Below are 57,671 nucleotides of genomic sequence, written 5' to 3'. Positions count from 1 at the left end.
GTGACAGTCACAAAAAATGGCGATGATTACATCATTGAAGATTACCGTGAACCAGGAGATGGTGCTGAAAATGAACCTACTTTGCGCAACATGTTCCCGAATAAGTATGCGGATCAAGCACTTGCTATATCAAATGAAACGATTCAATCATTAGAATCTCGTATGCAAGAATATGTTTCTAAGTGGTTGGAAGATACAAGTAATAAGAGACAAGATAGATAACAAATATAAGTATGAACAACCTCTCTTGATATATGAGATGCTCGTTTAGTAACTTGTAACATCCCATCAGTAGAAAAAGTAACTTCTTGTGTTGTGTTTTTTACTTCTCCAATTAATTTTTGCAAGTTATCCAGCATACTATTAAAAGACTTCACAATGCTCCCCTTTATTAAGGCCCCAAAATCCTAGTATAGATAATATGATACAAGAGACACTTGCTATAACTACCATTACGTTTAGTGTTGTGCCAATTTTACTGTTTTTTAAAAACGACAATTAAATTCATTCAATATTTATATAACAATTAAGTAATTTATTGTATAAAAATAAAAGATATTTAATTATTTATATACGATAAAAACCCTATACTTACATTTAAATAATAAAAAATAAATAAAGAGCGTGTTGGTATATATTTAGATCAACGCGCTCTTACATATATTTAAACCCTATATCAATTTCTTATTCCATTCATTTAACTCATAAATACTTTTATATCCGGCTATCATGCCAGAAGTTTATTGGAAAATGATTGTTCTCACCATAAGCTTCAAATTCATACCCTTTTTCTCTTAATCCTTTTATAATTGCTGGAACTGCCGCAACAGATTGTGGATGAATATCGTGCATTAAAACAATTTCCTTTGAAGACGTCGCACCTGCTAAGACATTTTGAACAATTTTTGCGGCCGCTACATCCACAGGTAGTTTATTATATTTCCAATCTAGAGAGTCAATTGTCCAATCCCATACTTTTAAATTATTTCTGACTACTTCATTTCGAAGTGATTCATTTAATCCAGGCATTGATCCATATGGTGGGCGTGTTAATTTCGGGGAGTTTCCAATAACATTTCTAATTAAAGATTGATCCTCTTTCATTTCCTTCACATATTCCTGATTGGTGTATAAATTTTTAAAATCATGTGTCATACTATGCATACCCACATAATGGTTCTCTACATGCTCTCGTTTCACTAAATCTGGGAACCTTTTCACATTATCGCCAATTAAAAAGAATGTTGCTTTCACATCATTTTTCTTTAATACATCTAATAGGTTAGCTGTATATTTTCCTGGTCCATCATCAAAAGTTAAATATGCAACTTTTCTTTCTTTACCATCAAAACGATTAGGTATTGGTTTTTTTAATTCATTTTTAGGTAGACTGCTCACTTGTTGAACACTGTTTCCCTCTTCCGCATTTACCAGCTTAGGATTTGTAATAGATTGAAACATGTAATACCCTATTGCTACTAATGTAATAGCTAACAATACACTTATAATTCTTTTTTTCTTAAGCTTAATTTTCATATTATAATCTTCTTTCTATCAAATCATTCCACTTTATGTCGTTTAGTTTTACTATCCTATTAGCTTATTAAGTTTTTTAACTTAAACAATCTCAATTTTGGACTAATCATTTTAATAATCTATATAGGTGAAAATTAGTGCCCTGCACTAACGTTCATGGCATTTCCTATAATAGTTAGAACTACTGGAAATAATACTGGTCCTAAGGTAAGGACAATGTTTAAAAGTATAATAAAACTATATAGTAAGCTGTAATTTTTACTATTACCGTTTTCGAATACTAGGATGACTAATGTTATTACAGTAATTAAATGTAGTAATAAAATTATCAGCCAATAATACATCATTATAGTAAGATTCCACTTTCCTAATAGTTGGTATGTTACCCCTATTATTATCCCTAATATAGTTACATTAAAGGAAATAAACAAAGTTCTTTTTAGTATTTTAGGAAATGTTTTGTGATCCACAGTTTTATTATATAAACCGATTAAAATGCCCAAAGATAGATATGCTAGTAATAGCCCTACCCAATTCCAGATCCAATCTTGATTCCCCATTAAATTAAACAAAAGCGAAAGGATCCCTCCTACTGCAAAAATCGAGGAGATCATAATACTATTTAAAGCTGATTTCATACTTTTTTCACTTCCTTAAAAATTTTACAATACAGCATTGAAGTCTACTCTTAAGTTGTCCTTTACTTATTAGAATCCTTTTCATTAAAAATCTTGTATGGGAATCCCATCATATAATCCGGTCATCATACCTATTAGCATATACGAAGAATGGATAGCCCAGCAAAAATTACATGTACATGATCCCATACCATAATTTTTAAACTAAACGAAGCTCCACCAAACCCTACTCCACATGGTAGATATACAAATAGAGGATGCGATCCATCAACTTTTATTTGTATATCAATTATTCAGACGAGTAGCAACTACTGCATTACCTTAAAATACATGCTTTGATTTTTCATCGTTAATAAAATAGCACATTTGATTCTTATTAACTTATGTTCCCCCTTCTTCTACTGCTTTACTATAACCAGCTGTATATTCAAAAATAGTAGCCCCTTTATTTCTAAGTAAATCTTTTTCCCACTTTTTCGCAGCTGCTGCCATATGTACATACGATATTTTAAAATTAATCATAATTTATTATAATTAAGTATATATTAACAATATATTAAGTATAAGTAAATAAAATTAATAATAATTTAATTTTATTTACTTATTTAAAGGGGATTACATATATGAACAATATTAATGTTGGTCAAAAAATTATGGCATTTAGAAAAGGTGCCGGATTAACCAGTAAACGTTTAGCAGAGTTAGCTGATATAACACCTTCCATGTTAAGTCAAATTGAGAAAGGAATCACAAATCCATCATTACAAACACTAAAATTAATTTCTGTAGCATTAAATATTCCATTGTTTAATTTTTTCTTAGAGGATACCAGTACAGAAGAATTAGTTGTAAGAGCTAACCAAAGAAAAAAAATAACTTTTCCTGAAAGCGGCAATGTTTCGTATGAGCTATTATCTCCTAATTTAGATGGATCACTAGAATTGGCTTTAATGAATCTGTTACCTCAAACTGCTTCATCTATGGAACCTGTGGCACATAAAGGGGAAGAAATAGCATTTATTATGGAAGGACAAGTAAAACTATATCTAAATGATGAGGTTTTACTTCTCAATACAGGTGATAGTGTTAAAATCCCACCTTATGCAAAGCATAAATGGGAAAACACTTCTTTAAACAAGGTCACTGTTATATTTGGAGTAACTCCACCATCTTTTTAATTTCAAATACTAGCGAAGAAAAGTTAGAGAAAATAATCCTCTAACTTTTCTTGTATACATAACTTTATTTTAAGAAAGTAAAAAAATTGTCTCTCAATTATATGAGATTATAATCTAATCGATTAAAAGTAGTGAAATAGATCTTTTTAATTACATACTTAATTTACTTTTTAATGTCCAGTATTTTTCTCCATTCGCTTCAAAAGAGAATTCTACCCATCCATTTGGATCTTCACGATAAATAAAGATGGTTGTTCCAGAAGTTACTGTACCAACTTTATTCTCCTCGACAGCTACATCTGGTCTACTTTTAATTTTTAAATTAAATGGATAAGGTACCTGATAGTAAGTAGCTGATGATACAACATTTGAGCTTGAACCGTCTGCATACATTTTATATGGAATTTCATTAGATAATGCGTCGACATCTAATGTTTCAGGATTCTTTGGTAATTTTTTTGCATATGTATAGTCTTCTACACGAAACGGTTTAATACGTTCCATAATACCCGCAATTTTCTTAGCCCAACCTTTATCTGATGCATATTTCACGTTCATGCCAGTTAATGTTGGCCCGTTATAATACATACCACTTTCTTCTAAATATCTTTCTCGTACATAATTAGCGTTATAAGCAATGCTATCGCCGTAGCTTGGTAAATATTTCGCATATTTAAACGGATCTCCATCATATGCACGTAGACCGAATAGATTATGTTTTTGATATGCGATTTCTGATTTTCCGTATCCAGATTCTAAAATCGCATGCGCTGCTAAATAATGAGCACTCACGCCATATTGATTTTGCGCATTGATAAAATCTTGCCCATGTCCAACTAAAGGACTATCCGAATGATATTTCGCAATAAAACTATCAATCTCTTGAGCTGTAATTTTCGAAGCCACTGTTAAATTTAAATCTTCATATGAAGTAGCAGTAATAATCTCTTTTTCATCGTTTGAATTTTGTTGTAACATATCTGTTTTTGCAGTAAGTTGAGCAGCTTCAGCACGTGTTATAAATCTATTTGGTTGCCAACCGTTCTCAGTACCATTAGAAATTTTTAAATCTATTAAAATATTGGCATATTTTTCTCCCCAATGCCCTTTTAAATCTTCAAATCTAACCTGCTCGTTATAATTTGGTGTGTTTTGTAGTTTATATGCATTTACTAGCATCGTAGCCATAGCAGCGCGAGTTACTTTTCCGGATGGATTGAAGATTCCATTACCTTCACCTTTAACAATACCAGCTCTTTCAGCAGCAGCAATATAAGGAGTCGCCCAGTGGTTTTGTGAATCTGTAAAAGATGGTTTTGCATTAGGATCAATTTGTATCCCTAAAACTTTTGTCATAATTTTTGTAGCCGAAGCTCTGTCTAATGAGTCATTTGAACCAAAAGTTCCATCTGGATAACCATTCAATACCTGTTTATCAACTAAATAATTAACAGATTTATCAGCCCATACAGGAACATCAGGGAATTTATGAGTATCTGCTAAAATATTAGAAGAATAGGATAATATAGATCCTGCAAGGATACCTGTTGCAATTAATTTGTGCTTCATTAAAATAAACACCTCTACCATTGTATTTATCAAATTGGGATTTTCTATTTTTATATTTACATGTTTGTAATAATAATAAAATCGTATTATCACACATTCAATTTGATGTAACGAGTATAGTTACTTATATACGCAAGTGTCAATGAATGTCTTTTACAAAAATGTATAACATTTACATAATTTTAAATTTTACATGATCTTATAATTGACTTATGTATAAATTTTGTAAAGGACCTTTTGATAGATTACTTATTAGCTTACCTGAAGAAATCTCTTTAGTTGTTAATTTGCCAACCTTTCTTGTTTACTATGAATCAATTAAAAAAAGAAGTTTTTTGTTTAAGAGCTACTTTAAAATCTTAAGTTGATGGATGTGTGAACGTACCGCTACTAAAATTCTTGCTTTTAAATCATTATTACTGTATTATGTTTACGTAGCAATATAAGGATTATAGTATGTAAAAAGGAATCAAATCTACAAGTAATATTTAAATCCTTTTCCAAGTCAAAAAGACTTTGCCAAAATCTAATATAATTTATACTTGTCTTTTTAATATGTATCTAGTAAAAACATATTTTTTATCAATAGAATTCTGTTTTCAATATAAATTCAAACTTTTAAATAGAAGTTTATTTAATTTCAATGATAGGAATTATTGTTCTAAACAAGGAACCATACAAAGTAATCTGAAAAACCTGATAGATATTGTATGTAGTTTGCTCATCTCGAGGTACTACAATAAAAGAGCCTTACCTCTCTAGGTAAGACTCTACTAGTTTCGTTGTATAATATTTACATGATAACTAAGAAGCAGAAAACATATAACACCAAATAACAGCACCCTATTACTCCTCCTACAGCTAATACCTGTTTAACCCAACTCTTAAATTTTTGATTACTGTAAATCGCTTGCACTCTTTCCATATTTCCTCCTATTAAGGAGAACCCTTAAAGACTCTCACCTCGCTATAGTACCATTAAAAAATGAATGATAGAGATCTAATGTATAAATATGCAATATTGCATACGAAAATGTATTGTAATAATTGTAAGCGCTTACTATAATGAATTTATAAAGATTTATCATATCCTAATACGAAAAAAGAGGAGAGAATAATATGGAAATCGCAATGGCAGTTTTAAAATTTATAGGTGGAGCAATCCCATTAATTCAAGAACTTCTAAAAGCATTTATGTAAATTCACTATTCAGCAATTATTTACAAAAATTATCATACAAATGATCTGCCTATCAAAAATGAATTGATTTACAGATCATTTGCGTGATCAAGGTCCCTTTAACATGACTAAGGGGACTTTTTTAAAATTTCCAAATAATTAAGGTTACGTCACATCACCATCAAGTTAGCAAAATAAAATGAAACTTTAACTTGATGGTACTGGGGTAACAGTTGTGATTTAGAGATAAGATCAGATTATACAAAGATTACCCACTGATATGTGGAAGATAAAGAGATAAAGAATACACTTGCGAAATTTAAACGATTGAATTAAAAAACTTGATATTAGTGCGGTTAACAGAATATGAAAATTACTTAAAAATCGTGATATTAGCTAAAAAACACCAAGCCCCCCTCCCCTTCAGGGCCATCTTGGTATTTTTTACGTTCACATACAAATTATTATTTATATTGTTGCATGGGTTTCCTTTTAAATTATATACGTCTACTTTACCATCGATAAGCAATGACTCATGTCTCCCATTTAATCGTACTGATTATGTTTTAAAAACCATCTTGGCTAAAATGATAAAGTAATCTAGCAACTTAACCACGTATAATACTATCACCGAAACCATATATACGATTTCTATAACCTGCTACGATATTTTTCTCTTTTATGCTTTATATGACCAAATGATGATCAGTAAGAACATCTTTAAAAGTTGTATCTGCCCGTAACATTTGTTGCTGCAAGTACTGAGCCTGTTAAAATCATTACTTTCATTTTCATGCTATTTTCCCCTTCTTATCCTAATTATTTTTCATTATTAATAATAAAAACATTAATTTCTCCCAGAATGCTATAGACTTACTAAAAAACTCTTCTTGCCTATAGAAGAGTTTTTACTATGATGTGACTCATACATCAAGGGTACTGTTAATTTTATATGGAAAATAAAAAGACTCCATTTTGAAAAAAAGTTAATCAAAATGGGGTTTTTTATTATAAATCTGAATTTATATATCCTTCTACCTAAAACATCGTATTATCATTAACTGCTTCACTTGGAATCTCTTGAATTACATCCCAGTGTTCGACAATCTTTCCATCCTTGATACGAAATATATCAACTATAGCAACTCCCTTATCTTGAGAATTAGTACGAGAATGTACATGAAGAGCAACTGTATCCCCTTCAGCTAATTCTTTTTTTCAAAAAAAATTTAAATTCTACCCTAACGCTTGCAGAATTCTAGCATCCATTACTTTTCTTCTTGTTCTTAAATTTGTCATTGTCCTTAGTAAATTAATCCCAAAACTTATCATAAACTAACGCTCACTTTTCAATATAAGTAGACATGAGTATACTTATATTGAATTCCTTGAAACTTAATAAGTCCAATATTTTCTCAAAAAAATAGCAATGTAAGCTACCTCCTTTTCTACCATAGTACTAAGACACCTCTTATACGATATATTCAATAGCAAACATTTAAGCATCAAAAAATCACTTAGCGAAATTTGTACTATCTTAGCTATATTTTGTCGCATTACAAAGGGTGGGTAACTGCCATATTCTGAATATTCTGTATATTTATGAAAAAAACTCATTGTTAAATTTAATGTATCTAATTCCTGTTATTATCAGAATAAGCCTTTACATAGAAAAGGGGGATATTATGAATGTTCAAGAGAAGAGTAATGAGCAATTGATGGGATTATTACACGAATGGTATGAAGAAATTCGTTTATATCATGTAAAAGAAGCAAAACAAACATACCTAAAAGTAAAAGAAAGTTTAAAAGGACTAAAAGCAGATCACTATGTATCATTCTATTATTCCCTACTGAATTTTAGATATATGGTCTTGGTAGATGCAATGAGTATTACAAAAGATTCTTTTAATCAAATAGAAAAACTCTCTACTATCAAAGATGATTTTTTATTTTTAGCTTACTATTATCATTTCTTTAAGGCAATTCATTCTACAATTTTAGCAAATTATACTGAAGCGAAAACACACTATGAAAAGGCGGAAGAACTTTTAATTGATATACCTGACGCAGTAGAAAAAGCCGAGTTTGAGTATAGATTTTCAACTTACTGTTATCAATCTTATCAACCATTTGAAGCAATTCAACATGTAGTAAAGGCAAAAAAAGTATACCAGAATCATGTAGGCTATGAAATTAATGTTGCCTTATGCGACAATGTATACGGTTTAGCTTGTATAGATCTAAGAGAGTTTGAAAGAGCTGAAGAATGTCTCAATACGGTTATTGATGTTTTTAAAAAGTATAATGAAGAACAATTATTATTAAGAGTACGTCATAATTTGGGCTGGTTATATAATATTCAAGATTTATTTCCATTGGCGATCAGACAGAGTTCTGAAATTATAAATACCCTACCGAATCATTTTAAAGCATTATTTGTCTTAGCAAGAGCATATTATAATTTAGAAGGCATTGAAACAGCAAAATCATATATCGAGCAAGGAATGAAGTATACAAATGAATCAGGAAATGAGGAATATAAGCATCGTTTCGCAGTTTTAAATGAACTAATCACAGAACTACCTAGAATTAAACTAGAAAAAGTAGTTACTGATGCTATTTCTTATTTTGAAAAAGAGGAAATGTGGGATTGTGTAAAAGAATATGCAGGGATTTTAGCAATCCAATTTTATGAGGCAGATAATCATGTTAAGGCAAGCAAATATTTCTATATTAGTAATAATGCTGATAAGAAATATTTGAGAAAAGGAGCGTTAAAATAATGAAAAAGATTAAGAAAATTGTATTAAATATGGTAGTAGTAAGTGCATTAGCATGTAGCATAATTAGTTTAAATGTATCACAACACTCTTCGTTTAATGGTGGAGATACGCCAGCACCAACAAAACTGATTGTCTCTGGTGGAGTATCTATTGATTAACCTAATACATTTCCTTTATTAAAATCCAGAAAATTCAACTTATTACCTTTTACAAACCGTTGAATGAAAATGGATAAAATCTCGAACCTCTAATCCGAAACATATTTGTTTCGGATTATTCACATTATCTTTTTATATCCTCCCCTTCAAGCCCAGGAACTCCGTATTTACTAGGTAATGAACTCTATTAAACAATTATTAAATCTCTTTTCATCCAAGTTAAAGTAACTGTAAAGTTCATTTCATTCCTGCCACATTCTTATAAATATATGCCTTTACAACAACTATTGATTATTTTTTATTTCATTAATTCTATAATTTCTTTAATACACTTACCATTATCCATTGTTATATCTAATTTCTAATTAAAACCCTTCTTTGTAAGTTTATACCTATATATCGTGTTAAATTGTGTATGGCAAGATAAAACAAGCTGTTAAATTTAAATTATTGTTAGGTAGTTTCTACAGTATGATATTATCACACAATTAGTTATACATATAAAAAAGGTTTCCTGCCTTGTAACAGAAAACCTTTTATGTATTATTAATCTACAAACCTAAAATTTCAACAATCTGACGTGCCTTAGCATTATCTATATAATAATGCATCTCTAACCCTCTTCTTTCTGAACGGAGTACGGTTCCCCTTAATTTTGATAGATGTTGTGAAACAGTAGATTGGGGGATTCTTAATATTTCCGTTAACTGTGTAACATTACACATTTTATGGTGCATTAATTCATTTACAATTTGTAATCGAACAGGATGTGCCATTACTTTTAATACATCTACATCGTCTTCGTGGATTTCAGCTAGATTTTTTTCAGATATTAATGTTATCATTTCGCATTCTCCTTTATTATTAATTTCTATTTTCCTTTTATTCTTATAACTAATACTTATAGCTGATTACCATTTGTCCTGTTGAGAAAATATATTCTCTTTTTAAAACAAAAAGGACACTAATTCATTAAAACGTTTTTACTGCTTTAATGAATTGGTGCCCTCTAATTTTTTGAACCAAATATATCTTATTTTAAAGGATATTTTCAATTCTTTTTTCTCACATCTAGTAAAAATTTTGTATTTTCTTTAAAATCAATATAAAGAATATTCTTCAAATTATGAAAGTATAAATTTGCGACAAACTTATGCTTTCTATCACATTCCATACCAATCAAGATAGTTAACACTATTAATGTAGTACTAACTATCTTAATTAAATATTACTAATAGTAAGTCTAAATATTATCAATTCACTTTATATTACATATATGTAAAAATAATAACATGATAAGCTTTTTCAAATTTTTCTCCTTGTAAAGATTTGAAAATAGCATTTCATTACTCTCCTTACTGTTAATATGCCTAGAAAAAGAACCCCATAGGGTTCTTTTTCTGTTCATTCCCTAAAGTCCCATATTAATAAAAAAGAAGAGGGATATATCCTCTCTTCACCAATAAAATCGAACATCTTTACACTTAAGGAAGGGCATACATTCATCAAGAGATGAAATGAACAATAATAGTTCACCTAGTGAATTATAACATAAACCCAATCCCATTAATAGATAATATTAACATTTATGGAATAATTGTGACAGAATTGTTAAATATCTTAATATTAAAAGGCTTTATATGTATGTAAATTGAAAGTGGATAGTGTAAGGATAAAATATAAGGGGGATATATCATGTTTAACAAAAAACAAACATTCGTAACAACGGTAACAGCTTTAACACTAGGATGTGGATTTACATTCGGATTAACACCGGCCTTTGCAGATTTTAACAAGATTTCCGCCAACAATATTCCTGTTCATTCTATTCAGAACCAAGAACAAGAACCTTTTACTGGATATGTCATTTCAGTAGAGAACAATTATTTAGTAGTTGCAGCTACGTCCACAAAAGATGAAGCTCTTGCTTATCAACATGATTGGTGGAATCTAGTTTCTCAAAATAAGATTTTAAGAGTTCCTGTTTCAGATAGTGAAAACTACACATTAGGTGAGAAATTAAATGTATATGCAGCTGCATGGACTAAATCCCTACCACCAATAGCTGTTATGCCCACAATTGAAAAAGTATTTCATTAAATTATATTTAAAATTAAGAAGGGCATCATTCTAATTAGAATGATGCCCTTTATCTCACCAACTTTTTTCTCTTATTAATCAAGCTGTCTAGTGATAAATAAGAAATGGTTACAGTAAGAAAACCCCATCGCGCCTTTTACAAAATAATTTTTTATTTCTCAACATAAAATGATTAGAATTAAATTCCTAATCATAGTACCTACAGTTGTCAATTATCCTCCCTTTTTGAAAGGTCCTATCTTTAATGACAATTCCATTCAAATTTTCCTAACCTAAAATATCCTCTCTATTTCGTTTTCTTTTTAACCCCAATAGTATATATCCTCTTTTAATCTATTATATTCAAGTTACATGCCTCCATTTAGAGATGTTAAATTAACAAATATCTACTAAATGTCTATTAAAAACTCATATTACAATCGTTATCCAGAACCCAAAATACAAACAGATAAAGTACTCTTATTTCCTATTAGTGGCTATATCAGCGTAATTGTCTCTTGTCAGAAGATCCTATAATATTATGTACAACGAAATTAATTTTTCACTAATAAATTGGTGGGTGATATAAGTAAATCCACCTAACGCATCATCAGCAATCTACGTATTAACGGATTTATTCTAAGTAGATTAAAATGAGAGATTGATATTAAATTTACAAAAGGAAAAGAGAACGTTTAATTTGATTAATGTTATAAAACATATAAAGGAGGTTAAAACGTGGTACTCTCAAGACAAGATTCCTGGACGAACGATAACGATTTACTTCTCGCATCCACAGTACTCCAGAATATTCGTAACGGTGGAACACAGTTAACTGCATTCAAGGAAGTAGCAAAGCTACTAAATCGGACACCTGCAGCTTGTGGATTTCGCTGGAATTCATACGTGAGAAAACAATACCAAGAGGAAATACAACAAGCAAAACGAAATCGAGAAGTGGGAAACAATATTTCTCCCTCTCAACAAAAAAAGAAACATACTCTTTATCTTTGACATTAGATGATATTATTCTCTTTCTACAAAATTATAAAAAAACATATGAATTTACAAACTTACAAAGTCAAATAAAAACTTTAGAGACAGAAAATCATTCCCTTCTACAACGTGTAACTATGTACGAAGAAGAGTATCGTATGTTACTTAATCATATTGATAAGACAAGAAGTCTAGTTGAAATTAATTAAATAAAGTAGCAAATTACTTTTATACACTTAAGTCGTCACCTAAAAAACTCACTATATATAAATTAAGTTTAAACACTAATAAATAAAGTGCACGTTTACTCTTAATAAACGTGCACTTTATTTAATCCTTAAAACATAAAATTTAATTTTCAACTCATTAACAATATTAAAATTAAGATGTTTGTTTTATAGGTATTTGTTTACTTCTATTCTCAATAAGTCTATCTAATAGTAAGTAAACAAATCCAGAAATAATACAACCCACACCTAAGATTGTAAATAACATATGTCCTAAAAGCTGATCCAGTAATACACCGCCTAGAAGAGGTCCAAATACATTACCTGTAATCCATTGCAGATTAGCCGCCCCCATATAAGTCCCCCTCAAATGTTCTGGAGCTATATTAGCGACGAATGTCATTTGGACAGGTGACATAATCATTTCCCCTACTGTATAAACTGTATAAGCTATTAATAATGAGCCTAGAATAATTAAATCATTTGCGTCTATTACTTGAAACCACTTTGGTAACCATCCTATTGCTAAAAGGCCAACGCCAAAAAGAATAGCACCATATAGCATTGATTTACCAATTGGTTTGTGAGTTAACCACTTTGAAATAGGAAATTGGAAACATACAACCAATAAGCCATTTAAAGTCATTAAATATGGAAATGGATTACTATTTCCAAAAATCATTGTATTCTCATTACTAAAATGAAGTGGTAACATACCTTCCGATTGTGAGAATCCCATAAATATAATAATTCCCGTCACTATATAGAATAGAAATATTCTATCTCTTATAACAACTCTTAACGTAAATCTTATTGACTGTTTATGTGTTTCCTCATGTATCATTATATTTTTAGGCTTTGTTTCCTTTAGAAACAATAACATTAATATTGTATAAAACAGCATGGTTCCAGAAGTAATCAAAAATATGACATCTTTTGATACAACCACAACTGCTGCACCAATTATAGGGCCTATCGCAGCTCCTATATTATGAGCCATTCTAAGTAATCCATATGCCTCAGTTCTTTTTTCAGGTTCTGTTACATCGGTAACCATTGCAGATGCCGCTGGTTCAAAGAAAGAATTACATAGCCCTAAACCAATAGATAAAATGGCATACCCTATAAAACTATCAATAAACAAAAAAACAAGCATTAGTAGCCCATTACTGGCCATAGAGAGTACCATAGTTGGTTTCCGTCCATAAGTATCCGCTATATGCCCTCCAATTAATGAACCAAAACTCGCCGCAATTGGGGATAAAGCTATAACTATACCTACCTCAAGTAGAGAATCCACTTTATCCTTTAAATATAATGCAAAAAATGGCATTAACATCATCATTGCAATACCATTTAAGGCTTCTCCGATAAAGCGGATCCAGACATTAAGATCCATCCCCTTTAATTCTTTCCATGTACTCCTCATATAGTTACCTCGCCTATGCTCAAAGTATATTTTTATCCCAACAAAAGTTTTACTATATTATTATTAAAATCTAAATTTAGTCGGCTATGCTGACCCCCCCCCCGAAAAAACCTATCTTTTGATAAAGTAATATAAACTTGTCCCTATAATTTCTAGTGCCTCCTGCATACGTTGAGGAGAAATATTTTCTAAAACGGTATCTTGAGGTGTATGGAATACCTTTTCAACATGATAAATTAGGGGATTCCAACTCTCTACATCCATCCAAATAAATAGTGCTGAGGAAATTCCAGCTTCGTAAAATGGTACATGATCACTAGAATCAAACTTTCCAGTTAATACAACCGATTTCCCTAATGCTTTACTAGTAGCTACTGCAGTATTTGTTACTTCATTTTGAGAGCCATCTAGTGTCATTGCATATAAGTCCTTAGCCTGTTGGTAACTTGTCGCTATCATATCTGCATTAAAAACCCCTAGAATATGTTTCTTATCTGTTGTAGATAACTGATTAACATAATGGTAAGCACCTAAGGATTCATTTTCTTCTGCTCCAAACGCTATGAATTGAATTTCTTTATTAATCTCTATATCTTTAAAATTGTATGCTAACTCTAATAAAAGTCCTACGCCAGAAGCATTGTCATTTGCTCCAGGTGCTCCGATAACACTATCATAATGAGCACTCATTATTGCTACATCCTCATTATCTGTCTTGTATTTGGGCTTTTTTTTCGCAATAACATTTAATGAACTCAAATTCATTTCATGTTTTGCCTTTAAACTAACTATATTTTTATTATGCACTATTTTATCTTTCATTCTAATTCCCTGATTATAAGCAAGCCCAAATACAGGTATTGATTGTTTCTTTTTTAGAACTGGGTTAAAGGCTTCTCCATAGTTGCCTCTATCCCCAATCGTACTATATAACAATACAGCTTTTGCTCCCTTTTCTACTGCATACTCAACTTGTTCATTATATTTCTCATACGTATCAGCTTGTTCCAGTAATACTATTTTCCCATGAATTGGCTCAGGTGAATTTTTAATATCGTTCTCTTTTCCTATAGAAACTACCGGCCCTACGACAGGATCTTTAGGTATAGATGCATTAGATGCTGCTCCAACTTGCCATTCTTTTTCTCCATACACACTAAAAGAGATACTCCCAATATATTGATCTGGTACAGGAAAGGCCTGATACTCAACTTCATACCCTAATTTTTTTAATGTATCTCCAATGTATGTAGCTGCTTTATGTTCTTCCTTAGTCCCACTTGGACGTGGACCAATTTTCTCAGACAGAAAACGTGTATGTTCAATAGCTCGACTAGCACGAACCTTATCTGACATGAGAGAACTTTGGTCGTTCTTAGTCATAGCATGTACTAGTATTACATCCTCAGATAAATTACTAAAAAGGAAAAGCAACAAAATCCCAAAAGTTACAATAAGCTTCTTTATAAGAGTTAGTTTTTTCATTTGTCCTCCCTATGATTAAAAAAGATTAATAGTAAAACCTTCCCTCCTAACACACTTACTTAGAAGAAAAGGTTCATTAAAATAATCTCTAACTCAAGTTACATGTAAAAATAAATAAACCGATAGTGCCTTTTATATCTCCAAATAATTCATTTTTGTTTGCATACCAGTAATATTTTTATGAAACCAATTAAGAGTCTCCCATGACCTCTTTCTATTCGTATAATCAGTTTCCTGAACCTCAAATACAATTCCTATGTTTTTATCCAAAGTATTGTTCTTCACTTTTAATAAAGTTTCATGTAATAAACTTTCATCAATAGATCCATTAGCCGGATTCTCTCCCTCATAGCAACGTATCTCACTATAAGGAATCGTTAAATGCTTAAAAGAACTAAAATGAAAATGTTTAATATAATCCATTAAGCTTAAATACTTATGAAAATCCTTATATTCAATTTCTTCTTGCCTTAATAATTTAGAAATACCTAAACGTGTAAGATAGGTTATAGACCAATGACATATATCCCATGTTATTCCAACGTTAGATAACTCCAGATTAACCAAATCAGTAAAATCTTCGGGATATATAAATATAGGATCAAAATCATCGCCCAAGTTTCCAATAATGGGTAGGTTTTCAACGCCAATCCATATATCAGTCCCTTTTATTTCCTCATCTAGCATATTAAAGAACTCTATAATCCTTTTTCTATTATCTAGAAGATTATAGTTTTGAAATTCCGCGACATTCATGAATTGATTAGCATGCACTGTTATACCTGATGCATTATACTTTATAGCAAGGTTAATAAATTCATATAGTTGCTTTTTAATAAATTCATCATTGAGATAGTCTGCATTATCAGTAGGAAAATGCAGCGTTAACAAGGATGGATTAAGGGTTTGAACAAAAGACAGGACCTCAGAAAACCTTTTTGTATATGAGTTATCAAATAAAGATGTCCCATCAAAAATATTTGCTTCTAATCCATAGCCTTTTTCAACCCATTTTAAGTCAATCTGTTTACTATCTAAACCAAAGAACGGGACCTGTGGTATTAACATATTCTCTTCACCTACCATGTCCCCCTTACTAACATAAATGCCTCAGCCGCTTGGTATCCAGATTTGGCACCCCATACAAATGCGTTATGTCTCATTGCTTCTATAGAGCGTGGATGAGGAAATTCCCTTAACTCAGATTCATAATGTCTCATCGCACTTAATTTCTCCTCCAAATGATCTTCAATATTCACAAAATAATTAGGAAGAAACTTATCTTTTTCATTATAATTCCACTCTGTAGAAGATAAAGTTTCATATGCAAATACCCATTTGATATTAGTATCTGGCAGAGGGCGTGTCGCTGTCATTACTGCTCTGTAAACAACAGTATGATCAATATTTATATCTCCACCATATTGAGTATAAATAATTGTAGGATTTATTTTTTTAATGTGATTTTCAATCTCTTTCACTACATCAAGTAAGGGTAATGTATCAAGACGATTATCAGGGAAATCTAGTCTTGCAAAACTTTTTACACCAAGTGTAGTACATGCCCCCTCTGTTTCTTTATAAGATAAGTTCTTAACCTCTAAATCTAGCTCTTTATATTCTTTAGCTCTAGAAGATTTTCCCTCTGCAAGTATTACAACATGTACATCATCACCTTGTTTCACATGTTTCGCTATTGTTCCACCAACACCAATTATTTCATCATCCGGATGAGCGGCAAATACAAGTACATTCATAAAATTTTAGACTCCTTTAATTAATTTTTCTGTTTCCTTTGGTCCACAATTTAGTAAAATATCTAAAATAGATAAATGTGGTATAAATTCCCCAAATAATTGCTTGTAGGAATAATCCCTTATTCTTTGGTAGATAATTTCTATATTTTCATTCTCAAAATCATTTTCGTCTAAATAATCTTGCCCTAAACTTCCAGAATAATAAGTACTGGCATTAAATTTCTGACACAACTCTAATACAAAATCACTTTTCTTACCTGTAATCCCCTCTAAATCTGATACATAATATAGTTCCGTATCAATGTTTAATTCACGGATAATAAAATGAATAAAATTCATGTTCATATCATTTAAATTAATCCAATCTTCCGAATAAAAATTTTCTAAATAATCCTTATATACATTAAAGTAAGGTGCATTAGAATAATTAATTCTTATTGCTTTCCAATGCTTCCGTTCCCAATCTTGAGTATTGTCTATCTTTAACTTATTAAATGGAATTTCTTTATAATTCTTCATTTGTATTGGAACAGTTAACCAAGACGCTCCTTGTGAAGTTTTAATACGATTCCTATTTAAAAAACCTTTTTTTTCAAATTGTGCTATATCATGAAATACAAACACATCTGATTTATGAATTTTTTCAAAAAAACCATACCAAGGTAAATAACTTGGTTGGTGGCCACTAATAATCATAGTTTAAATCCTTTCTTTTAAACAAAAACATTTTTTCAAAGCTGCCCCCCAGTATATCTTAGGTCTAGCAATCCCTTTATTATGTGAATATCCTAAATCCGCATACTTTAATTTATTATGAATTGCTAATTCAAACGCATCATTTAGTAGTAAATATGAAGATTGTGAATTTTTCCCTTCGGTATTGTTAATGTTAATCCAATAATATAAAACCTTTTTATCCATTATAAAAATGCTGGAACTAATTAATTCTTCTTCTAAGAATGCCCCTAAGAAAAGGATTTTTTCTTGCAAATTAAGAACTAAATGATAAAAAAACTCTCTACTAAATGAATAACTCGCTCCTATACTTGTATTATGTTCTTGATATAATTGGTAAAACTCATCTAATTCCGCTACAGTTATAGGACGAACTTCAACATTCTGTTTACGTGCATACCTAACACTTGTCCTAGCTTTTCCAGAACACGATGTCCATAAATCCTCAAACCTATTTGGTAGATCTAACATATAAGTTTCTTTATAATCCCACTTTTCTTTACTATAACTTTGAAAAGGATTTATCGTTATAGGTAATAAAAGCTTTTGAATTTTATTTTCAAACTTCTTATTTATTATGGATTCATAAACTGAAAAATCTATTTTATCTTGGCCAATTATTATTGGACCTCCATAACCAATTAAACTTCCCAAAAGCCTACCATCCTGTACATACATAGGAGTTAAAACTACTGTATCTCGTGTTTCTATTAGTACTGGGAAAAATTGAACACCAGGTAATAATTCCATTAACTTTCCCCATTCGTAACTATGAAATACAGAACCATTGTATTCTTCCATACAGGCATCCCAATATTGGGCGTCAGTACATATTTCGATTTCCATATAATCACCTTTTAATTCTTATTCTCTAAATATTTCAGAATTTGACTACATATATACTTAAGGTCCTTATTCACTAAAGGATATTTAAAAGGTATTGATAATACCCTTGGCCATAAATAATCTATATTTTCTGACTCAGTTGCGTACTTCGAAAAAATAGGGATCTCACTCAGGGGTAAGTAATTCCAACAAGTTTGTATACCTTTTTCCGCTAAATGTACAGAACACTCATATCTATCAGATGATTCTTTGAATATAATGGTAAAATAGTTTAAATAAACATTCTGAGCTGAAAATATAATCTTAACGCCATACTTTTCTTCAATTTCCTGCAGCATTGTATAACACAGACTAGCGTTGCATATATTTATTTCTAAAATCTTCTTTGTTTTCTGTAGGTGTTTATCAATTAACAATGAACGTACTATAGACATTCTTTTTGGATTTATAACTTCCGTTTTCTCCGGTAAAGAATCTAATTTACTATTATTATAGGAGGGCAGAATCTCTAATTTCCTCCAATAATTAGTAAATAAACTCAGTACTCTACTCTTTTTTATTTTTATAGCCAATTGTGTTTTTAAATGATTCTTATAATCTAAAATTACTTCTTCCTTCTTTTCTTCACCCATGTCACATAATTCACTTATTGTACGATTAAGAAGTAACGCTCCTCCCCCAATACTTGGGATCGGTTTAGTTCCCCCAAAACTTAAAATACCAATGTCGCCTAAACTACCAACTGGCTTTCCATTTTGATAAGAAAACATTGCTTGTGCAGCATCATCGATGATATAAATATTATTTTCTCTAGCCCAGTCAATAATTTCTAAATCGTCATGACATCCATACAAGTGCGTAAGAATAATTGCCTTTGTATTAGCATTCCAATGTTTTTTTATTTTATTAAGAGAAATTGAATGATTAGTGTTTAAATCAATTAATACAGGTTTTGCTCCCACCGTTAATATTGCTTCTATTACATTAGGACAATTAAAGTTTGATAGAATTACTTCATCTCCCTTTGCCACTTTTAAGTACTTTAAACCAACTACTAATGCAGATGTACCGCTATTTGTTAATACAATTTCTGCATCCGGATAAAGAGCTTGAAGACTTTTTTTAAGTTTAGAATCATTAGGTCTATATACACTTTTCAAAAAAAATACATGATCAGATATACTCCAAGGAGAAGAATATATGGGATACTTAATTTTCTTTGGATTCTTAGGATATAGATACTGTGTTTCCATACTTCTCCCCTATTATTATCTCTAGTCCTTTATCTAATGAAATAATTGGTTGATAGTTTAAAAATAATTTAGCTTTCTCTATTGAAGGGATTCTTCTAAAGATTTCAATGCTAGAATTTCGGACTCCCTCTTCACCTAAATCAAGAAATTTAATTTTACTTTTATTGCCCATTAATTCATTAATTTTTATTGCTAGTTCTTCCATAGATATAGGTTTGTTATTGCCAATATTAAAATCTGCAAAGTTTTCTCCTTCATATTCAAAGGCTATTATAGTTCCGTTAACAATATCACTTATATAACTAAAACATCTAATTTGCTGTCCATCTCCATAAATAGTAATATCTTCACCACTATGAGCTTGTTTTAAAAACTTAGAAATTACAAAGTTATCATTTTGTTGTGAACCGTATACATTAAAATAACGAACCACTCTAATTTTCAAACTATTACTAGCGTATTCTTTCAAATAATCTTCGGACATTAATTTAGCTTTTCCATAAGCTGATTTTGGAATTTTAATATCATTTTCTTTAAACGGAACACTCACTCCATCCCCATATACCTCCGAACTGGAAGAAAACAATAATTTTTCTATGCCATTTTCGTTACAAACCTGTACAATATTTTTCGTGCCTTCAAAGTTCACCCTCACTACATCTTCTTCATTTAAACGGCAATTATCAACACCCACTAATGCAGCTAAATGGATTACCCCATCGACATCAATAAGATTTTCTCTTAATGTTGCAATATCTAAAATATCAATTTCTTTAAAAGGAACATCAATACTTGGTTTAAATTTATCAAATATAACTACTTCATACCCCCTTGCTAGTAACTCCTTTGTAACATGCTTACCAATAAATCCGCTGCCACCAATAACCCCAATTTTCATAAATATTTACCTCCCTATTTTTAATTGATATAGACTTTTTAAAGACGTTATAATATGTTCAACCTCATTGTCTGTAAGAGCACTATACAGTGGTAATGAAATAATTTGATTAAATATCTCTTCCGTTTTAGGTAAATATACGTTAAATCTCTCTTCATAATACGGATGCATGTGAACAGGAATAAAGTGAACACTTAGCCCAATGTTTCTCTTTTTCATTTCTTGAATTACCTGATCTCTACTAACAGGAGAATTAGAATTAATTTTTATAACAAATAAATGCCATGCGTGTTTTACACTTAGATTGTTAGTATAATTAGGTAACGTTATATACTCTTGAACCTCTTTTAATTCCTCTTGGTACCTTTCAGCTATTCTCTTGCGTTTTTCAATCATTTCATCAGCTCTTTTTAACTGACTAATACCCAAACTAGCTTGTAGATCCATCATGTTATATTTAAACCCAGGTAATAGAACATCATAACGCCAGCTTCCTTCTTCACCATAACGATTCCATGCATTTTTGGTGATACCATGCCAACCATATAATCTAGCTTTTTCAGCAATCGATTCATTTTTAGTGACTAACGCTCCACCTTCACCTGTTGTTATATTTTTTGTGGCATAAAAACTGAAACAAATAACATCTCCATGTGTACCAATTAAAGTATTATCATATTTTGTTCCTAATGCATGCGCTGCATCCTCTATCAAAAACAGTCCGTATTCTTTACATAGTTTTTGAAGTTCTTTTAATTTAGCCGGATATCCAGCAAAGTGAACTGCAATAATTGCTTTCGTTTTTTTAGTGATTTTTCTTTTAACATCTTGAAGATCAAGACATAAATTCTCTTCATCTATATCTACAAATACAGGTTTTGCACCTACATGCATAATAACGTTTACACTTGAACAAAAAGTAAAACTTGGAACTATTACTTCGTCTTCTAATCCAACTCCCAGAGACAGTAATGCTAAATGTAATGCGGCAGTCCCTGAATTACAACTTACTACATGTTCAGTATTCAGATATTCTTTTAAATTCTCTTCAAACTCTATCACTTTTGGCCCCTTTGAAAGCCATCCAGATTTAAGGGCAGAAACTACCCTATCTATATCTTCATCATTGATTTCCGGTCGATAAAAAGGAATAAACTCTACCATGTAATCACCTACAAACTTATAATATTTTTTTTATATACTGATTCATCTTTAAATATGTTTCTTGTGTCTAAAATTAAACAATTTACCTCGTTAAGCAATTTAAAATTAATGCAATCATGATCCGTATGAACAATAATTAAAGTGTATTTGTCTAATTGACTTAGGTTTAAATCTATAGATTTTTTCAATGTGTTATCGCCCACAATGAGTTCCTCTATAAACGGATCGTAATAATCCACGTTATAGTCTTCTATCATTAAATCATTCATAATATCCAAAGCTGGCGATTCCCTAGCATCATTAACATTCTTTTTATATGCAACACCAACCATAAGAATATCCTTACCATCTTTATCATCTAGTAACTGTAGTGCTCTATTAAGAACGTACTTAGGCATGTTTTCATTAATTTCTCTTGCCACATCAATCATTTTTGTTGCTAAATCCTTATTATTTGCAATCCACTTAAAATAAATAGGATCAATCGGAATACAGTGTCCTCCTACGCCAGGGCCAGGATAGAATTTTTGAAATCCAAATGGCTTAGTTCCTGAGGCATCAATTACTTCCCAAATATTTATGTTTAACTCATTACAAATTTGTGTCATTTCATTAATAAAAGCGATATTTATAAAACGATACGTATTTTCTAATAACTTAGCTGTCTCTGCTACTTCTGGACTGCTTACCTTATGAATATCCTTAATTAAGTTACTATAGAAAGCTGCTGCACAATCGGTACAATTAGATGTAACTCCACCTACGATTTTTATAATATCTTGAATTGAAAACGATTGATTTGCAGGATCGATTCGCTCTGGAGAGTATGCTACAAATATATCTACACCAATTTTAAAATTAGTTTTCTGTTCTAATTTGTATAAAACTTCTTCTCTTGTAGTACCTGGATAAGTAGTACTTTCTAAGATAATTAATGTACCTTTTTTAATGTATTTAACTATTTCATCAACTGCTGAATGAATATATGTTAAATCTGGTTGTTTACTAGTTCTTTCTAATGGTGTAGGAACACATATAACTACAACATCACATTCGTTTATATAATCCATTTCTGTACTAACAAAAAATCTATTTGTATGTAAAGCATCTTGGATTTCAGTATCTTGAATATCACTGATATAGCTTATTCCACGTTCTAGTTTTCTTATTTTTACTGAGTTTTTATCAAAACCTCTTACCGCATAACCTACTTCTAAACATTTAAGAGCCGATGGTAGTCCAACATAACCTAGACCTACATATCCAATACACGCATTTTTATTTGCAATTTTTTCAACTAATAAACTTTTAGTTTCATTATTTAATACTGTGACCATTACTTATCACTTCCCCAAAAGATTTGATATTAAAATGCTTACTAGCAAATAATAACTGTGCGTTCTAAAATCCCATGGATGCATATAAAATACTGAATTAGCAACAAACTACATTTTTGGCACTATCAATCCTCCTAATTTAATAAACATCTAAATTTGTAGAAATTCATGCGAAATATCAAGATGTAATTTATATCTATAATATTCACACGTTATTTTTTGGGATTCAATTGATATTTTTCTATTTTTTTACTTTCTCAATATATAATAATATTTATAATTCAGAAAATTCTTTTTTTAAAAACCAAATATTTTTATATCATTAAAACAATATAATAGTTGTTATATCTACATTTAGTACGATTTTCATCCTTGAATAAAGAAAAAATTATGCTTATAATTATCCAATAAATCCCATTTTTTAGTGATTTAAATGAACATTTAACCATAACTAAAATGGATGAGTTTCATATTTTTTACTTTTCATTAAAATTAATGGAAAAAAATCTATCTGAATTATAAAAAACAATTTGAAATATATTCAAATTGTTGACATAACAGATGAATTTATTAACACTTGTTGATTTTGTAATAATTCTCAAATACATAAACTCCTTAATGCTACCCAAAAATCATAATGACGCTTTACATCAAAAAAATTGCAACCCTCTACATTTAATGGGGGTTGCGATTTTTATGTACAAATAATTTTTATAAATTTTGCGTTAACCTAATCATATCCATACATTGAATACCATTTTCATATATTTCTTCATTATAATTTCGTAAGAAAAAGTCCTTATCCACACTGGTTATTCTAAAACCACATTTTTGATAAAGGCCTAGTTGCATTAAACTAGAATTTCCTGTGCCTATTTCTATAGTTTTATATTCTTCTTTTTTAGCATAGTCTATAGCAAACCCAAGTAAATATTTCCCATATCCTTTTCCTTGCTCTTTTTCGGAAACTGCTATATTTATAATCTCAATCGTTTCTGTTCGGGTAGGAATTAAAATCATAATACCTACAGTAACAGCACCTTTTTTTAAAACAAAACAATCTCCCTTTTTAAGATATCCATTAACTACTTCTGTTGAGGGATCAGCTAGTAACAATAACTCCATTTCTTCCATGTTAATACTTGTACTTTTTTCTATACTAATTCCATCCACATTATTTAATTCCATTTCTAACATCCTCCCAATCAATATTTTCAATTAATATCTTAAATGAATTCCTTCTTATAAGACAATATCAAAAACAATATTAATGTTTTTTAATAGACAGGGTGCTGGGAAATCTTTTTGAATTTTATAGAATGAATATAATGAAATATAATAAAGACTATAAATTTTCCACTTTAAATTCACTTAATCCGTATAATAGGTATGTTATTTTATTTCTGTTTTTTCATTTCTTCTTGCCATGTAGCACCAACACCACCTGATGGTGTATTCCACCGGTCTTCTTGTCGTTTAATACGCTCCATGTCTGCATCGCTCGGCTTAAATCCTTCTACTTCCTTATGTTGCTGTTCCTTATTATGATATTGTTCAACTTCTTTATTATTAGGTTTACAATTGGTAGTAGCTTCTTCGGGCTTATTATCTGCCTTTATACCTGCTGTACTAGATGCGGGCTTATCATTCGTTTCAATATTCTTGCCTTCGTTTATTTGAGGCTTGTAATTATTTGGATTATTCTCATTAGATTGCACGCCTACGTTTTTCTCTTCAGCCCAAAGATTATTTTTTTCACCCCATCCAACAGGAATAACTGAATACATTTTGTTATCTTGACCAACATAATCCGCACCAAGTAACTAATCATTTCATATTTATTTTTTCATTTACTTTTGTTGGAAACTCGTCTATCTTCACATCTTCCCAAGCTATTGCACTTTTTTTCAGTGTAATATACATGTAGAAATACTTCTTTACGAAGATTCAAGTTGTACCACATGTATCATCTCACTATTTACAAAATAAAGTTAGGCTCAAAATTCTTACACTTGAACAACTGTTTTGTTTTCATACCGTTTATAAGCCTTTGTAGAGGAATAGTATTAGTATGTCCAAGTTTGATAACTTTTTTTCACCAAAACCTACAACTGATCTCATCACTACCATATCTTTATCAGTAATTATCTTCATTGTGGGTTCTTAAATTAAACTATTTTCATAACATATGCAGAAGAAATATAACCTACTTGTTTTTAATCTGCCGTTTTAAATAGTGCGTTCTAAAAAACTACTCTTCTTCTAAAATAGCGTAATAATATTCATCCCACCATTCATTCCCATGTGGTATACACTTCCTAAAATAGCCTTCTCTTCTCATTCCAATCTTCTCCATCACTCGATATGATGGCATATTTTGTGGCTGACATGTAGCTATAATCCTATGTAATTTCATTTCCTTAAAGCCATATTTCAATGTAGCTTGTGCTGCTTCAGAAGCATATCCTTTATTGAAGTATTTTGGATTGAACACCCAACCAATCTCATATGTATGCTCACCAAAATATTTATGAAAAACTATATGACCAATCAGAATATCTTTATTAATTAATACTACAGGAAAGTTCTTAGCGTTTTCACCAATGTTTTCATTCACAAAGTTCCTTGTATTTTCTTCAGTAAAAACCCCTTCAGGTATGTATTTCATAACATTGATATCTGATGTATACTCATGAACAGCTTGCCAATCTTTGAACTCAAATTTTCGTATTAATAATCTTTCTGCTTTTACAAACATGTACTTTTCCCCCTCAAAAAATTGCAACTATATTTAAAATCCACTTTTAACCCTTAAAACAAAAAGAACTTGCAGGAATCTCTACAAGTTTTTTTATTTTAAGGTGAAAATACGGGCCAAACAAACAAACAAACTATCTTACAGCTTGACTTTAGAAACTTTAGGGGTAATGCTTTGACAAATATACTATATAACAAATATTGACATCCACGGAATTTATTTTTGAAAATTTTGTGAATTAAGAAAGAAAGTAGTTTTTTTCTTAGATATTATTGTTAATAACTGATGGTATCATTATATTTCATTCTGCAACTTATTTAGAAGAGATATGTACATTTCGAAGAAGTTCTTCAATAAGTTTTGTTTTTTCATTTACCTTTGTGGCATATGTGAAATCACCATAACAATATGGATACCTAAAATTATTTTTATTTCCACCACAAGTATACATCGCTGGATTTTGATCAACCTTCATCTTAGAAAACGTTTTGGCTGAATCCTCCGAGTGTTGTTTAACTTCTTGACTAGCAATAAAATCAATATACCCTGGCCCCATATTATAGCTTTGAATAATTGTATCCATGCTAACATCCTTGTCCGTTCCATATTTGTACATTTTAGCAAAGTGTTTTACCCCTTGTTTAATGCTCAAGCTTGTCTCTTGAATTTCATTTGGTTTTAATCCAAGTGATTCGGATGACTGCATAGGGTCGTTTCCCTCACCTCTACTCTCTTGGTACATAATTCCTAATAAAACTGCAGTTTTCTCTCCTAAATTATATTTTTCTAATTCTTTTTTTAAGGTAGACTCATATTGCAATACACGTTTTTCGGTGGCTAGTGCTTTATTTTGTTGAATATTGGTTTTATGATTAAAATAAAGCATTCCAAGTATTATTCCTAAGCCTAAAATACTAATAAGGAACACTTTTATAATTTGTTTTTTACTTGTATCCTTCATATATTCCTCCTCGTATAAAAAATTCAATTTTTCAAAGGTAATTGGTTATTTACAAACTATGTAATGAACATCTATCTCCCGCCCTTTTTAGACTCAAACATCAATACTTTAAGGTTTCAAGTTTAATATAAAAATTTAAAGATAAGGTAAAGATAAGATAAAGATAAGATAAAGGGCATTTTTTATACGTACTTTAAAAGATATTGGTACAAAGGGATATGTGGGGAAATTTGTTGATACAAAAGGAATTAGTAATAATGGAAAGGTTAACGTACAAATTATTAATTATGGAAATATCATTCCAGAAGATCTACCCTATCTTTTCAATATACTTCATATAAAAAATTACAACATAACATATAATAAAAAACGGCAAACCCTCGACGTAGGAGAATCCACCATCACAAATAAATGATTATTTCACACCTAGTTTTTTTTACTTTCTTAGGAAGCTCGTCTTCCTGCACTTCCTCCCAAGCTGTTACACCTTTTTTATCTAAATGATATACACGTAGGAATAGACCTACGCTACCTTCTTTCTTCACCTTCCCATAGAATTTGTTAACATTATCATCTTTCTCCTAACTAACATCTGTTACTTTTACTAATTTCATATGAGAAATCCCCTCCAAATGTACACACTAAGAATGAGATTTGATAGAAGATGCTTGTCTACAGTTTGACTTTTCCAAAATACGAATAATATACCATTCGTTAATGGTCTGATTCGACTTTTCCTATTGAAACTGGAATATTTGGTCAAATATATTAAACACGCAAATAACTTGATATCGTATCTCATGATTTTTAAGAATAATTCTGTTTTTCATTGTAGTAGTAAGGTTGTTTATCTCATATTGAATTACCTTTCATTTTTCTTACAAGCTCGCAATGTTTTTGAAAATACAGTTTATAAAGCCGAGAATTATGATTTTTTCAGAGATAGCATTGAGGGGTTTTTCATATGCACTGTACTATACTCCCGTACAGGTTTCATTTACAATTCATTGTATTTTCTTTACCGTTCACCAAGTTAAAATGGAACAAATTTATTACTTAGAGTGTCTATTATGTGTATTCCTAAAAATATGAAAGGACTTATTATTCCCAAAAGTAAAGTGATGTAAAAAAAGTGTGTATTGAAATACTTCATTTAAATGTTACGAGTTTAATACTTTCACAGGTAAACTATTACAAGTGTAAGCAAAAAAGAAACACCCTAAACAGTAACCGTTCATTCATATAAACGCTTTGGTTCTGCTTATCCTGTTAAAATTCAACTTCAGAAGTATTGGTATCCAACACCCACTTTAATTAACATCGGTATTTAAAATACCAAAACAAAATCCATATATTGTTGAAAGAGGTTGAAAATTCATGTACGTTTTAAACAAGTTCTTTACCTACAAAAAGATTGTACCTGTCGTATTACTTTCATGTGTAACACTAATAGGGTGTTCTAATAGTAATACTCCATCTGAATCACCTAAGCAAACAAAACAAATAAAGCAAATTAAACAAGAAAATACAGGTCATGATTCTTTTGCTAAGCTTGAAAAAGAATATAATGCTAAGCTTGGTATTTATGCTCTGGATACAGGTACAAATCAAACTGTTGCTTATCATCCAAATGATCGTTTTGCATTTGCCTCTACATCTAAATCATTAGCAGCGGGAGCTCTTTTACGTCAGAACTCAATAGAAGCTCTTGATGAAAGGATTACGTATACGCGTGAAGACCTTTCTAATTATAATCCAATTACAGAAAAGCATGTGGATACAGGAATGACGTTAAAAGAACTTGCAGATGCTTCTGTTCGATATAGTGACAGTACGGCACATAATTTAATTCTTAAAAAATTAGGTGGTCCATCCGCATTTGAAAAAATCTTGAGAGAAACAGGAGATACGGTTACTAAATCTGAACGATTTGAACCTGAATTAAATGAAGTACATCCTGGAGAAACGCGCGATACCAGTACACCAGAAGCGATCGCTAAGACACTTCAATCATTTACATTAGGATCTGCACTTCCAACAGAGAAACGTGAATTATTAGTAGATTGGATGAAGAGAAATACGACTGGTGATAAGTTGATTCGTGCGGGCGTACCAAAAGAATGGGAAGTAGCTGATAAAACAGGCGCAGGATCTTATGGAACAAGGAATGATATTGCGATTATTTGGCCACCAAACAAAAAGCCAATTGTTCTTGCCATCCTTTCTAATCATGATAAAGAAGATGCAGAATATAATGATAAGCTTATTGCTGACGCGACTAAAGTCGTATTAGATACTTTAAAAGTTACGAATAAAAACTAATAAATTAATAGTTTTCCGTGTTAGGGAGTATATTCTCTGATAAGAGTAACCATACATGAACGTCAAATGATGTTAGAAAACGAAAAAACACGCAGTTCCATTTGGAATTGCGTGTTTTTATTTTGCTAATTTATTGGGGATAACCGCTTGTGTCATCCAGTGCTGATTGGATTGCACATGGTCTTTTTGAACAAATTTCCCTACGGATTTTGAAAAATCATTATAGTGAAACGCATCCGTTAATCTAAGTACATACCCTTCCTGAATCCCTCCAAAGAGTGAAGTACCGTTGTAGCACGAACGAATTACCTTTTCATTATAGGGGCCACGATATAACACTGGAACGTGTGCAAGGCCTAACTTTTTACACCATGCAACTGTTGCATCCCACGATAAACATTCATTTTTCTCATTCCATATTGAAAAGACATAAAAATAGGAAGTCAGTGCTGTGTAGTGAATGCTATGACAAGCATATACATTTTCACCACATATACGCCATCCTTCTGGAATTCTATACCCCATACTTCCTTGTAACGTTTTTACCCATGTTCTCGATGGGTGATGACCACTTGATAACGACCTTGCATGAATAGCATCTTTATAAAGGGATGTATTTTCACCATCTAACTTTTCTAGTACGATTACTTCTTGAGTTTCAAATCCGTCCATATTTTGTAGAACACGGTCATCACTTGTTACCCCTATCGACCAAGGAACGTGCAATGTTCGTGGATATTTACAAGCATTTTTTCCCTTCTTTACTTCGCAAATGCATCTGCATCTCGGAAAAAATATAATTTCGTAAGCATCTCATCACCGCAGTAATGATAGATTTCACGTGCTGCCTCTTCCCCGCCATGTAACATCTTCATATGAAACTCTGTAATCATTAATACTTTCTCAATAAACTCCTATTCGAAACCAAGTTCCATTAAAAAGTGGCAAGCGATGTGAGTACTGACATATTTGTGACCATAATACGAATGGTACCCTTTGAGCTTTTTAAATACACGGCAAAACGGTTTACCTGTATCATGGAATGCTGCAGCACTTTGCAGAAGAAATAAATCTTCCCCTACATAATTCTCTGTTAAATGAGCGTATACCATATATGTGTGCTGACATAATGGTAAGGAATGATAGGGGTTTCCTTGATTATATTGAAACATATCAGAAAAGAACGGGATGTTCTTCATGACAAATTGAACACCACACCCATGCGTCTCCTCCTGTTTCACCATTACAGTTTACTCTAAGTCCCGCTTTACTTGTTCGTTTATGGTTTCTTGTAGTTCGAATAAGACGATGCACAATCCGCTCTGATTTTATGTAATCTATTAGCTTGAATCGTTACTTAAATATAAAGGGTGTCTCGGAAACCTATCTTTTTTTCCTAAGGCAGTGTAAATCGTAACCTCTGAATAACTCATGAATATCTTTATACCAATTGTGATATCTACAATTTTCTCCCCAAGCAGCAATCAACATATTTTCCATTAAAGTTTTTTATTTCCAATATTTCATCTAACTTCGTACGATTAATTACTTCCTGTAGTAGTCTTTCTACTGTATCTATTTTTATCTCATTTGGTTTTCTCAATATTTTTCACTTCTATTTTTTGATTGTTATGACTGGCACCTGCTCGGTGTCGGAAAATTCACTGTAACCATAATAAAGTAGAAAAAACAATAAAATAATTGTCCAAATAAATATAAAAACTTTATAACTATACTTCATATGAAAAACCTCATTTTCCCTATATAAGTGAATGTACATACACCTTATAAATCCAATTACATAAATTATTGGATATTTCAGTAGTAGAGAATCATTAAGTATTAGAAATTGTTATTCATAAACATATCCAAGAAATCTTCTAAAAAATATCATCTAGGCATTTTAACATTTTATCAAAATGCACAGATAATATTTTTACGTTTAGCTAAGTAATGCTTTTTATGTAATAAATCCTTATCTCTATTTCACCTTAATGTTTATATGTACAAGAGTCTGTGTAGCAACTAGACTGTACTTTAAATATGTACTAAATTGTGTGTGGGAAAGGAAGCACATTTTATTTAAAGTTTTTACTTTAAACCCCTTAATTAGTTGGTAGTCTTCTTCATTCAGACAGAAAGGAAATTTAAAGTGTGCACTTATTTTCAACTCAGACTCTTTACTACACACACTCCTATACACATAAAACATCTATAAATTTCGTAACATTACAGAAACAACAAGAAACATTAACGAAACAATAATAACATTGAGTAATAGTTTTGTAACACAAATGTAACACAATGTATTTAATCGTACAATACTTTTTTAGCTAATTATCAACAAAGTTCTGTTAATATCGTTCAAATTTAATAATGTTCCCATAAAGTATTACATATTGCTTGTGAAATGATTTTTCAAAATATAACGAATCATACCATGACGGAGGAATATTAATTCAATTTAAAAATAAATGGATTGATATCTTTCTAGCTTTTGTATCCCAATCATGTTGTAGAGCGGATTATGGTTATCCAATTAATGTAGGTGACCATGCACAAGCTAAGCCTTCTAAATAATTACTGTACCTAAAAAAAACAAGTAATTATACTTGTTTTTTTAGTTTACTTTCCAATATCGAAACAGTTTTATGTGCTTTCTTTTCCTGTCTACATTGGATGCATATCTTACTAAAGATAGCTTCTATTTTTTTTATGATTCTAGTGAAGTAATTAATTGCTGACGTTCTTTATCTCTATAAATTTTCATTTCATGTTTAAACTCGTAATTTCCTACTTCAAATCTAGCCCATTCCTTACTTGTCCAATATACTACATTTACATTTTCTCTTAAGATTGCAGAACACACATCCACTAATTCATCTTCGTAAAATGGAGCCTCTTTTGCTAATTCAAAAGCAAGCACTTTTGGATCCTTAGTTTTAATTTGAAGTTCCCTAGAGGTTTGCCCTAAATACTGCCATGGTGATGGTATTGATTGAACTTGGGCATTTCCCCTATCTTGAAACTGTGATGGAGAATCATTTGTTGAAGCAAATGTAGGTTTACTTACTCCTATTGCTGTTCCTAAAAAAATAGAACCAATAATAAGTTTTTTAATCATTTTTTCAGCTCCTTTAATAATTTTGGATATGCTTCATTTTTATACCACGTTCATGGTCATGTAAATGAAGAAAATTTGACATAATTATGCATTTTTCTCGAAAAATGCATATTAATTACGCACCTTAAATTTACCCAAAACAAAATTATTGGTTTAACGAAACTTTTTTGTCATAAGTATACACTTTTTGTATAAAAATTAGTTTTTAAAATATTTGCATACTTATTGATAAAGCTTCCTGCTATCCGTTATTCGAAGCCAGTTTATCTCCACCTACTCACTTCGCATTCCTTGAAGAAGGAATCCTCTTGACTAAAATGATAAAAAAAGTTGGGGATTCCCCCAGCTTTTTAATACGTCTATTGTCTGATTAAACCTGTAGATGTAACCCGATATGTTCTTTTCTTTCCTATATATTCCTGTTTTCCATTCTCAAGGTTAGTTAAAGTCGCTCGTGTTTTTTCCTTCGCCACTTCCCCTTCTATATGAGTAAATTCTATATAATCTCCCTCTTTTACAGGTACTGTTTGGGTTTCAGCATTTTGTTGTCTATTTCCCATAATTTCCTTATTGTACAAAACGCTACCAGATGAATTCTGGACTTTAATACTTGCATATGTGCTATTGAAATAAGAATGCGGCACACCAGCTTCTAATTTGATTTTCAGCTCTTCTGCTGTTTTATTATAATCTACTTTTGCAATTTCTCGATCACTATATCCTTTTAGGGACCATGCAAATTGTTTTCCATCTAGAATTGTTGTCTCTGGCATTTTTTCTACTTTCTTTAATCCCTCTTTTGTAACCTCATACCTTGCTGACTTTCCAATAGTCTCATTTTTATTATTTTCAAGATTCGTTAATGTTGCGCGTGTTTTTTCCTTTGCTGCTTCCCCTTCTATATGAGTGAATTCTAAATAATCTCCTACTTTTACAGGTACTGTTTGGGTTTCAGCATTTTGTTGTCTATTTCCCATAATTTCCTTATTGTACAAAACGCTACCAGATGAATTCTGGACTTTAATACTTGCATATGTGCTATTGAAATAAGAATGCGGCACACCAGCTTCTAATTTGATTTTCAGCTCTTCTGCTGTTTTATTATAATCTACTTTTGCAATTTCTCGATCACTATATCCTTTTAGGGACCATGCAAATTGGTTCCCTACTAAAATATCAGAATTTTCATTTGTAATTTCTACTTTTTTCTCTACAGTTCGATCAAATATGTCTGTTAATGTAATTTTAGCAAAAGCCGTTTGAGGCAATTGCATAGTTTGACTTACCTCAGTTTTGTAAGACTTAATATTATCGATTACTTTCAAAGGTTGTCCCATTAACTTTTCATTGTCATAGATTTCAATTTTCCCTTTAAACTGTGGAGTACTTTGTTCTTTCAATTTCCATGAAACATTTAATTTTCCATCTTCAAAGCGAGTATTTTGAATATCAAAATCTAAATTTCCCATTTCTGGTTGACTAGGCTGATTTATATTAAAGGTTTTTCCAGTACCAATAGTTGATTGAGTATTTCCTCCTGCCCTAACCCATAGATATTCTGAAGTTGCTCCTCCATCGTATTGATAGGACGTATCATGTTGCCCAGAGATACGCTGATTATTCCAAGAATTCCATTGTTTATCTGAAACTTTTCTGCTGTATCCATTTTTAAGACGTGCTTCTCTTACATCTTGTCCATTACCAGCCCAGTCCTCTTGAAACATCGATAAACCATAGTTAAATGCCACATTTGCAACTGGATGATCCATAATAGCAACTAACTTCCATTGATTTAATTTATTATCTTTTATCCACTGGCCAAACTTTGTATGGCCATCTTCTTGCCAAGAACGTAGAGTCATTCGATACCATTCACTATCTTTCCAATTATAAGTTGTTTGTACCTTTAGACCTGTTCCTTCTCCACCAAATCTACTGGCTTCTGAAGTCGGCGATAAATATTCAGCTTTTATTGCTTGGTTTGATGCTATTGGATCCCAAAGCGCAAAGTGAAGGGTACGTTTACCGAATTGATCAAAACCACTTTGTTGTTGGAAGCCCGCATAACCACCACCTTCTCCTCCCTGATTCCAGTTATGCACAGCCCAATATGTATAAGGTGCTGTTTGGACTGGTGACCAGTCTATGCTAATAATATCTGAAGCAGCAGTATTCTGTGGTGTTACATAAACTGATGGGGCATGAGATCGGGTTGCTGCCTCTGTACTAGAAATTGGTGCTCCATACATTGACAACATGGTACAAGCCGTTGAAACCATAACAATTTCTTTTATTTTTCCCCTTGTTTTTACTTTAAACATAACTTCCTATCTCCTTTTAAATTATTTTAGTTACATTGAATAATAACCCTATATATCCCTTTAAACAAATTACGTAATAAAGTAACATTAGCTTTAAAATCTAGATATATTTAATGTTTTTTTCACTGCTATTACTAATCAAATTATAGTATTTTGTATTAAAATCGTATGATTTAGGACTAAATATAAAGTGAAAATTTTATAAAATTTCATAAATATGTAGTTTTAGATATTTATGATGAAAGACCCACTAAATAACTTAATTGATTTTATGAAAGATTCCCTTACTTTATTGATTACACTATTAAACCTAGAATTGTTTACCAGAAAAATGTTATGTAAACTTTTAATTTTTCGATTAGAAAAAATAGTTTATCTATTTGCTGATATCTTATCATTAGTTAGAAAGAGCCTACTTAAAAACGTAGACTCCTTTAGGTATCCAAACGTTACATATATAACAAACATAAAAAAATAACATCGAATTCTTCTGTTAGTTTATTTAATATTTAATGACGTAGATAATGTATTCCAAGGTGCATTTGTAGATGTATTTTGATATTTAAATTGCCCATTTTGCTGTCCTGAAGCATCCCATTTATATTCCCATCCATCCACTGTTCTATCCCCATTTATATCAATCATCTTAGAATCTACTTTTTTTAGTTTTTGACCACTCATTTGAGCAATTGGATTTCTACCATATCCCATTTCATTTGTATAAATGTATAAATAGCTCCCTCCGTGATCTTTAGCTGTACTTAAATTATTAGGACCAATAAATTCAACCCCGCCTAATTGAGATTCAACTTTTACCACATTTAATGATGTTAATGGTGGTGCAGGTGCTGCGGATACATCAGTCGCTAAGCCAACTGTTGCTCCCACTAATAATGATGAAACTCCTATAATCATTCTTTTTAGCATACTCTCATCCCCTTTCGATTTAATACAAATTGATTCTATCATAATAATTTCATACATTTCCTTCCCTTTAAAAGAGTTAACAAAAAGTACCTATTTACATATGAAATTGTGCATATTCATTGCTTTTTACCATTTATACTTATCATAAATCATACTAAAGCATAATTAGTTCTCTCCCCTGATTGACTTACTACATTTGGCCCCATCTCAAGGTGACTATTCTAAGAACTAAAAAATGATACATAGTTCACTGGTTTAACAAACAAATAATAGAATTGCAAAGTCAACTTAATTTAAGTTGGCTTTTCCTCTAATATTATAAGCAAGATCCACCACTTGCATCAATTAACTCACCAGTTATCCAACGACTGTCTGATGATGAAAGAAAACCTACAATATCAGCTATATCATTAGGTTCCCCCCACCTATTAAAGGTCGATAAACCTGCAGCATATTTTTGTCCATCTTGGTTGCCCAATGTCTCAGCATTCATTTCTGTGTTAATTATGCCTGGGAGAATTGCATTTACTGTAATACCACGAACACCAAGTTGTTGAGCTAAAGTATGAGTGAGTGTATTTATTGCCCCCTTAGATATACTGTAGGCAAAAACACTTGGGGAGGCTACCCTTGTGACAAAAGACGAAATATTTATAATCCTTCCCCCATCTTTTAAACGTGGCAAAGCCTTCTGAATAATGAAAAATGGAGCTTTCACATTAATATTCATAACCTCATCAAAAGACTCCTCTGTAGATTCCTCTAATGTTAAAACCTGCCCAATTCCAGCGTTGTTTACAAGGATATCAAATGTAGTATTACCTATATATTTTTGAAGAGATTGATCCATCATTGAATACAAGTTATTAATGCCATTAAAAGTACTTAAGTCTGCACGAATCGCAAATGCGGAACCGCCATCTTGTTTAATTTTATCCACTACACTTTCTGCTTCTTCTTTTCTTTTACTATAGTGAACAACGACTAACGCACCAGCATGTGCCAAATGTAATGCAATACTTCGGCCTATTCCTCTACTAGCCCCTGTTACTAATGCAATTTTCCCCTTCAATTTATTCATCTCATCATCCCCTTGTTTAAAAAATTCTACTTAGTTATATCACAAGATACCCTTTGAAATGTTGCTCACTAATTTGATATCCATAAAACCAAAAGGCCCACTCATAATTATAAGAGTCGGCCTTTTCACTTCACATATTCATTTGCTTTACATACAGCCTCTCTAACTGTTGTGTACTTTGTACTAAGTATAATAAGGAATCTTGATGGTATTATAGGTAAAGCCAGCTTAAACTAAAGTTAATTCATGTACATTTTGCTTAGAGTTTCTACCTTTAAACAGTTCGTTTAGGCTTCTATGCATATATTCAACAATATTTCAGCAATGCCTGTATTTTTCATCTTTCATATTTTTGTTTCTTAGGCATGAGCATACTTAGAAAAATCCTAAAAACTAGTTGATAATCTTTTAGAATTTAATTTTCCTATAATACTCTTTGCTATTTCTTCAATATTTTCATTTAGAAAGAAATGACTACCTTCAAAAGAATGAAAAGTACACGTTTTACTTGTATATTGCTTCCATTTTATTACTTGATCATATGTAGTAAATTCATCATTTTTCCCATTAAATATAAGAAAATCAATATCACATGGTTGTATATTATTTTCATGAATATATGTCTCGACAATCTTAAAATCTGCTCTTAAAATAGGGAGAAAAATCTCCATTAATTCTTCTGATTGAAGTACCCCAGATGGTGTACCTCCCATTGCAATAACTTCTCTTTTAAATTGTTCATTAGGAAGATTATATCGGATATTTTTTATTTTACTATTTGGATGGTTTCTACCGGATAAAACAAGAAATTCGGGTAATTCGTTATTAGAACCCTGTATTTTTCTAGCTACTTCATAAGCAATCAAACTCCCCATGCTATGCCCGAATAGAATGTACGGTGAAGCGTCTATTTGCTTAACTATACTAGTGTAGGCATCATTTACGGCCTCTTCCATACCTTGGTACAAGCTTTCTTCAATTCTATATCCTCTACCAGCTAATTCTATCGGGACTACTTCAATATATGGATTAAAGTAATTTTTCCATTTTGCGTAGTTAAACGCAGATCCCCCAGCATGTGGAAAGCAAAAAAGTTTAGTCTTCTGCATTGATTTTCTCCTTACTTTCAAATTTGTATATAGTTTGGCAAATTGTATAAATGTCTTTAATTATTATCTCTTGCGGAAATTCATCTCTTGTTGCACAAGCAGATAACTTATAATTTGGATCAATGTTATATTGTTTAAAGTAAAAGTTTTTAGGTATATTCTTGTATGAAATTGAAGTTCGTGATTCTTTTTTTATAGAGAATGAATTTAATGGGGTATAAAGCCCTTTTCCAATCGTTTTTATATAGCTTTCTTTTAATGTCCATAAATCATAAAAATAATTAATTTTTTCATTAGAATTCATATTAGATATATCATAAAATTCTTCCGCTGAAAAAAATTCTTTTGCTAATTTAAAAGCCTCTATTTCTGAAACTTTTTCTATATCAATACCCACGTTAAAATTAGCAGTAGTACAAACCACCCATTCTCCTGAATGAGACACATTAAAATGAAAGTCAGAAATTTTTTCAACAAAAGGTTTTCCATACTTATTATATATAAATCTAATTTCTTTATTATTAATTTTATACTTTTGGCAGATTAGAGATCGGATTAGTAAATCTCCTATTAGAGTTCTATTAATGTCGCATGAATTTAATAAACGCTTCATTCGTTCTTTCTTCTCATTTGAAACTAAGTTACTAAGTTGCTTAAACAAATGACTTTCAATATTCTTTGGTATTTTCACAGCTTGAATTTGTATAATAAATCACTTCCTTTTTTAAAGAATTACTTCATATATGAACGTTACGGAAATTCAAATTAACTTTATTCTATTGCATATACAATAGAATAGGTGCATATTTACATATCAATGAAAATATGCACCTTTCCTCAGTAATATCATCAGGCATTCGCTTCTATTACAAAGATTTCATAGTATTTACATCATACTATGGGTAACTCATAAAGATTTCTATGTCTCTACCAATTACTTTTTACATTATCCCCTTAAAAAGTAATGCTCTTAATATATTCATTATTCCCTACACTTGATATGCAGGTATTGGTCTACCCTTTTCGTTCATTGCATTGCATCTTTTATACTCTCTACTTTTCCGTTAATAAAATGGATTTCTCTTTTATTCCTTCAAATTCATTTAGTAGATACATAGCTATTTTTTCAACTGCAGGTGAATCCACTATTTCTTCATGTGATCCAGGGACTGAATACCTATTTACTCTACCTTTTAATAAAGGTCCCCAATCTGTAAACAACTCTTTTCCTTCCTCAGCACTAAAGTAGAGAACTTCTCCAGAGTATGGTATTAAATCATGCTCTGCCATTATGTTCAGGCATTTCCTATGCGCATTGATAACTTGCTTCAAATTGATAAGATCTGCATCAGGCGTGAGTACTCCTTCCATAATTAATTGCTCCACAAGCATATCTTGTTTATGGACAAGGTCTCCTTCCTGCTCAGTAAGATCTCTAGGAATGAAATGCTCATATATATATGAGAGCATATCCTCACTTGTTTTATGATCCTGCTTTGAAGGTACTTTAGTATCCATGAGTACCAACAACTCAACTTCCTCACCTTGATTCTTTAATACAGTTGCGATTTCATAAGCAATCGTACCGCCTAAAGACCATCCTCCAAGACGATATGGACCTTCTGGCTGAACACGTTTTATTTCTTCCATGTAAAGTTGAATTACTTCCGGCAAAGTTAACTCGTCAATTTCTTTCTTTTCTATAAGAGGATTCTGTAAACCATAAAATGAACAACGGCTCTTAAGCAATCTTGCTAGTTGAATGTAACAGAATACATTCCCCATAAACGGATGAACGCAGAAGAAAGGTCTTTTCTCTGATTCTTGTAGTGGAACTAGCGCTGCTACTGATTTCGTCATATCATGCTTATCACGAATAAGGCATGCGATTCCTTCCACTGTTGGATTCTTAATCAATGTAGACACCTTAATCTCTTTTCCAAACTTCTCCCTAATTTTTGAAACTAATTTAATTACAAGGAGAGAGTGTCCTCCTCTATTAAAGAAATCATCATTTACATAGACATCTTCTATCTGTAACACATCCTGCCAGATTTTAATCAACTGATATTCAATTTCATCCCTTGGAATGATTGGTGTAGAAAAGTTATTTTCTCTTAAAATAGTTAAATTGTTCAATGCCTTTCGATCAACTTTTCCATTCGTTGTAAGAGGAATCTCGTCTACCTTAATAAAGTGTGCGGGAACCATATAATTCGGTACTTGTGTCTTGAGATATTCACGCCAATCATGCATACTACCATCTCCAACTACATAAGCAACCAATCTCTGCTCTCCTAATTTATCCTCTGTTACCAAAACTACTGCTTCTTTTACCAATGGATGCCTCTCTAGATTCGCTTCAATCTCTTCAAGTTCAATACGAAAGCCCCTAATTTTTACTTGATTATCAATTCTTCTCAAGTAATCTAAATTACCATCAGGTAAATAACGAACCAAATCTCCCGTACGATATAAACGCTCTTCTTCATTAAATGGATGACGGATGAATCTCTCTGCTGTTAATTCTGGGCGATTCAAGTATCCTCTCGCTATACCTGCACCCCCAATATATAGCTCACCTGTTACACCAACTGGAACAGGTAACAAATTTTTATCTAATACATAAGTTTGAACGTTCGGCAACGGACGGCCAATTGTTACTCTCTTACTATCTTTTTTGATATGATAGCATGTTGCATCAACCGTACATTCTGTAGGACCGTATACGTTATAAAAATCAATTTTTTCTGTCTCTACTAGCTGTTCCCATAATGACGGCATAATTGCTTCACCACCGACTAATATCTTACTTGGTACATGAACATCAGCACTTATTTCTAGCAATCCTCCATCTATAAGTAATTGAAGTAATGAAGGTGTCATATCAAACATTTCCAATTTATTCTCCCTAATATAGGACACAAATTGTTCCGGATTAGTGCGAACTTCACTTGGGATAATATATAAACTTGAACCATAAAGCAACATTTGTAATTGCTGAATAGATACATCAAAGGCAATTGACGCATTCAAACCGACGCGCATATTATTAGGTATTTCATGTGAGAAAACTTCTTTTTGTAAACCATAGGATAGGTTTATTACAGAATGGTGCTGTACTAAAGCCCCCTTTGGATTCCCTGTCGAACCAGAAGTATAGATAACATACGCTAAATTTTCCCCTGTTACCTCACATATTGGTGAAAGTTTGCTTTCTTGAGAAAGCATTGCTTGGTCCCTATCTAGGCAAACTGTCTTGATGTCTTTAGGTATCCAGCCTAGTAATACTTTATTTGTAACTAACACTTTAATTCCTGTGTCTTCTAAAATATATTGTAGGCGGCTTTCCGGATTCGATGGATCTAATGGAACATAGGCTGCTCCAGCCTTCCAAATTCCCATGAGACCAACAACCATCTCAACTGAACGCTCAAAGCAAAGGCCAACTAATGACTCTGTCCCAATTCCACATTTCTGTAAATGATGTGCTAATTGATTAGCTCTTTCATTCAGCTCTCGATATGTTAGTTGCTGTTTTTCATCTACCACTGCCAACGCGTCAGGCGTACGATTTACTTGCTCTTCGAATAGTTGATGAATTACATTTTGACGTTGATAGGATATAGTATTATTATTCCATTCTTCCAATAGCTTTCTTTGTTCAGCTTCCGTAATATATACTAGCTCCGATAGATTTTGATCAATGTTTTTGAGCATTTGCATTAACACTTGGTGTAAATGACCCAGCATTCGTTCAATGGTTACTCTATTAAACTTACTACGGTCATACATTAACTTTAACGATAACTGGATTCCTGGAACTACAGCTAACCCTAATGGGTAGTGGGTTTGTTCTACCCCTTCCAATTCACCAATTTCCAGATTTTCTGAAGACTCCTCTTTCACTGGATAATTTTCAAACACATATAAACTATTGAACAGCGGTATTCCTCTAGGAACTTCACTCCACCCCTGAATCTCTGTCAAAGAAGCATACTCATATTGTCTTCTTTCTATCTCTTCCTCTTGTATCTTCTGCAACCAATCTATTAATTTTATATCATCCATCAATTGAATTCGCGTCGGTGACGTTGTAATGAAAGGACCTACGATGTTTTCAACATCAATAATCTCCGTAGAACGCCCTGAGCTTGTTACACCAAAAACAATGTCATTTTCTCCACTATATCGGCTCATGAGATATGCCCATGCACCTTGAATTACTGTACTCAAAGTAAGTTTATTGCGTTTCGCCCATCCTTGTAACGCTTGAGTCTGCTCTTCTGATAAATACTTAACCTTCTCTGTGTAACCTTTTTCTTCCTCTTTACTTTCTAAGCCCAGTAAAGTTGGTGCAGTAAAACCTTTTAGCTTCTCTCTCCAGAATTGTTCCGCCTGCTCCTTATCTTGTTCTCTGAGCCATTGGATATATTTCTTATATGGTGAGGACTTAGGTAACTTCACAGCTTCTCCATTCATTCTCTTTTGATAGACTGTAAGTAATTCATTAAATACTAATGGTAAACTCCATCCATCCAGTAAAATATGGTGATGGGTCCAAACAATCCGATATTCTTCCTCACCTTCTTGAATGACTGTTACCCGCATCAATGGTGCTTCATCAAATTGGAAGGCTTGTTTTCGATCTAATTCCAAAAAGACTTTTCTTTTTTCCTCTATCTCTTCACTCGTCATTGTACGCCAGTCTTCTTTGTTCACTTTAAATGGGATATTTTCATACACCACTTGTACAGGTTCTTCAATTTCGTCCCATACAAATGCTGTACGAAAAATTTCATGCCGCTGAATTACAGATTTCCACGCCTGCTCAAATGTAGGAATATTCATTTTCCCTCGAATCATAAAACTCAATTGCACTATATACGGTGCAACATATTCATCCCCTTGGTCATGCAATGTGTGGAAAATCATACCTTCTTGCAAAGGTGATAATGGATATAAATCAGTAATCTGATTGTTCTTTCCGCGATGCATTTTGTTTAGTACATTTGTCAAACCTTCTTGGCTAAGATTAGCCATTGCAAAATCCGAAATGGTCAGTGCAGATTCTCTATCTGAAAATTGGATCAATGTACTCAGTTGATATAGCATATTCTGTGCAATACTTTGAATCGTTAATTTGGCAAATTGTCCAACATTGTATACCCAAGTGAATTGAAGTTTTCCATCCGTTACAACCCCAATTACATCAATTACATGCGATCGCTTGGAACCGGCAGCATGATCTAAACGCTTAAATTCGTTCTCTGGAATAAACATTGCATCGCTAGAAAACAATTGGTCAAATTGTCCAAGATAGTTAAAACTAATAGACGGTGTATATTGGAAGCTTAATTGCTCACACATTGTTGCGTTCATGTAACGCAACACCCCATAATCAACACCCTTATTAGGAATTTTGCGAACTTGTTCTTTAACTGCTTTTAATGCTGCAATTGGCGTATTAGCATTAGTAATATTTAAATGAACTGGGTAAATACTTGTAAACCATCCCACGGTTCTCGATAAATCAACATCTTCAATAATCTCTTCTCGACCATGTCCCTCTAAATCTACGCTTAATATCGGCCGCCCCGTACATGCTGCTGTAGCTTGTACCAATGCTGCTAATAATACTTCATTGATTTGGACACGGTGAGTGCTTAAAGTCTCTTGCAATAACATACGGGTCTCATTCTCGTTTAACACCACAGTAATTTCCTCAGTTACTGCGCTTACTGGATTACTTATAGTACCATCTACTGGCAGTATAACTACGTCTTGTTCAGCCTGCTGCTCCCAGTAATGTAGCACTTCTTTTGATATTCCAGTTTCAGCGTAATGTTGTAATTTCTCCGACCATTCTTTAAAAGATGTACTCTTCATAGGTAATTGAATTTTTTGTCCTTGGACTGCTTGCGTATACGCTGTTTGCAAATCTTCCAATAAAATTCGCCAAGAAACACCATCCACGGCTAAGTGATGAATTGTCCAAAATAATCGGCCAGTCTTCTCATCTTCATCAAAATACACCATTCTCATTAAAGGACCATCATGTAAATTCAATCTTTCTTGTGCAACATTAATCTCTTTTTGAATAACTTCATGCCAATCCGCTTCCGGCACTTCGTCTAATGAAATGACAGTCAGCATCAATTGTTCTTTAATTCCTTCATTCCACTGTTCCCAAGTCCCATTAGGTAAACGTTCATATCTTAAACGCAGGGCATCATGATGAAGTAGAAGGCTACGCGCTGCCTTTTCCAGTGATCCTATGTCCAATTTTTCTTTCGTTCTAAAGAACATGGATTGATTCCAATGATGTGGATTAGGATGATTTTGTGCAAAAAACCTTTGCTGAATAGGTGTAAGTATCGTCTCTCCAGTTATAATTCCTTGTTCAGCTTGTACACCTTGTTCTTCTTTGACTACTTGCGCCAACTCAGCAATCGTTTGGTGTTCAAATAGTTGTTTTGGTGTCAACTGTAAACCAGCTTGCTTTGCACGAGAGACAATCTGAATGCTAAGAATTGAATCTCCACCAATTTCAAAAAAGTTATCATAAATACCAATACGTTTTGAACCTAGCACACGTTCCCAAATGATAGAAAGCTTATGTTCACGTTCATTTCTTGGGGCCTCGTAGCCTTCTTGTGTTCCTTGATAATCTGGTATAGGTAACGATTTCCGATCAACCTTTCCATTTATGGTTAGCGGTAATTCTTTCATTTCGACAAAGTAGGAAGGTATCATATGGATTGGCAGTTTTGTTTTAAGATACTCTCGCCATTCTTCTAAACTACCTTCGCCCACTACATAAGCTACTAATCTCTTATCTCCCGACTGATTTTCCCTAACTATTACAACTACCTCTTTTACCAAGTCATGCTCTTGTAAAGTCGACTCAATCTCCCCAAGTTCGATTCGAAATCCTCTAATCTTCACTTGATTATCCATTCTTCCTAAGTAGTCTATATTACCATCTGGAAGATATCTCACAAGATCGCCTGTTCTATATAACCTCTCGCCTTCTTTGAATGGATGAGAAATAAATCGTTCGGATGTTAACTCTGGACGATTCAAGTACCCCCTTGCTAGACCTGCTCCTCCGATATAAAGTTCCCCCATCACACCAACTGGAACTGGTAACCTATTTCTATCTAATACATAAGTTTGGACGTTAGGCAATGGACGCCCAATTGTTACTCTCTTACTATCTTTTTTGATATGATAGCATGTTGCATCAACCGTACATTCTGTAGGACCATATACATTATAAAACTGTATTTTATCAGTCTCTACTAGCTGTTCCCATAATGACGGCATAATTGCTTCACCACCAACCAGTACCTTACTTGGAACATGAATGCCATCGCACGTTTCTAACAATCCGACATCTATAAGTAATTGAAGCAATGAAGGTGTTATATCAAAGATTTCTAACTTGTTCTCCCTAATATAAGCTACAAACTGCTCCGGATCACTTCGTACTTCATTTGGAATAATATACAAACTTGAACCATAAAGCAGCATTTGTAATTGCTGGATAGATGCATCAAAGGCAATTGACGCATTTAAACCGACATGCATGTTAGATGGTATCTCATGTTCGAAAACCTCTTTTTGTAAACCATGTGACAAGTTTAGTACAGAATGATGCTGTATCAAGACACCCTTTGGATTCCCCGTTGATCCTGAAGTATAGATAACATACGCTAAGGTTTCTCCTGTTACTTCACATTTTGGTGAAAGAATGCTTTCTTGTGAAATCATTGCTTGATCCCTATCTAGACAAACTATCTTCATTTCTTTAGGTATCCAGTCTTCCAATGACTCGTTCGTAACTAATACTTGAATTCCAGTGTCCTCCAAAATATATCGTAGGCGACTTTCTGGATATGATGGGTCTAATGGAACATAGGCTGCTCCAGCCTTCCAAATCCCCATAATACTAACAACCATCTCAACTGAACGCTCAAAGCAAAGTCCAACCAATGATTCATTCCCAATTCCGCATTGCTGAAGATAGTGGGCCAATTGATTAGCTTTTTCATTCAGCTCTCGATACGTTAACTGCTGTTTTTCATCTACCACTGCTACCGCATCAGGTGTACGATTTACTTGCTCTTCAAACAGCTGATGAATCGTACTTTCCTGTAGATATGCTACAGCATCATTATTCCACTCTTCCAACTGTTTTTGCTGTAATCCTGATAATATAGGCAACTTAGCTAATGATTTATCAGGATTCTCCACGATTACATTCAACCAGTTCCCAAAATGTTCAGCCATGGATTCAATAGTTAAGCTGTCAAATAAATCAGTTCTATAAACAAAAGTAAGTAATAAACCCTCTTCCACTTCTGCAGCAGTTAAACTTAAATCAAACTTAGCGATAGGGGCATTACTTTCCATTACTTCTATATTTCTTCCATGTAGTTCTGGTAGCTTCTGTCCCGTATTTTGCAAAGTAAACATGGTTTGGAAAATCGGAGAATGGCTTGTATTTCGTTCAGGTTGGATAACCTCTACAATTTTCTCAAACGGAACATCTTGATACTCATACGCCTTCAATGCTTTTATCCGTACTTGAGACAACAACTCTTGAAATGCCGGTGCATTACTTAAATCAGCTCGATAAACCAATGTATTGACAAAGAAACCAATCAGTCCTTCAATTTCTCGATAATTTCGATTTGCAATTGGGCTACCAACAATAATATCCGTTTGTCCCGTATAACGAGCAAGGAAACTTTGATACGCTGCCAATAAGGTCATGAAAAGTGTGGCCCCTTCTTGACGACTTAGTTCGTTTAATTTATCCAGTAATGAGCGCGATAACAAAACATTATGAGTTAATCCATGGTGGGTTTGCACTGGCGGACGCGGACGATCCATTGGCAACATTAAGACTGGTAACTCACCGGATAATTCTTCCTTCCAATACGCAAGTTGTTGATATAGTAATTCATCTTTCAACCATTCTCTTTGCCACTGAGCAAAATCGGCATATTGAACTGGTAGTGGTTCCAGCTCTGCTTGTTTTTCACCAATCGCATTCTCATAAAATGCCATCCATTCTTGAAGTAAGATTTCCATCGACCATCCATCTGAGATAATATGATGCATATTACACAGAAGAATCCATTCTTCTTCTGAAATTCTTATGAGTTTCCCACGGAACAATGGCCCTTGTTCTAAATCAAATGGAGATTCGACTTCAGTTTGAATCCATTGCTCCAACTTTCTTTCTCGCTCCTCTAATGAAAGCTTAGTTAAGTCCATTTGCAGAAGCGGACGGAAAACGTACGGTTGAATCTGCTGGATAGGATGGCCATCCTCTTCATAAAATACAGTCCGCAAAGATTCATGACGCTCTATCAACTGATTCCATCCCAACTCCAATGCCTCAGGTAACCAATTCCCTGTAAGACGGCATGCCATTGGCATATTATAAAGTGCACTATTAGGTGCAAATTGATCAATAAACCATAAGCGCTGTTGGGCATAAGACAGTGGAATATTTCCCCCTCGTTCTATCGGCATCAATGGTGGAATTTCTCGTTTTTCGCTCCCCTTACGTAACTGATCTATTCGTTTCGATAATGCCTCGACCGTTGAATATTCGAACAGTTCACGTACTGGCAATTTGATTTGAAAGACCTCCTGTAAGCGTGAGACCACTTGTGTAGCAAGTAGAGAGTGACCACCGAGCTCAAAGAAAGAATCCTGAACATCAATGTCTCTTATTCCTAGCACTTGACTCCACACTGAAGCAATAAGTTCTTCCAGCGGAGTTCTTGGGTATACAGTATTTTCAGCGGATTGTTCACTAAGTATAGGCAATGCCTTCAAATCAAGTTTTCCATTCGGTGTAAGTGGTAAAAATTCCATCTCAATAAAGTTTGTTGGAACCATGTAATTAGGTAAATGTGTTTGTAGATGTTCTCGCCATTCATGGACACTTCCTTCACCAACTACATAAGCTACTAATCTCTTATCACCTTGATTATCCTCTCGCACCAATACAACAGCTTCTTTCACAGAAGAATGCGCCTGCAAAACAGCTTCTATTTCTCCCAATTCAATCCGGAAACCACGAATTTTCACTTGGTCATCTATACGTCCATGGAACTGGAGATTACCATCAGAAAGATAACTTGCTTTGTCTCCTGTATAATAGAGACGTTCTCCTGACTTGAAAGGATGTGGAATAAATTTTTCCTTTGTAAGATCCGGACGATTAGCATATCCACGTGCAAGACTCTTCCCTCCAATATAGAGATCTCCAATTACACCAATTGGTACTAGCTGAAGATGAGAATCTAACACATAAACTTCTGTATTCGCAATCGGTCGACCAATCGATGGCGTACCTGTTGTCACTCCTACAGGTACATAACAATCTGTGGTAACAACGGTATTTTCCGATGGACCATACTGATTAATTACCGCAAAAGGAATATCGTTAGATGGATACTGTGTTAATTGATCCCCACCAGTAATGATAAAACGAAGATCCGTTTTATCTGGCCAAGATAATTTCAAGAGTCTTTCCAGAATAGGCGTAGGTGCAAAACTAGCTGTTATTCGTGAATCAATGAGCCAGTCCCTTAGTGCTTCTGGATTAATTCTCAGTTCCTCTGTTGACAAGTAGAGTGCTGCACCAGCAGTTAGATACGGCCAAATCTCCTGGACAGCCGAATCAAAAGCAACCCCTGCAATCTGAGTCGCACGATCCTCTGCTGAAATACGATAAACTTCTTGATGCCAAGAAACCATATTCATTAATGAGCGATATTCAACCATAACACCCTTCGGTTTTCCTGTAGAACCAGAGGTATAGACAATATAGGCTAAGTTCTCTGGATTTATTTGACGTGTAGGTGCAATTACGCTTTCCACCGTTAATTCTTCTAACCTCACCATTTCGACGTGTGCGAAATGTCCTTCTTGTACTTCCGCCGTCACTACAAATTGAATTCCTGCATCTTCAATCATGTATTCTAACCTTGATTTTGGATACAACGGGTCTAAAACAACATAAGCTCCACCAGCTTTTAAAATGCCTAGTAAACTTGCCATTAGCTCTGCTGACCTCGGAAGATAAACTCCCACCACTGACTCTGGGGCTACTCCCTTTCGCTGTAAAACATTTGCCAACTGATTTGCTTGTATATCCAGTTCACCATAAGTCCACTGTTTTGTTTGATCAACTATCGCAATCGCATCAGGACGCATTGCTACTTGCTCCTCAAATCTTTCGCAAATAAGACCCTGATGGGACATTTCCATTACAGTGTCATTCCATGTTTCTAATAACAAATTACGCTCGGGTTCCGATAGCATGCTCAGGTCATGCAACGGATTTTGTGGGCGATGAGAAACTTCATATAGCCATTTCTCAAAGTGTCCTGCCATCCGTTCAATAGTAGTAGCATTGAATAAATCCTTATTGTATTCAAAAGTAAAAAGTAATCCCTCTTCTGTCTCAACTGCCATCACACTTAAATCAAACTTTGCAATTGGACTATGGCTTTCTATCATTTCAATACTTCTACTAGATAACACCGGAAACTCTTGTTTCATATTTTGCAAGATGAACATAGTCTGGAAGATTGGCGAATGACTTGTACTTCGCTCCGGTTGCACAACTTCTACAATTTTTTCAAATGGGATATCTTGATATTCATACGCCTTCAATGCCTTTTGACGAACCTGATACAGTACATCTTGAAATGTCGGTCCACCACTCAAATTAGTTCGATAAACCAGCGTGTTAACGAAGAAACCAATTAGTCCTTCAATTTCTCTATAATTCCGATTCGCAATTGGGCTTCCGACCAAAATATCTTCTTGTCCCGTATAACGAGATAGAAAACTTTGATACGCAGCCAACAGCGTCATGAAGAGTGTAGCCCCTTCTTTTCGGCTAAGTTCATTCAATTTATCATGTAGCGTGCTTGGCAAAACTAGAGTGTATGTCGACCCGTGATGAGTTTGTATTGCAGGACGCGGGCGATCCATAGGAAGTTGGAGTACAGGAAGCTCCCCAGACAATTCTTCCCTCCAATATTGAAGTTGTTGATCAAGCACTTCCTCCTTCAGCCATCCTTTTTGCCACTGAGCAAAGTCGGCATATTGAACCGGTAATGGTTCAAGTTCCGCCACCTTTCCATCCGTTGCTTTCTCATAAAATGCCATCCATTCTTCAAGTAGGATTCCCATTGACCATCCATCTGAAATGATATGATGTAAAGTACAAAGGAGTATCCATTCTTCCTCTCCCACGTGCAAAATACTCGTCCTGATTAATGGACCCTCTGTTAAATCAAATGGCACTTCTGTTTCTTGTTGAATGAAACGTTTAACCTCTTCTTCTCGGTCTTCAGAAGAAAGCATAGTTAAATCCGTTTTCGGAATTGATTGAAAAGCATACGATTTAATTTGCTGTACGGGTTGACCATTCACTTCTTGAAAGACCGTCCGCAGTGATTCATGACGTTCTATTAGTTGATTCCATCCCGTTTCCAATGCTTCAAGTAGCCAATTCCCTGTAAGACGGCATACCATTGGCATATTGTAAAGGGCACTATTAGGTGTAAATTGATCAATAAACCATAAACGTTGTTGGGCATAAGATAGTGGAATAGCTTCTCCTCGCTCCATCGGTATTAGTGGCGGAATCTCTCGTTTTTTATCTCCTTTACGTAGCTGTTCTAATCGCTTTGCCAGTGACTCCACCGTTGTATATTCAAATAGTTCACGTACTGGTAATTCGATTTGAAAAATTTCCTGTAAACGTGACACTACTTGAGTAGCTAGTAGTGAATGACCACCGATTTCAAAAAAGGAATCCTGCACACTAATATTTTTTATTCCTAACACTTGGCTCCAAACGGAAACAATGAGCTCCTCCACTGGTGTTCGTGATGAAGTAATATCTTCACTTATGAACTGTTCTTCTAATTCCAATAATGCTTTCCGATTCACTTTACCATTTGGAGTGAGTGGCATACCTTCAATTTGGAAAAAGTATGCCGGAACCATATAATGTGGTAATTGCTTCTTGAGATATTCACGCCACTCTCCAGTATCCCCTTCACCCACTACATAAGCTACTAACTGCTTATCTCCTGGTCGATCTTCCTTCACCAACACGACTGCCTCTTTTACAGATGAGTGATCATGTAAAGCTGCTTCAATTTCTCCCAATTCAATTCGGAATCCTCTAATTTTGACTTGGTTATCTATTCTTCCAATATATTCTAAGTTACGATCATTCATATATCTCACCAAGTCACCCGTTCGATATAATCGTTCCCCGTCCTTAAAAGGATGCGGAATAAAACGTTCAGTAGTTAAATCCGGTCGATTGAAGTAGCCACGTGCCAATCCTACTCCTCCAAGGTAAAGTTCCCCTGCCACACCAATCGGGACCACTTGTTGATATTGATCTAACACATACAACTCTGTATTATCAATCGGACGACCAATCGGAATAAGCATTGCCTCTTTTTCTAAATCACAATCGTAATAAGTCACATCCACAGTCGCTTCAGTAGGACCATACAAGTTAATTAACTTTGTTTGCTGAACATTGTAAAAGATCCCCTTAAACCGGCGAACCTGCTCAGTGTTTAACGCTTCTCCACTAGTAAAAACTTGAATTAAAGACGATACATCCCTTTTCGAATTATATAGTTCCATATAATCTAAAAAAGTAGATAACATCGACGGAACAAAGTGCATGGTGGACACACGATATCGTTCAATATACTCCTCAATCACCGCAGGATCTTTCTCTCCTCCTGGTGGAAGTAAACAAACACGTGCTCCTACAAATGACCACCAAAATAATTCCCAGACAGAAACATCAAATGAAAACGGTGTCTTTTGTAGGATTGTATCGTCCTCGGACAATGGGTATTTTTTCTGCATCCACTGTAGACGGTTGATAACGGAATGATGTTCAATCATTACCCCCTTTGGATTTCCCGTCGAACCCGAAGTGTATATAATATAGGCTAAGTTATTTGCTGTTACTCCACTCACCGGAGCTAAATTACTCTCTTTAGAAATCATTACTTGATCCCGGTCTAAACAAATTGCTCGAATATCTTTAGGTAACCAGTCCTGTAGTGCCTCTTTTGTTAACAGCACTTGAATTTGTGAATTCTCCAAAATGTATCTCAGGCGGTTTTCGGGATAACTTGGGTCCAGTGGGACATAAGCCCCACCTGCTTTCAAAATCCCAAAGAGACCAATAATCATATCAGGAGAACGTTCAATACATATACCCACTAATGATTCAGGTCCGATACCTCGTTTTTGTAGAAAATGTGCCAATTGATTCGATTTTTCATTCAGTTCTTGATACGTTAGCTTTCCACCCTCATAAACTACCGCCACTGCATTAGGTGTCCGTGCAACTTGCTGCTCAAATAGCTCATGAATCATACAATCATGACCATAAACTACGTCCGTATCATTCCATTCTTCTAGGAGTTGTTTTTGCTCAGTATCCGATAACATTGACAGCTTTGTATATGATTCATCTGGATGATACGTGATTTCATTTAGCCAGTTCTCAAAATGTCCTGCCATACGTGCAATGGTACTACTATCAAATAAATCCGTGTTGTATTCAAATGAGACGAATAGACCTTCTTCCACTTCATAGGCAGTTAAGCTCAAATCAAATTTAGCAATAGACATATTACTTTCTACCATTTCAATACTTCTATCAGGCAAATCTAGTCGTTCTTGTTTTATATTTTGTAGCGTAAACATGGTCTGAAATATAGGGGAATGACTCGTGCTTCGTTCAGGTTGCACAGCTTCTACCACTTTTTCAAATGGTATATCTTGATATTCGTAAGCTTTTAACGCCTTTTTCTTTGTTTGGTTCAAAATCTCTCGAAAAGTAGGGATGCCACTCAAATCTGATCGGTAAACCAACGTATTAACAAAGAAACCAATTAATCCTTCTACTCCCTTATGGTTCCGATTTGCAATCGGACTACCAACTAGAATATCTTTTTGTCCCGTATAACGAGCAAGAAAGCTCTGGTATGCGGCCATTAAAGTCATAAATAAAGTAGATCCTTCTTGTCGACTTATATCCTTCAATTGACTAAGCAATTTATAAGGAAAAATTACGTGATGCGTAGCCCCAGAGTAAGTCTGCTTAACCGGTCGAGGTCGATCCACTGGCAGTTGTAAAATAGGAAGCTCACCAGATAATTCTTCTTGCCAATACGTAAGCTGACGATTTAGCACATCACCTTGCAACCACTCCTTTTGCCACTTCGCAAAGTCTGCATATTGAATGGATAATGAACTTAATTTAGCAGGATTTCCGCCCGTTTCTTCTTCATAGAAAGCAAGTAATTCATTCATGAATATACCAATGGACCAAGCATCAGAAATAATATGATGCATCGTACACAGTAATAACCATTCATCCTTCTCTAATTGAACAAGCTGATTACGAACTAAAGGACCATTCATTAAATTAAATGGTTCTTGCGCTTCTCTCGCAATTAAACTATCTACCTCTTTTTCTTTTACTTCTAGAGGAAGTTGAGAGTAATCTCTTACAGGTAATGCTCTAGGAAGGAATTCGACAATTTGTTGCACAGGTTGTTCTCCTACTTCTTTAAAAACAGTTCGTAATGATTCATGGCGTTCAATGAGTCGATTGAATCCCTTTTCTAATGCTTCAGGTATCCAATTTCCTTTTAGATGCCATACCGTTGGAATATTATATAAAGAACTATTTGGATTAAATCTGTCCATAAACCACAAACGTTGTTGTGCATAAGACAACGGGAGTGCTTCTTTATTCTCCTTTTTTTGCATTTGCTTCTGAAGCCATGCTCTCTTCTCAGGAGAAAGTGAACTCAGCTTTGCAAGTAAATCACTTCTCATTTTTTTACCCCTTCCTCAATCAAATTACTCTCGAATATCCCTTGTGCTTCTTCCTCTGATAGCTCTTCTAATTGCTTAAGTAGTTCCAGTAATTCTTCATCATTACTCACTTCTGCTTCCTTTTGAATATAGTCTTGAAGACTTACATTCTCCTTACTACCATTCTGCATTTCTTGATTTTTGTTATCGAGCAATTGATCAATCTGTTCTGCCAATTGCTCCACCGTATGAAACATAAATAAATCATGCAATGGTATGTCGATTGCAAAAGCCTCTTTAAGATTAGAAACAGCTTGCGTAGCAAGTAATGAATGGCCACCAATTTCAAAAAACGAATCCTGAATTCCGATGTTTTCCATACCTAAAACTTCATGCCATATCGAAACGATTGTTTTTTCCGTAGACGTACGAGGAGCAATATAACCACTTGCTATCTCCTGTTTCTCTGGTGCTGGTAAAGCCTTCCTATCAATTTTCCCATTAGGAGTGAGTGGAAATGCATTTAATCCAACAAAATAGGCTGGGATCATATAATTTGGTAGTTGATCCTTGAGATAATCACGCCACTTTTGAGCATCTCCGTCTCCTACAACATAGGCAATCAAACGTGGGTCGCCAGGATAATCTTCCCGCACCATCACAATAGCTTCGTTAACTAGTGTATGCCTTTGTAATATCGCTTCAATTTCTCCTAGTTCAATCCGGAACCCACGAATTTTCACCTGATGATCGATTCGCCCAACATACTCCAAATTTCCATCCGGCAAATACCTTACTAAATCTCCAGTCCGGTATATTCGCTCTCCTTCTTTAAACGGATGCGGTATAAAACGATTTTTCGTTAAGTCAGGGCGCTTTAAATATCCACGTGCTAATCCTGATCCACCAATGTACAACTCACCAACTACACCAATTGGAACCATTTTTTGTTCAGCACTTAGTACATATACTTCTGTATTGAATATTGGTTTACCAATCGGTGGGACCCTATGCATGACACCCTTTTCTAATTCCATATACGTGGAATACGTAGTATCTTCGGACGGTCCATATAGGTTGTACACCTTTTCAATCGTATTTCTCTCGTATAAATCTTGAACAAGCGAATATGGCAATGGTTCTCCAGCCAAATTCATCACCTTTACCGAAGAAGGTATTGTTTTTGCTCGAACCAGTTCCTTTGCTGCCGATGGCACAGTATTAACCAAAGTCACACCTTTGGAAGACAACTTCTCTAGATGTAGAGCATTTTCAGTGACAATCACCTTACCACCCATCGTTAAGGGAACAAATACTTCAAAAACGGATAAATCAAAAGATAGCGAAGTTGAAGCTAACACTCCCGCTAATTCCTTTCGGGAATACGTGTGGTGCGCCCAATGAATCATTGTTACTGTATTCCTGTGCTCAATCATTACTCCCTTTGGATTTCCAGTGGAACCTGAAGTATAGATAATATAGGCTAAGTTATCGCCCGTCACTTCACTCGTACATACCGTAGTTACTTCTTGTTCTATTTCTGCTCGATTACGATCAATACAAATCACGTTGACGAATTTAGGTATAACCATTTTTTGTTGTAACTTTTCCTGCGTCACCAGTACCTTTATTTGAGCATCTTCTAAAATGTACTGCAGTCGACTTTCCGGATACGCTGGATCAATTGGGACATATGCTCCTCCCGCCTTCATAATTCCTAAAAGACCGACAATCATCTCGGATGAACGTGTAACGCAAACCCCAACTAATGATTCGCATGTTACACCATTTTTTTGTAAATAATGTGCCAACTGATTCGAGCGTTCGTCCAACTCTCGATATGTTAGTTCTTCATCTTCGCACACTACTGCAATTGCTTCTGGTGTTTTTTTCACCTGTTCTTCAAACATTGTATGAATCGTACTTTCTTCCATATCTATAACACGCGATTTATTCCATTCCTCTAGTAGTTGCTTATATTCTACTTTCGATAACATATTCAGTTCTGATAGTACACATTTTGGATGAGAGACAATTTGATTTAACCAATGTTTAAAATGACTTGCCATACGTTCAATGGTTGTATCATTAAACAAATCAGTATTATATTCAAAGGTTAGTGATAATCCTTCTTCCGTCTCAGAAGCAAATAAACTCAAATCAAATTTGGCAACAGAAGCATGGCTTTCCATGAGTTCCATTTGTCTTTCAGATAGCTGAAGAAACTCTTGTTTCGTATTCTGTAAAGTAAACATAGTTTGGAATATTGGTGAATGACTTGTATTCCGTTCAGGTTTTACGGATTCTACCACTTTCTCAAATGGGATGTCCTGATACTCGTATGCTTTTAGCGCTTTTTTTCTTACCTGCGACAAAAGTTCTTGGAACGTCGGATTTTCACTGAAATCAGCTCGATAAACCAACGTGTTTGCAAAGAATCCTATTAATCCCTCAATCTCTTTCACATTTCGATTAGCGATTGGGCTTCCAACTATAATGTCGTCCTGTCCTGTATAACGAGAAAGGAAGCTTTGATACGCTGCCATCAATGTCATAAATAAAGTGCATCCTTCTTGCAGACTTAAATCTTTGAGCTTTTCCTGTAGGGAATTCGCCACTATTAAGGACTGACTTGCACCACGATGGGTTTGAACTGCAGGTCGAGGACGATCCATCGGTAATTGTAAAACCGGTAGTTCCCCAGATAATTCTTCCTTCCAATATTGAAGGTGCTGATTCAAATTCTCCTCTTTTTGCCATTCCTTCTGCCACATGACAAAATCTGCATATTGGATAGATAACTCCTTCAATTCCACTGGTTTTCCGGTTAGTGCTCCTTCATAAAAAGCCATCCATTCTTCAAGTAAGATTCCCATTGACCATCCATCTGAAATAATATGATGCATCGTACAAATGAGAACCCATTCTTCCCTGTCCACTTTCAATATTCGTGTTCGAATCAGAGGACCTTGTCCCAAATGAAATGGTTCCTCCGCCTCGTTTTGAATAAGGCGTTTCATTTCTCTTTCCCTATCTTCCAAAGAAAGATCTGTTAGATTCGTTTGAGGAATATGTCTGAACACATGAGATTGAACCTGTTGAAAAGGTTCATCCTCTTGTTCTAGAATTGTCGTCCTTAATGATTCATGACGCTCCAACAATTGATTCCATCCGACCTCCAATGCTTCAATTGACCATTTACCTGTTAAGCGACACGCTGCATGAATATTGTACATCGCACTATTTGGCATTAATTGATCAATAAACCATAGACGTTTCTGCGCATAGGAAAGTGGGATAACTTCTTCTCGTTTCATAGGTACAAGAGGAGCAACCTCTCGTTCTTTATCTTCTTTTCGTAACTGATCCACTCGTTTCGCCAATGCTTCCACTGTATCGTGCTTGAAAAGTTCACGTAATGGAATTTTAATTTGGAACAGTTCTTGTAACCGAGAGACGATTTGAGTAGCAAGTAGTGAGTGCCCACCACGTTCAAAGAAGGAATCCTGAATACTAATATTTTCTATCCCTAACACTTGACCCCAAACCGAGGCAATAAGCTCTTCTGATGGCGTCCGAGGTAGAACATTTAAATCTCCAATAGCTTGCTCATCAGGTATTGGCAAGGCCTTTCGGTCAATTTTCCCATTCGGAGTAAGCGGGAAGTGTTCTAACTCTACAAAGTGCGCTGGAATCATATGATTCGGTAATTGTTTTTGTAAATACTCTCTCCACTCCTCGGTATTTTCATCGCTTATTACATATGCAACCAATCGTTGATCACCTGGACGATCTTCTCTAACTAATACGACAGCCTCTTTAATAAACGAACATTTTTCTAAAGTGGCTTCAATTTCTCCTAATTCAATCCTAAAACCACGCATTTTGACTTGATGGTCCATT

General features: G+C 33.6%; 35 protein-coding genes and 5 pseudogenes (2 of these 40 only partly in view). 9 read left to right on the top strand and 31 right to left on the bottom strand.

The window, feature by feature from the left end; genetic code table 11:
• On the top strand, positions 1-222 hold the 3' portion of the coding sequence (locus DOS87_RS12195) for a hypothetical protein (protein ID WP_000091045.1). It extends 354 nt beyond the left edge of the window; 222 of the gene's 576 nt are visible here — the last part of the coding sequence; its start codon lies off the left edge, out of view; it ends in the stop codon at positions 220-222.
• A 492-nt stretch (positions 223-714) separates the two neighbouring features.
• On the opposite strand, the gene DOS87_RS12190 is transcribed toward DOS87_RS12195, so the two are convergent.
• The 3 genes from DOS87_RS12190 to DOS87_RS12180 form a co-directional block, all read right to left on the bottom strand.
• Positions 715-1,536 (bottom strand): peptidoglycan-N-acetylglucosamine deacetylase, encoded by an 822-nt coding sequence (locus tag DOS87_RS12190; RefSeq protein ID WP_000694595.1) that lies wholly within the window; start codon positions 1,534-1,536, stop codon positions 715-717.
• 134 nt (positions 1,537-1,670) lie between these two features.
• Entirely contained in the window at positions 1,671-2,174 is a 504-nt protein-coding gene (locus DOS87_RS12185) for a DUF3902 family protein (RefSeq protein WP_000833542.1), read from the bottom strand.
• Between the two features lie 381 nt (positions 2,175-2,555).
• Positions 2,556-2,696 (bottom strand): hypothetical protein, encoded by a 141-nt coding sequence (locus DOS87_RS12180; protein WP_003260087.1) that lies wholly within the window; start codon positions 2,694-2,696, stop codon positions 2,556-2,558.
• 101 nt (positions 2,697-2,797) lie between these two features.
• Here DOS87_RS12180 and DOS87_RS12175 point away from each other — a divergent pair, with 101 nt between their 5' ends.
• Positions 2,798-3,352: a helix-turn-helix domain-containing protein gene (locus tag DOS87_RS12175; RefSeq protein ID WP_001059815.1), complete on the top strand. Its 555-nt coding sequence runs from the start codon at positions 2,798-2,800 to the stop codon at positions 3,350-3,352.
• A 150-nt stretch (positions 3,353-3,502) separates the two neighbouring features.
• Here DOS87_RS12175 and DOS87_RS12170 read toward each other — a convergent pair whose 3' ends face one another.
• On the bottom strand, positions 3,503-4,921 hold the full coding sequence (locus tag DOS87_RS12170) for an S-layer homology domain-containing protein (RefSeq protein ID WP_000680992.1): 1,419 nt from the start codon (positions 4,919-4,921) through the stop codon (positions 3,503-3,505).
• A gap of 1,013 nt (positions 4,922-5,934) precedes the next feature.
• Between DOS87_RS12170 and DOS87_RS29875 the strand changes: the two are divergent.
• Positions 5,935-6,121, top strand: a pseudogene (locus DOS87_RS29875) (hypothetical protein).
• 1,017 nt (positions 6,122-7,138) lie between these two features.
• Here the strand turns inward: DOS87_RS29875 and DOS87_RS12165 are convergent.
• Positions 7,139-7,318 (bottom strand): annotated as a pseudogene (locus DOS87_RS12165) (ester cyclase); the annotation flags it as partial.
• Between the two features lie 467 nt (positions 7,319-7,785).
• On the opposite strand from DOS87_RS12165, the gene DOS87_RS12160 reads away from it, so the two are divergent.
• Together DOS87_RS12160 and DOS87_RS12155 are read left to right on the top strand one after the other, a co-directional pair.
• Positions 7,786-8,886 carry a response regulator aspartate phosphatase gene (locus DOS87_RS12160; protein WP_001102552.1) on the top strand — a complete coding sequence of 367 codons (1,101 nt, stop codon included), beginning with the start codon at positions 7,786-7,788 and terminating at the stop codon, positions 8,884-8,886.
• Entirely contained in the window at positions 8,886-9,044 is a 159-nt protein-coding gene (locus tag DOS87_RS12155) for a Phr family secreted Rap phosphatase inhibitor (protein ID WP_000721348.1), read from the top strand. The genes DOS87_RS12160 and DOS87_RS12155 overlap by 1 nt, the downstream gene beginning before the upstream one ends.
• Positions 9,045-9,595: 551 nt before the next feature.
• Here the strand turns inward: DOS87_RS12155 and DOS87_RS12150 are convergent.
• Positions 9,596-9,889, bottom strand: coding sequence for an ArsR/SmtB family transcription factor (locus DOS87_RS12150; RefSeq protein WP_000631350.1), 294 nt, complete (start codon positions 9,887-9,889; stop codon positions 9,596-9,598).
• An 850-nt stretch (positions 9,890-10,739) separates the two neighbouring features.
• On the opposite strand from DOS87_RS12150, the gene DOS87_RS12145 reads away from it, so the two are divergent.
• Both DOS87_RS12145 and DOS87_RS12140 read left to right on the top strand, forming a co-directional pair.
• Positions 10,740-11,144 carry a DUF3221 domain-containing protein gene (locus DOS87_RS12145; RefSeq protein ID WP_000482311.1) on the top strand — a complete coding sequence of 135 codons (405 nt, stop codon included), beginning with the start codon at positions 10,740-10,742 and terminating at the stop codon, positions 11,142-11,144.
• A gap of 717 nt (positions 11,145-11,861) precedes the next feature.
• Positions 11,862-12,328: pseudogene (locus DOS87_RS12140) on the top strand (RsfA family transcriptional regulator).
• A 172-nt stretch (positions 12,329-12,500) separates the two neighbouring features.
• Here DOS87_RS12140 and DOS87_RS12135 read toward each other — a convergent pair.
• From DOS87_RS12135 to DOS87_RS12070, 14 genes and pseudogenes are all read right to left on the bottom strand, one after another.
• Positions 12,501-13,775 carry an MDR family MFS transporter gene (locus DOS87_RS12135; RefSeq protein WP_001258009.1) on the bottom strand — a complete coding sequence of 425 codons (1,275 nt, stop codon included), beginning with the start codon at positions 13,773-13,775 and terminating at the stop codon, positions 12,501-12,503.
• A gap of 111 nt (positions 13,776-13,886) precedes the next feature.
• Positions 13,887-15,260, bottom strand: coding sequence for a M28 family metallopeptidase (locus DOS87_RS12130; RefSeq protein ID WP_000737099.1), 1,374 nt, complete (start codon positions 15,258-15,260; stop codon positions 13,887-13,889).
• A 132-nt stretch (positions 15,261-15,392) separates the two neighbouring features.
• Entirely contained in the window at positions 15,393-16,328 is a 936-nt protein-coding gene (locus DOS87_RS12125) for an apurinic/apyrimidinic endonuclease family protein (protein ID WP_003281342.1), read from the bottom strand.
• A gap of 11 nt (positions 16,329-16,339) precedes the next feature.
• Entirely contained in the window at positions 16,340-17,017 is a 678-nt protein-coding gene (locus DOS87_RS12120) for a PIG-L deacetylase family protein (RefSeq protein WP_001101895.1), read from the bottom strand.
• A 6-nt stretch (positions 17,018-17,023) separates the two neighbouring features.
• Positions 17,024-17,713: a WbqC family protein gene (locus DOS87_RS12115; RefSeq protein WP_000587149.1), complete on the bottom strand. Its 690-nt coding sequence runs from the start codon at positions 17,711-17,713 to the stop codon at positions 17,024-17,026.
• A gap of 3 nt (positions 17,714-17,716) precedes the next feature.
• Positions 17,717-18,598: a GNAT family N-acetyltransferase gene (locus DOS87_RS12110; RefSeq protein WP_000401946.1), complete on the bottom strand. Its 882-nt coding sequence runs from the start codon at positions 18,596-18,598 to the stop codon at positions 17,717-17,719.
• An 11-nt stretch (positions 18,599-18,609) separates the two neighbouring features.
• Positions 18,610-19,851, bottom strand: a complete 1,242-nt coding sequence (locus tag DOS87_RS12105; protein WP_000449978.1) for an aminotransferase class V-fold PLP-dependent enzyme — start codon at positions 19,849-19,851, stop codon at positions 18,610-18,612.
• Positions 19,826-20,749, bottom strand: a complete 924-nt coding sequence (locus DOS87_RS12100) for an NAD-dependent epimerase/dehydratase family protein (RefSeq protein ID WP_081143205.1) — start codon at positions 20,747-20,749, stop codon at positions 19,826-19,828. The genes DOS87_RS12105 and DOS87_RS12100 overlap by 26 nt, the downstream gene beginning before the upstream one ends.
• 6 nt (positions 20,750-20,755) lie before the next feature.
• Complete coding sequence (locus DOS87_RS12095; protein WP_017763167.1) at positions 20,756-21,913, bottom strand: DegT/DnrJ/EryC1/StrS family aminotransferase; 1,158 nt, start codon at positions 21,911-21,913, stop codon at positions 20,756-20,758.
• Between the two features lie 8 nt (positions 21,914-21,921).
• A complete protein-coding gene (locus tag DOS87_RS12090) occupies positions 21,922-23,250 on the bottom strand; it encodes a nucleotide sugar dehydrogenase (protein ID WP_000259078.1) in 1,329 nt (442 codons plus the stop codon).
• 711 nt (positions 23,251-23,961) lie between these two features.
• Entirely contained in the window at positions 23,962-24,438 is a 477-nt protein-coding gene (locus tag DOS87_RS12085) for a GNAT family N-acetyltransferase (RefSeq protein ID WP_000422453.1), read from the bottom strand.
• A 209-nt stretch (positions 24,439-24,647) separates the two neighbouring features.
• Positions 24,648-25,073, bottom strand: a pseudogene (locus DOS87_RS12080) (hypothetical protein); the annotation flags it as partial.
• Between the two features lie 428 nt (positions 25,074-25,501).
• The gene (locus tag DOS87_RS12075; RefSeq protein WP_208730266.1) at positions 25,502-26,008 is read right to left on the bottom strand and encodes a GNAT family N-acetyltransferase; all 507 of its coding nucleotides are present in this window, start codon (positions 26,006-26,008) and stop codon (positions 25,502-25,504) included.
• A 313-nt stretch (positions 26,009-26,321) separates the two neighbouring features.
• On the bottom strand, positions 26,322-26,969 hold the full coding sequence (locus tag DOS87_RS12070) for a lysozyme family protein (RefSeq protein ID WP_000655722.1): 648 nt from the start codon (positions 26,967-26,969) through the stop codon (positions 26,322-26,324).
• 1,377 nt (positions 26,970-28,346) lie between these two features.
• Between DOS87_RS12070 and blaIII the strand changes: the two genes are divergently transcribed.
• The gene (gene blaIII, locus DOS87_RS12065) at positions 28,347-29,291 is read left to right on the top strand and encodes a class A beta-lactamase BlaIII (protein WP_098578016.1); all 945 of its coding nucleotides are present in this window, start codon (positions 28,347-28,349) and stop codon (positions 29,289-29,291) included.
• 117 nt (positions 29,292-29,408) lie between these two features.
• Here the strand turns inward: blaIII and DOS87_RS12060 are convergent, their stop codons facing one another.
• From DOS87_RS12060 to DOS87_RS12050, 3 genes are all read right to left on the bottom strand, one after another.
• Positions 29,409-29,963, bottom strand: coding sequence for an RNA ligase family protein (locus tag DOS87_RS12060; protein WP_256941560.1), 555 nt, complete (start codon positions 29,961-29,963; stop codon positions 29,409-29,411).
• Positions 29,964-30,052: 89 nt separating this feature from the next.
• Positions 30,053-30,184, bottom strand: a complete 132-nt coding sequence (locus tag DOS87_RS12055) for a hypothetical protein (RefSeq protein WP_000627209.1) — start codon at positions 30,182-30,184, stop codon at positions 30,053-30,055.
• A 21-nt stretch (positions 30,185-30,205) separates the two neighbouring features.
• The gene (locus DOS87_RS12050; RefSeq protein ID WP_098578017.1) at positions 30,206-30,535 is read right to left on the bottom strand and encodes an HD domain-containing protein; all 330 of its coding nucleotides are present in this window, start codon (positions 30,533-30,535) and stop codon (positions 30,206-30,208) included.
• Positions 30,536-31,715: 1,180 nt separating this feature from the next.
• Between DOS87_RS12050 and DOS87_RS12045 the strand changes: the two are divergent.
• A pseudogene (locus DOS87_RS12045) lies at positions 31,716-31,871 on the top strand (DUF2278 family protein); the annotation flags it as partial.
• Positions 31,872-32,004: 133 nt separating this feature from the next.
• Here DOS87_RS12045 and DOS87_RS12040 read toward each other — a convergent pair.
• From DOS87_RS12040 to DOS87_RS12005, 8 genes are all read right to left on the bottom strand, one after another.
• Positions 32,005-32,415: a hypothetical protein gene (locus DOS87_RS12040; protein ID WP_000592185.1), complete on the bottom strand. Its 411-nt coding sequence runs from the start codon at positions 32,413-32,415 to the stop codon at positions 32,005-32,007.
• A 359-nt stretch (positions 32,416-32,774) separates the two neighbouring features.
• Entirely contained in the window at positions 32,775-34,736 is a 1,962-nt protein-coding gene (locus DOS87_RS12035; RefSeq protein ID WP_208730265.1) for a DUF3472 domain-containing protein, read from the bottom strand.
• Between the two features lie 498 nt (positions 34,737-35,234).
• A complete protein-coding gene (locus DOS87_RS12030; RefSeq protein WP_000272949.1) occupies positions 35,235-35,720 on the bottom strand; it encodes a DUF4879 domain-containing protein in 486 nt (161 codons plus the stop codon).
• Between the two features lie 259 nt (positions 35,721-35,979).
• A complete protein-coding gene (locus DOS87_RS12025) occupies positions 35,980-36,744 on the bottom strand; it encodes an SDR family oxidoreductase (RefSeq protein WP_001037508.1) in 765 nt (254 codons plus the stop codon).
• Positions 36,745-37,130: 386 nt separating this feature from the next.
• Entirely contained in the window at positions 37,131-37,853 is a 723-nt protein-coding gene (locus DOS87_RS12020) for a thioesterase II family protein (protein WP_001172926.1), read from the bottom strand.
• The gene (locus tag DOS87_RS12015; protein WP_000701210.1) at positions 37,840-38,544 is read right to left on the bottom strand and encodes a 4'-phosphopantetheinyl transferase family protein; all 705 of its coding nucleotides are present in this window, start codon (positions 38,542-38,544) and stop codon (positions 37,840-37,842) included. Before DOS87_RS12015 ends, DOS87_RS12020 begins: the two co-directional genes overlap by 14 nt.
• 362 nt (positions 38,545-38,906) lie before the next feature.
• Positions 38,907-53,789, bottom strand: coding sequence for a non-ribosomal peptide synthetase (locus tag DOS87_RS12010; protein WP_208730264.1), 14,883 nt, complete (start codon positions 53,787-53,789; stop codon positions 38,907-38,909).
• Positions 53,786-57,671 carry the 3' portion of a non-ribosomal peptide synthetase gene (locus DOS87_RS12005; RefSeq protein ID WP_097825748.1) on the bottom strand. Its footprint extends 2,585 nt past the window's final position, so 3,886 of the gene's 6,471 nt are visible here — the last part of the coding sequence; its start codon lies off the right edge, out of view; its stop codon occupies positions 53,786-53,788. The genes DOS87_RS12010 and DOS87_RS12005 overlap by 4 nt, the downstream gene beginning before the upstream one ends.

The sequence above is a fragment of the Bacillus sp. CR71 genome, from assembly GCF_003429245.1.
GTDB lineage: Bacteria > Bacillota > Bacilli > Bacillales > Bacillaceae_G > Bacillus_A > Bacillus_A thuringiensis_S.
This window is presented reverse-complemented; position numbering and strand designations above follow the sequence as displayed.

What these genes read in the sequence shown, in the direction of transcription:
- DOS87_RS12025 (WP_001037508.1), bottom strand. Translation starts at nt 36,744, where the DNA reads ATGAATAAATTGAAGGGGAAAATTGCATTAGTAACAGGGGCTAGTAGA.
- DOS87_RS12055 (WP_000627209.1), bottom strand. Translation starts at nt 30,184, where the DNA reads ATGATTACAGAGTTTCATATGAAGATGTTACATGGCGGGGAAGAGGCA.
- DOS87_RS12120 (WP_001101895.1), bottom strand. Translation starts at nt 17,017, where the DNA reads ATGAATGTACTTGTATTTGCCGCTCATCCGGATGATGAAATAATTGGT.
- DOS87_RS12075 (WP_208730266.1), bottom strand. Translation starts at nt 26,008, where the DNA reads ATGTTTGTAAAAGCAGAAAGATTATTAATACGAAAATTTGAGTTCAAA.
- DOS87_RS12185 (WP_000833542.1), bottom strand. Translation starts at nt 2,174, where the DNA reads ATGAAATCAGCTTTAAATAGTATTATGATCTCCTCGATTTTTGCAGTA.
- DOS87_RS12160 (WP_001102552.1), top strand. Translation starts at nt 7,786, where the DNA reads ATGAATGTTCAAGAGAAGAGTAATGAGCAATTGATGGGATTATTACAC.
- DOS87_RS12115 (WP_000587149.1), bottom strand. Translation starts at nt 17,713, where the DNA reads ATGATTATTAGTGGCCACCAACCAAGTTATTTACCTTGGTATGGTTTT.
- DOS87_RS12170 (WP_000680992.1), bottom strand. Translation starts at nt 4,921, where the DNA reads ATGAAGCACAAATTAATTGCAACAGGTATCCTTGCAGGATCTATATTA.
- DOS87_RS12090 (WP_000259078.1), bottom strand. Translation starts at nt 23,250, where the DNA reads ATGGTCACAGTATTAAATAATGAAACTAAAAGTTTATTAGTTGAAAAA.
- DOS87_RS12105 (WP_000449978.1), bottom strand. Translation starts at nt 19,851, where the DNA reads ATGGAAACACAGTATCTATATCCTAAGAATCCAAAGAAAATTAAGTAT.
- DOS87_RS12070 (WP_000655722.1), bottom strand. Translation starts at nt 26,969, where the DNA reads ATGAAGGATACAAGTAAAAAACAAATTATAAAAGTGTTCCTTATTAGT.
- DOS87_RS12175 (WP_001059815.1), top strand. Translation starts at nt 2,798, where the DNA reads ATGAACAATATTAATGTTGGTCAAAAAATTATGGCATTTAGAAAAGGT.
- DOS87_RS12135 (WP_001258009.1), bottom strand. Translation starts at nt 13,775, where the DNA reads ATGAGGAGTACATGGAAAGAATTAAAGGGGATGGATCTTAATGTCTGG.
- DOS87_RS12110 (WP_000401946.1), bottom strand. Translation starts at nt 18,598, where the DNA reads ATGGAAATCGAAATATGTACTGACGCCCAATATTGGGATGCCTGTATG.
- DOS87_RS12020 (WP_001172926.1), bottom strand. Translation starts at nt 37,853, where the DNA reads ATGCAGAAGACTAAACTTTTTTGCTTTCCACATGCTGGGGGATCTGCG.
- DOS87_RS12060 (WP_256941560.1), bottom strand. Translation starts at nt 29,963, where the DNA reads ATGGACGGATTTGAAACTCAAGAAGTAATCGTACTAGAAAAGTTAGAT.
- DOS87_RS12035 (WP_208730265.1), bottom strand. Translation starts at nt 34,736, where the DNA reads ATGTTTAAAGTAAAAACAAGGGGAAAAATAAAAGAAATTGTTATGGTT.
- DOS87_RS12145 (WP_000482311.1), top strand. Translation starts at nt 10,740, where the DNA reads ATGTTTAACAAAAAACAAACATTCGTAACAACGGTAACAGCTTTAACA.
- DOS87_RS12095 (WP_017763167.1), bottom strand. Translation starts at nt 21,913, where the DNA reads ATGGTAGAGTTTATTCCTTTTTATCGACCGGAAATCAATGATGAAGAT.
- DOS87_RS12050 (WP_098578017.1), bottom strand. Translation starts at nt 30,535, where the DNA reads ATGGTGAAACAGGAGGAGACGCATGGGTGTGGTGTTCAATTTGTCATG.
- DOS87_RS12100 (WP_081143205.1), bottom strand. Translation starts at nt 20,749, where the DNA reads ATGAAAATTGGGGTTATTGGTGGCAGCGGATTTATTGGTAAGCATGTT.
- DOS87_RS12085 (WP_000422453.1), bottom strand. Translation starts at nt 24,438, where the DNA reads ATGGAATTAAATAATGTGGATGGAATTAGTATAGAAAAAAGTACAAGT.
- DOS87_RS12150 (WP_000631350.1), bottom strand. Translation starts at nt 9,889, where the DNA reads ATGATAACATTAATATCTGAAAAAAATCTAGCTGAAATCCACGAAGAC.
- DOS87_RS12190 (WP_000694595.1), bottom strand. Translation starts at nt 1,536, where the DNA reads ATGAAAATTAAGCTTAAGAAAAAAAGAATTATAAGTGTATTGTTAGCT.
- DOS87_RS12010 (WP_208730264.1), bottom strand. Translation starts at nt 53,789, where the DNA reads ATGAGAAGTGATTTACTTGCAAAGCTGAGTTCACTTTCTCCTGAGAAG.
- DOS87_RS12180 (WP_003260087.1), bottom strand. Translation starts at nt 2,696, where the DNA reads ATGATTAATTTTAAAATATCGTATGTACATATGGCAGCAGCTGCGAAA.
- DOS87_RS12030 (WP_000272949.1), bottom strand. Translation starts at nt 35,720, where the DNA reads ATGTATGAAATTATTATGATAGAATCAATTTGTATTAAATCGAAAGGG.
- DOS87_RS12125 (WP_003281342.1), bottom strand. Translation starts at nt 16,328, where the DNA reads ATGTTAATACCACAGGTCCCGTTCTTTGGTTTAGATAGTAAACAGATT.
- DOS87_RS12040 (WP_000592185.1), bottom strand. Translation starts at nt 32,415, where the DNA reads ATGATTAAAAAACTTATTATTGGTTCTATTTTTTTAGGAACAGCAATA.
- DOS87_RS12155 (WP_000721348.1), top strand. Translation starts at nt 8,886, where the DNA reads ATGAAAAAGATTAAGAAAATTGTATTAAATATGGTAGTAGTAAGTGCA.
- blaIII (WP_098578016.1), top strand. Translation starts at nt 28,347, where the DNA reads ATGTACGTTTTAAACAAGTTCTTTACCTACAAAAAGATTGTACCTGTC.
- DOS87_RS12130 (WP_000737099.1), bottom strand. Translation starts at nt 15,260, where the DNA reads ATGAAAAAACTAACTCTTATAAAGAAGCTTATTGTAACTTTTGGGATT.